This is a genomic window from Luteococcus japonicus (assembly GCF_003752415.1).
GTDB classification, from domain to species: domain Bacteria; phylum Actinomycetota; class Actinomycetes; order Propionibacteriales; family Propionibacteriaceae; genus Luteococcus; species Luteococcus japonicus.
In genome coordinates, this window is sequence record NZ_RKHG01000001.1 from 510,415 (window position 1) to 567,027 (window position 56,613).

Genomic DNA, 56,613 nt, shown 5'->3' on the forward strand with positions numbered 1-56,613 from the left:
GAGCCAGGAAGATCCTCGCCTTCTGGTCACCGAAGCCGGGGAGCTTCTTGAGCCGCTTCAGCACCTGCGGGCCACCACCCTGCTCCCAGACCGCTGCTGCCCGCCCGTCGTACTCATCGACCAGCACCGTGCACAGCTGGTGAACCCGAGCACCCATCGATCCCGGAAAGCGGTGCACGGCAGGCTTGCGGGCACACACTTCGACGAAGTCCTCCTCGGGCATCGCGGCGATGGCGGCCACATCCACACTGCCACCCATTCGCTCCGCGATCACGGCGGGACCAGTGAAGGCCTTCTCCATCGGGATCTGCTGGTCGAGGCACATGCCCAACAGGAGCGCGTCGTCATTGGTTGCCAGCAGGTCATCGGCGGCCGGATCTCCGGTGAGGTAGAAGTCCGTCATGGCGCCAGCCTAGGGCCTCGACCAACTCGGCAAGCGGGAGAGTTCACCGGTACAGACGGGCGAGTCGCTCGAACGGTGGCAGAGCTCATTCGAACAGGATGTACTCCGGGGTGGGCTTGAGGGCCATCACCTCGGCGGGCGTCATGAGCCGCCCCCCGGTCTCCACGTCCTCCTGGTAGAAGAGCTTGAAACCTCCGTGCACGAAAGTGGGCTTCTTGGCCACCACGCGCTTCCAAGTGTCCACCTTCGCCCCCGGGGAGCCGATCCCGTCCACCGACTTGATCATCACGACGCCCTTGGCCGGCACAAGAGTGGGCTCGTTGACCACCACGCCCTCGTTGAGCTGGTGGTAGAGCATCACCTTCTGCGGCAGGTTGTGCTTCGCGACCAGTTCCGAGACCCACTGGGCACACTCGTTGAGCTCCGCTGCCTTCACATGACCGAAGGTCTTCATCGGCACCTCTCCCGGGCCCATCCGCCACTCGGGGTCCAGGGCCAGGCCGACATCCGGCTCCTTGAGCCACTTCTCATAGGCCTTGATCTCGTCGGGGAAGCTGGCGCGTCCCGGCTGGATGTTCAGCAACAACATGGCCTTGTGCTTGCGGGCCGTGGTCAGCCACTCCTGGATCACGGCGTCGTCGATCCGACTGCGGTACATGCCGTCCTTGCCAGCGGAACCATGCACGGTGGTGGCGATCAGTTCCATGACCGGCATGATCTTGCGGCCCTTCGCGTAGGGCTGCGCGCGCTTCTCCATCTCCACCATGCGCTCGTCAAGGGCTCCGATGCCGAGCCTTCCTTGTCCCTCGGCCCCGGGCGCCCCGGAATAGCCGAACAGGCGGTAGGCCGGGAAGACGGCCCGCCCACCGCGCGGCAGCTCCGGGGCCGGTGTGGGTGTGGGCGAGGGCGTTGCGCTCGCTGCGCTTCCCACCGTCGTCTCGGGGCCAGCGACGTCGGGCCCGCTCTGGCCCTGCCCGCTGCAACCAGCGGTCAGCGTGGCCGACAGGACGAGGAAAGCGGCGAGACTTCTGTGTGCATGGGGAAGGCGCATGACAGGAACGCTATCGGAGTGCGTAGGAAATTCACCACTTGTCGCCGTCGGATTCCCTGCGTCTCCCCACCACGACGAGGGGCCCCGTGGAGCAGCGCTCCACGGGACCCCTTGAGATCGCTCGGCCAACGACCAGCTGGCTCGGCTGACGTCGGGCCGACCTCGTGCGTCGGATCAGAAGTTGATCATGTGGCCGACGACGCCCTCGGCGGCTTCCTTCATGGCCTCCGACAGGGTCGGGTGGGCGTGCACGGTGCGTCCGATCTCGTCGGCGCGCAGGTCGTACTGCTGGGCCAGGACGAACTGCGGGAGCAGTTCGGTGACCTCGGGGCCAATCATGTGGGCGCCGAGGATCTCATTGGTCTTGGCGTCGGCCACGAGCTTGACGAAGCCCACCGCCTCGCCCATGCCCCAGGCCTTGCCGTTGGCAGTGAAGGGGAACTTGCCGACCTTGACCTCAAAGCCCTTGTCCTTGGCCTGCTGCTCCGTGTAACCCATGGAGCCGATCTGCGGCTGGCAGTAGGTGGCGCGCGGGATGAAGTCGTAGTTCACCGGGAAGGTCTCGGCTCCTGCGATCGTCTCGGCGGCGACGACACCCTGGGCCTCGGCCACGTGCGCGAGCATCATCTTGCCCGTGCAGTCGCCGATGGCGTAGATGCCCTCGACATTGGTGCGCAGGTTGTCGTCGACGGCGATGGCGCCGCGATCGGTGAGCTGCACGCCGGTCTTGTCCAGACCGAAGCCCTCGGTGCGAGGTGCGAAGCCCATCGCCTGCAGGAACTTGTCGGCCTCGAGCACCTGCTCGTCGCCACCCTTGGCGGGAGCAATGGTGACCTTGACACCGGCGCCGGTGTCCTCGACACCCTTCACCGCAGTGGAGGTGAGCACCTTGATGCCGAGCTTCTTGTAGGCCTTCTGCAGCTCCGCGGAGATCTCCTTGTCCTCGGCGGGCACCTGACGGTCCAGGAACTCGACGATGGTCACGTCGACCCCGTAGCTGTTGAGGACATAGGCGAACTCGGTGCCGATGGCACCGGAGCCGCCGATGATGATGCTCTTCGGCAGGTTGTCCGCAAGGATCTGCTCCTTGTAGGTGACCACATTCTGGCTGACCTGGGTGCCGGGCAGCAGCTTGGTGGTGGCGCCGACAGCGATGATGCAGGCGTCGAAGGTGACATCCTCCGTCGCACCGCCCTCCTTGGCGACGCTGATGGTCTTCGCGTCCGTGAAGGTGCCCCAGCCCGAGAACTCCTGGATCTTGTTCTTCTTCATCAGGAAGTGGATGCCGTTGACCATCCGGTCGCTGACCTGACGGGAGCGGGAGAAGGCCTTGCCGTAGTCGGCCGACATCTCGCCAGTGAGCCCGAACTTGTCGGCCTCCTTGGTCACGATGTGCACGATCTCGGCATTGCGCAGCAGCGACTTGGTGGGGATGCAGCCCACGTTGAGGCAGACACCGCCCCAGTACTCCTTCTCGATGATGGCAACCTTCTTGCCGAGCTGGGCCGCGCGGATGGCGGCGACATAGCCACCGGGGCCAGCACCAAGGACAACGACGTCAAAATGAGAGCTCATGCTCCCACTCTATTGCACATCAGCCCGGTCATTCATTGACCAGGACGGGAACGGAAACACTGGCAGAAACCACCCGGGACCGCAGCTCCTCAGGGACCTTGATCGTGAACTCCTCCGAGTGGAAGTGCTCCACGCCGGGGGTGGCCGCGGCCTCGCTCTCGCCACCGCCGTGGTCATGCGTACCGTCGAGGTGATGCGTGAACCGGGCCGTGCCCAGGAGCTTGCCCGAGGAGTCGTGGAAGCCCGCGACGACCTGCAGTTCCAGCAACTCGGAGATGTCGCTGGTGACCGTCACCGTTCCCCTCACCGCATCCCGGGACAGCCGCAGGTCCTTGAAGGTGAACCGATTGTCGAAGGGGCCAGCAGCCTGTTCCACGGAGCCGGCCGCGGGGTTGAGGGTCACCATCGACGACGGCGTCGGGTCCCCACTGGCCGCGGCGAGCCCCGGGAAGCTGCTGGCGATGGCCGACGACGGCTCAGGTGGGGTGTCAGGTTCTCCGGCGCCGCAGCCCGCGAGTGGAAGCGTCAGCAGGGCGACCGCGAGGGCCGACAGGAAGTGGGAGGAACGAGCTGGCGGGTGGTTCATGGGGTCCTTCGTGATGTGTGCGACGTGCGCGACGCCGATGGCGTCGCGCACGTCGCGGTCTGGCAGGTGGTGACCGGGGTCAGCGGGTGACCTTCAGGGCCTGGCCGACGATGTCGAACAGGTCGGTGTTCTCGATGGAACCGGCAACCTTCTGCGAACCCGGGCCGTAGCCGTAGACAGGCACGTCGGCACCGGTGTGGTTGCCCGACAGGTAGCTCAGCCAGAGGCTGGCCTCCGGGGAGCCGTCCTTGACGCCGGCGGCGTCATCGGGGGTGCGGAAGGTGGCCGGGCCGAAGTTGGCCGGGTCATTGATGCCATCGCCGTTGACAATGCCCGAGGAACGCTTGGGATCCAGCTTGCCGCTCTTGGCGCGCGAGGGCACCGAGTTGTTGGCGGTATTGCCCGAGTCCACGTTGGTCGGCGGCGTCACGGCCTCGGCATTGGTGTACGTGCCCTTCTCGATGATGTTGAAGCCGGCGCACTCGTGGTCAGCGGTCACGATCACCATCGTGTGCTTGTCCTTCTTGGCGAAGTCCAGGGCAACACGGACGGCCTCGTCGAAGGCCTTGGTCTCCTCGAGGGTCTGGGCGGCGTCATTGGCGTGCGAACGCTTGTCGATCAGGGCGCCCTCCACCTGCAGGTAGAAGCCCTTCTTGCCCTTCTGGGTGTTCAGCAGCTCGATCGACTTGCGGGTCATGTCCGCGACGGTCGGCTCCTTGGCCTCGGCAGAAGAGGGATTCTCGCGCTTGGACTTCTCGATGGTCAGGTTGCCCTTGTTGTACAAGGCGAAGACCTTGTTCTGCTGACGCTTCTTGGCCTTGACCCGGTTCAGGTCGGACTCGGTGGCCACCCGCTGCGCGGCCGGCGAGCCCAGGACGGTGTAGCCCTGGTCCTTCAGTGCCTGCTCGTCGGCGGCATCAAAGCGACCCAGGCCGCCGCCCATGATGACGTCGGCGGTGCCATTGCGGGCGATCTGGTCCGCGACCGGGGTCACGCGCACGTCCGTGGTGGGCAGTTCCTTGCCGGTGACCTCGGTGTTCTGGCAGGCCTTGGCGGAATAGTCCGGACCTTGGCAGCCGCGCATGAGCACGTGGCTCATCTGGCCCGCCGGGGTGGCGTCGGTGATCTCCGCGGTGGAGACATTGCCGGTGCGGTAGCCGGCCTTCTTGGCCAGCTCCATCACGGTGGCGTGGGACTCGCCCTTGGCGTCGACGGCGAGGGCGGCGTTGTAGGTCTTGTACCCGGTGGTCCAGGCCGTCGCGGCGGAGGCCGAGTCGGTCACGTAGTTGGGCAGGAAGTCGGGCTCGCCGGGCTGGCCGGAGCCGGGCTCGACGGAGTACGTGCGGTTCTGGCCGACATTCGGCAGGGTCTCCATCACCAGCTTGCCGTCGGCGCCGTAGTAGCGCTCGCGGGCGGCGGTGACGTGGGTGCGGCCCATACCGTCGCCCAGCAGGTAGATGACATTGCGAATCTCGCGGTCGTTGCCACGCCGGGCCTCAGCGACACCGGCCATGCCGGCGCCGACGATGGAGGCCAGGGCCACGGCTGCCGCGGCCAGACGGAAGGACTTGTTCATGATGATGCCTGTCTCGATGGGAGTGGTTGGCTCCGCGGAGCCCTCAACCCGAGGGGAACCGCGCGCACCACGACGCTAGGGGACACAGCCCCCCGAACGACGGCTTGTAGTTGACCGCAAAGTGAACAGCAGGAGGCGAGACAGGCGTCATAGCCACCCCACGACACGCCCCCCATTCGACCATTATCTCAACTGTGAGTTATCCTGAAAAGCGTGACTGAGACAACTCCTGCCTCCATCGGCCGACTGATCCGTGACGCGCGCAAGCAGCGTGGACTCACGCAGCACCAGCTCGCCGACGTGCTGAACACGTCGCAGAGCGCCGTCCACCGGATCGAGGCCGGCAACCAGAACCTGAGCCTCGAGATGATCAACCGGATCGCCGAGGCCCTCGAATCGCCACTCATCACGCCCGCGAGCAGCGGCACCATGAACTTCCGGATCCAGGGTGGCGCCAAGCTCTCCGGCTCCATCGAGGTGCGCTCCAGCAAGAATGCTGCCGTCGCCCTGCTCTGCGGCTCGCTGATCAACCGTGGCAAGACCGTGCTGCGTGGCATCGCCCGGATCGAGGAGGTGAACCGCCTGCTCGAGGTGCTCACCAGCATCGGCGTCGAGGCCACCTGGAATGACGACCACACCGACCTGACGCTGCGTCGCCCGGACGTGCTGGACCTCGAGGCCATGGACGTTGCCGCGGCCCGCCGCACCCGCAGCATCATCATGTTCATGGGCCCGCTGCTGCACCAGTACCCGGACTTCAGCCTTCCCTATGCCGGCGGCTGCAACCTGGGCGCCCGCACCATCGAGCCCCACCTGCAGGTGCTGCGTCCCTTCGGCCTGGAGGTCGAGGCCACCGAGGGCTTCTACAAGGCCCACACGGATTCCTCGAAGGTGAAGGAGGTGCGGCAGATCACGCTCACCGAGCGCGGCGACACCGTCACCGAGAATGCCTTGCTGGCCGCCGCGCAGACCCCGGGGGTCACCGTGCTGCGCAATGCCTCGTCCAACTACATGGTCCAGGACGTGTGCGTCTTCCTGCAGATGCTGGGCGTCACCATCGAGGGCATTGGCACCACCACGCTGCGCATCACCGGCGTCGACCGGATCGACACCGATGTGGAGTACCACATCAGCGAGGACCCCATCGAGGCGATGAGCCTGCTGACCGCGGCCATCGTCACCGACAGCGAGCTGACGATCACTCGCTGCCCGATCGAGTTCCTCGAGATCGAGCTCGCCGTGCTCGAGGAGATGGGCCTGCAGTACTCGATGACCGACGAGTACACCAGCAGCAATGGCTACACCCGCCTGGTGGACATCACCGTCCACCCGTCGACGCTGCGCGCCGCGGCGGACAAGATCCACCCGCTGCCCTTCCCCGGTCTCAACATCGACAACCTGCCCTTCTTCGCCGTGATCGCGGCCGTCGCCGAGGGCCAGTCGCTGATCCATGACTGGGTCTACGAGAACCGGGCCATCCACCTGCTCGAACTGAACAAGCTCGGTGCGAATGTGCAGCTGCTGGACCCGCACCGCTTGATCGTGGTCGGCCCGACCCGCTGGCGCGGCCGGGACCTGGTCTGCCCGCCGGCGCTGCGCCCGGCCGTCTGCCTGCTGTTGGCCGCACTGGCCGCCCGCGGCGAGACCGTGCTGCGCGATGTCTACGTGATCAACCGTGGCTACGAGGACCTGCCGATGCGGCTCAGCAAGCTCGGTGCCACCATCGAGGTCTTCCACGAGTGACCTGTGCAGGTGGTGGCTCGGAGTGACCGGGCCATCACGCCAGGGCGAAACGCTCCATGAGCCGGGTGTTCCCCTGTTCGTACCAGACGAGGTCCAGCGCCTCGGCACGAGACGAGCAGGGCAGCACCCGGCTCAAGCATTCCCGAACCCACTCGACGTCGACGCCCGGACCGACGGCATCGAGTGTCACGTGGGGGTTGACCTCGTGCAGCCCGCCATAGGGAATCACCTCGGGGAAGGCCTCGCGCAGCGCCGCGGTGAGCGCCCGAAAGGGTGCCTTGGGCTCCGGGACGGCGTGGATGATGCCATCCGGGAAGACCTCAATCCGGCTCAGGGTGTGTCCGAAGGCGGCCGTTCGGGCCGCGATCCCTCGCACGATGCGGACATCGGGAGGTGAAAGGAAGGGCCCCAGCGCGGTGACGTGCGCATGGACGTGGCACTGCCCCGGCACCTCCGATGCGCCCAGGAATCCGGTGTCGTAGTGCGCGGTGCGTTCCCTGACGAAGTCCTCCAGCTCCGGCACCGGTACCTGCAGCACCGCATGCCCCGGCCACTGGGGCATCAGCCGATCTTCGTTGCCCGGAAGCTCCAGCCGGGCGCCACCACATGGTCCTGGGCCTGCACCAGAGCCAGTTCACTGCGCCCCAAGTCTGCCGTGGCCCGCAGCACCGAGTACACCACCGACGCGGTCTGCTCCAGGGCGACGCCAACCGGCAGCCCCTCAAGGATCTTGGCCAGGAAGAGGGCGCTGGTGATGTCCCCCGTCCCGGTGAAGTAGCCGTCGATTCGGGGCGTCTCCACCTGCCAGGCCCCCTCCTCGGTGACCGCGATCATTCGCATGGCGTCGTCACGGCCGTCGGGCAGCCGCACCGAGGTGACCAGCACCGTCTTCGGCCCCTGCCTGCGCAGCTGCTGTGCGGCCTCCATCACGTCGCAGATCGTGTGCACCTCACGCCCCACCAGGAATTCCAATTCGAACAGATTGGGAGTGAGCACGTCCGCCCGCGGAACCACTTCATCGCGCATGAACTCCGGAATCCCGGGCAGGCAGTAGAAACCGGTGTCCACGTCGCCCATCACGGGATCGCAGCAGTAGAGGGCCCCAGGATTCTCCTCCCGAAGTGCCACTGCGGCGGAAAGGATGACCTGCCCCATGTCCGCGCTGCCCTGGAAGCCGGACAGCAGGGCATCGGCTCGGCCCAGCACTCCCCTGTCCCGGATCCCCTGCACCACCTCAGACACCTGTTCCGCCTCGATCAGGGGACCACGCCAGGCGCCGTACCCGGTGTGGTTGCTGAAGTTCACCGTGAGCACCGGCCAGACCTCCACCCCGAGCCGCTGCAGAGGGAAGACGGCGGCGGAGTTCCCGACATAGCCGTAGGCGACATGGGACTGGATCGACATGATGGTGGTCACCGCGCGATTCTGCCACGACCGGGCATCCGGACTCGCCAACGACTCCTACCTGGGGCGGACACCAGAACGGGACCCTGGTCGGTTGGGGGCGCCTCGAAGGTCTGGCAGGATCTTGGCATGCCGCCCGCACCACGCCGCCGAACAGGTGACCAGACCCTCGAGAGCCCCCTGCCCGCAGGTGCTCCCGGAGAAGCCAATCCGGTGGACCTGGGCTCGGATCTGCACGACCTCCGCGAGCGCGACGACCAGTGGCCCCGGGAGCGCTGGGCATGGCGTGCACGGGTGCGTGCCAACCCCCTGGCCTACTTCTGGTACCGGCTCGGAGTGGCCCTGGTTGGAGCCCTCATGATGGTCGGAGCCGCCCTGACCGGATGGCTCCCCGGGCCGGGCGGGATCCCCCTGTTCATGTTGGGCCTGGTCGTGTGGTCGAGCGAGTTCACCTGGGCCCACCGCGTGATGCTCTGGTTCCGCCGCGCCTTCGACTGGTTCCTGGGCTGGCCGGACCGCACCCGGCACCTGTTCTACGTCGGCTGTCTCGTGGCCGCCATCTGCACCTGGTACGGGCTTGCCGTGTGGCACGGAATCCCCAGCTGGATGCCCGCAGGCGCCGCCGCCCAGCTGGACCGGCTCCCCGGCATCGAACGCTGAACTCCGCCCCTCGAGCACTACTCTCGACGTCATGCACGCCAGCGACTACGCCTACTTCGAGCAGCCCTTCACCGCCCTCGCGCACCGGGGTGGCGCCGGGCTGTCGGCTAACCGTGGGCGAGAGAACACGCTGCACGCCTTCGGCAATGCCATCGCGCTGGGCTACACACACCTGGAGACCGACGTCCATGCCACTCGCGACGGTCACCTGCTGGCCTTCCACGACTCCCTCCTGGACCGCGTCACAGACTCCACGGGGGCCATCGCAGCCTGCTCCTTCCAAGAGGTCCGCGCCGCGCGGATCGGAGGGATGGACCATATCCCCACCCTGGACGAGGTCCTGGAGAGCTTTCCTTCGGCCCGGATCAACATCGACATCAAGGCGGCCGACGCCGTGGAACCGCTGGTCGAGTGCCTGCGTGCCCACCGGGCCGAGGACAGGGTCTGTGTCGGCTCCTTCGGCCAGGAACGACTGAGGCGTTTCCGACGCCTGGCGGGGCCGCAGGTGCCGACCGCAGTGGGCCCTGCGGGCGTCGCGTGGACCGCTCGAGTGCCGGTCCTCCCCCGCCTGCTCGCCAGCCCCGGCGTCGCCCTGCAGATGCCCGTCGAGCACACCGTCAGCGGCCGCCGGATCCGCCTGCTCACCCCGTGGCTGCTTGACGCGGCCCACAGACGTGGCAAGGTGGTCCATGTGTGGACGGTCGATGACGCCGCACAGATGCACGAACTGATCGACCTGGGGGTCGACGGAATCGTGTCCGATGCCATCGACGTGCTCAAGCAGGTGCTGCAGGAGCGTGGTCTGTGGCATCAGACGCCTCCCGAGGCCCTGTGACGGCACCACGAGCAGGGAACAAAGCACACAACCGGCTCGTTGTGCAGGTGTATGGACCCCCGTAGGGCTGGGGGACGCGCAAGGACCGGCACGTCGGGGGCAACAAGGAGGAGAGATCATGGCAGATCGGGCACTGCGAGGCATGGGTCTGGGAGCCAAGAGCTTCGAGGACGAGGACGGCATCGAATTCGCTGCACGTCAGACCATCGGGTTCGACTGCGCCAATGAGCACCACTTCGAGGTGACCTTTGCGATGGAGGCCGACCTTCCGGGCGAGTGGGAATGCCCCCGGTGCGGCGCCAACAGCCTGCGCTCCGATGGCACCAAGCCCGCGGAGAAGGTCACCAAGCCCGTGCGTACGCACTGGGACATGTTGCGGGAGCGCCGCAGCATCAAGGAACTCGAGGTCCTGCTGGAGGAACGCCTGGAACTGCTCCGCAAGGACCAGTGACACCCCCCGCGGACACATGACGGGAGCCCGGACCAGATGGTCCGGGCTCCCGTCATGTTCGGGATCTCAGAGCACGCGGCCGGTGATCGCCGGCGGATCCTGACCATCGGAGGGAGGTTCCATCACCGTCTCGCCCTGGACCACCTCACCGTCAATCGTCATGTCCGAGGTGCGGGCCCGCATCAGGTCCATGTCCACCCCCGCGCGCTGTACCTGCCGTGCGGCGAAGACCTCCACCAGACGGCGCGCAAGCGGCCGGGTGAAGGGCAGCAGGAAGAAGAAACCGAAGACATCGGTCAGGAAGCCGGGAAGCATCAGCAGAACGCCGCCCACCAGCACGAGCGCCGCGTCAGTCAGCTCGGTGGCGGGCATTCGACCCGTGCCGAGCGTGGCTCGCAGGGCCTGCCAGGCACGGCTGCCCTCCCGCTTCATCAGCCACGCGCCGACGGCCGCCTCTGCGACCAGGATGGCGACGGTGGGGAGCCCACCGATCGCGTGGCCAACCCGGAGCAGGATCCAGACCTCGATGATCGGGACCGCCACCAACAGGGCCATGAACAACGGCATGGCCCATCCATTGCGGCGTGGCGCAGCCATGCTCAGGCGTCCTTCCTGGCCTTGTCTGCCTTCTGCTTGGCCTGCTTGATCACCGGAGCCGCCTTCTCCAGACCCTTCACGGCAAGACCCTTGGCCTGCTGGGCGCGGAACTCGGCACCCCACAGCGTGGTGCGGATCAGGGCCTCGGTGACGATGTCCTTGCTCATCTTGGACTCACCGCGCTCACGCTCGATGAACTCGATCGGGACCTCGACGATCTTCAGCCCCGCCTTGGCGACCCGCCAGGCCAGATCCAGCTGGAAACAGTAGCCCGCGCTGGCGATCTCGTCGAGGTCGATGGCGCGCAGGGTGGAGGCGCGGAAGGCGTTGAAACCACCGGTGATGTCCTTGACATTCATCCCGGTGCACATCCGGGTCCACAAGGAGCCGCCGCGGCTGATCAGCAGGCGACTGGCGGGCCAGTTCACCACGGAGCCGCCCTTGACATAGCGCGATCCCTTTACCATGTCCGCATCCTCGAGTGCCTCGAGGATCGCGGGCAGCTGCTCGGGCTGGTGGGAGCCGTCGGCGTCGTGTTCGACGAGCACGTTGTAGCCGTGGTCCAGGCCCCAGTGGAAGCCGGCCAGGTAGGCGGCGCCCAGGCCCTGCTTTCCCTTGCGGTGCATGACGTGGATGTGCTCCGGATCCGCGTTGTGCAGCCGGTCGGCGATGTCACCGGTGCCGTCGGGCGAGTTGTCATCGGCCACGAGGACGTGGGCATCCGGAACTGACGTGCGAAGCCGTGTGACGATCGGCTCGATGTTCTCGGCCTCGTTGTACGTCGGGATGATGACCAGGACCTTGTCGGTCGGCTCGCTGCGATCCACCATGACTCCCCCATCGGGTTGGTTGCCGGGACTCCGTGTACCGGTCAGACCAGTTTAGCGACGGCCCGCGTCACCGACCCGGGAGCGACCCGCCAGAACGCCCACGACAAGGCCCAGGACAGCGAGAAGGGAGGCCGCACGCTCGATCAAGGGGCCGGCGACCACGGCCGGGGTGGTGCCCTGCGCCACGGGCACGGTGAAGGTACGCGCATCGGCCGTCGCCTCCCGGGTGAGACCGCTCACCCGGCCGTCGGGGTGCACCCGCGCCGAGAGCGAGTTGGTGGTGGCGACGACGATGTCGCGGCGCAGCTCCATGGCACGGGCACGTGTGATCGCGAACTGTTGCCGAGGCTGACCGGTGCCGGTGTAGGTGCCGTTGTTCGACTGGACCACCAGGACCTGGGCACCATGGGTGACCGTCTCGCGCACCGTCCGGTCCCAGGCCAGCTCGAAGCAGACCACATCGCCCACGGCCAGCGGCCGCCCATCGGGCAGGGTCACGTGCAGCACCCCCGGCGTCGTGCCGGGGATGGACTGGGCGCCCACCTCCCGCAGCACCGGAAGCACGGGCAGGAGCTGGGCGCGCAGCGGGATCCACTCCCCGAAGGGCACGAGGTTGCGCTTGTCATAGCGGGCCGCGATGGTGCCCTCCGTGGTCCACCACAGGGCGCTGGTCTGTCGCTCGTCGAGGCCCGGGCCATCCATCACGGCGCCCACCAGGATTGGCAGGCCCGCGATGCGGCTCGCCCGCTGGACCAGGGCGTGCGTCTGGTCATCCTTCGTCGGATCGATGTCCGTGGCGTTCTCCGGCCACAGCACGAAGTCCGGCATCGGGTCCAGACCGGCGCGCGAGCGAGCCATCAGGGTGACCGTCTGGCTCACGTGGTTGTCGGTGACGCTGCGGGCATAGCCCATGGCATTGGGGCCGGGAGAACCGTCGACATTGCCCTGGACCATGCCGATGTTCACAACACCGTCGTCGCCATCCGGCACGGGCACCACACGGGCCGCGATGGGGCCTCCGATGGCCAGGGCCGCGGCCGCCAGGAGCGCCGTCAGTGACGTCGCCCGCGAGGAGCGAAGCGACGTGACCACGACCGCCACGAGATGGGAGACCAGGGCCACCACGAAGGACAGTCCCCCGGCGCCGATCAGCGGGAGCCACCCTGCCAGGGGGGAGTCCACCTGGGTCCACGCCAAGCGCATCCAAGCGAAGCCACCGAAGGGCAGTCGCCCGGCACCGAACTCGCTCAGGGACCAGGCGCACGCGGCCATCACGGCCAGCAGCAGCGGGTTCCCGGTGATCCTGTGGGAGGCCACCAGGCACGCGGCTACCAGGGCCTGCCAGCATGCCATCAGCGCCAGCAGCGGCGGCACGACATACCAACCGATCACGTGGACCCACGACAGGCTGACCAGTCCCAGACCCAGACCGAAGAGCCAGCCCAGGGCGACGGCGCCCCGGACCCCTCGACGGGCTCGGGGATCGTGAGAGTGTGCCGCTCGGGGATCGTCGGCGCGCGCTGCTCGGGGGTTGAGGACCAACCAGCCGAAGCCGGCGAGCGCCACGAAGATCGCCGGCCACCAGGCCAGCGGCTGCCAGGCCGTGCCCGCCAGCGCACCGAGCCCGAGGGCCGTCAGTCGTTCAGCTCCGCGGTGCATCGAGCATCGGCCGGTCCTTGAAGATCGTCGTCAGCACCACAGTCGTGACCGTCGTCACATTGGCCGTGGTGCGGATCCGGGTCAGCAGGGCGTCCAGCTCGGACGGCGTGCCCACCTGGACCTCCAGCAGGTAGGAGGCATCGCCGGCCACGGAGAAGCACGACGTGATCTCCGTCATGCCCTCCAACTTGCCCGGGGTGGCCTCGTCGGTCTCCGGGTCCAGCGGACGGATCGAGATGAAGGCCGTGAGGTTTCGCCCCAAGGACTCGGCATCGATGCTCGCGTGGTATCCGGCAATCACGCCTCGCTGTTCCAGGCGTCGCACCCGCTGCTGCGCCGCAGAGGTGGACAGACCCGTCTCACGGCCGATGTCGGTATAGGACATCCGTCCGTCCCGCGCCAAGAGCGCCAAGATCTGCTGATCTGTGCTTTCCATGGCCACATGGTGACACTATTTCGGGGTGGAACCATGCCAGCTCATGATTTTTGACACAGCTTCGATGTACTTCAGGGCCTTCTACGGCCTGCCGTCGAGCATGCAGTCGCCGCACGGCGAACCGGTCAACGCCGTCCGTGGCCTGCTCGACGCCATGGCCCGGTTGGTCACCCAGTACCGGCCCGACGCGCTGGCCTGCGCCTGGGACAATGACTGGCGTCCCGCATGGCGCGTCGACCTGCTCCCCAGTTACAAGACTCATCGGGTCGCCGGGGAGACCCCTGCTGCGGGGCCGTCGGTGGTGGGAGCCGGTGCCTTGGCCGCCACAGGGGGCCTTTCCGAGGAGTCACCCGATGGCCTGACCCACCAGGTTCCGGTGATCCGCGAGGTGCTCCACGCGCTGGGCATCGCCGTCATCGGCCGCGACGGCTACGAGGCCGACGACGTGATCGGTTCGCTGTGTCATCAGCACGAGGGCCGGACACTGGCCGTCACCGGGGACCGGGACCTCTTCCAGCTGGCCGACGAGAGCACCCGCATCATCTACATCGGCAAGGGCGTCGCAAAGCATGACCTGGTGGATTCCGCGTGGGTGATGGCCAAGTACGGCGTGCCCGCCAGCGCCTATGTGGACTTCGCCGTGCTGCGAGGCGACCCCTCCGACGGACTCCCGGGGGTGAAGGGGATCGGCGACAAGTCTGCCGCCCAACTCGTCGACCGGTTCTCAGATCTGGAGGGGATGCTCACCGCGGCGTCCGATCCCTCATCGGCCATGAGCCCGTCGGTGCGCAGCAAGCTGGCCGGCGCCGTCGACTACCTCGCCGCCGCGCGGGAGGTGGTGCGCGTGGTCCCCGACCTGCCGCTGCCGGAACTGGCCGACGGACGCCTGCTGGTGGACCGTGACCGGATCGACCGGGCACGTCTGGCCACGCTCGACGCTCGGTGGGGACTGGGCGGCTCGCTGGAAAGGATCCTCACGGCCCTGTCGATCAGCGAGTGAGAACGTAGAGCCCGGCGCCGGCCATCAGGTTGGCCATCCGTCCGCCCGCGCGTCCGCGATGTCCCGACTCGTCGAGGGCGATCCGCTGTTCCACCCTCAGACCCATCGTGTCGAAGAGCCCTTCGAGGTCCGTCAGCGTGGTGAAGTGCAGGTTCGGACTGTCGTACCAGGTGAAGGGCAGGTCCTTGCTGCGCGGCATGTGACCGGTCAACAGGCGTAGCCGGTGGCGCCACAACCCGAAGTTCGGCACCGAGACCACCATCCGGGGTGCTATGCGGGCCATCTGGGCCAGCACCTGGTCCGGGCGACGAACCGCCTGCAGCGTACGGCTGAGCACCACGACGTCGTAGGAGTCGTCGCCGAACATCCCCAACTCCGTGTCCAGGTCCAGTTCGATCAGGGGCACGCCACGCCAGATGGCGCGCAGCACCTCGTCCGGGTCCCGCTCCACCCCGGTGCCGGAGCAGTCACGGGTGCGGGCCAGCACGTCGAGCAGTTCTCCCCCACCGCAGCCGAGGTCGAGCACCCGGGAACCGTGCGGCACCAGCTCGGCCACCAGCTCCAGGTCCGGGCGCAGGCCGCGGCTGTGCACCCCGGCATCATTGCGTGGGTTCATCGTGATGCCTCCCGCATGGAATGGGCGTGCGGATGGGTGGCCGACTCGCACTCGAGGAAGGCCCGCACCGTCTCGTGGTAGGCCGGAACCTCGAGCAGGAAGGAGTCGTGGCCCCAGGGCGAGCGGAAGTCCCGGAAGGTCACCGGCAGCCCGGCTCCCTCCAGCTGGCGGACCAGGCGGCGTGAGTGTTCCGTGCTGAACCGCCAGTCCGTGTCGAAACTGGCCACCAGGTAGCTGACCGGGTGTTGCCGGACAAGGTCCAGGGCATCGTCACGACCGAAGGGGTCGAAGTAGTCCATCACGCGCGTCAGGTAGAGATAGCTCAGGGCGTCGAAGCGGCTCAGGAAGGCCTCCCCCTGGTGCTCCAGATAGCTCTCGACCGCGAAGTCCACACCGAAGCCCCGGTTGCTGGCGCCGTACTGGGGGCGTCGGCCGAACTTCTCGTCGAAGCCCTCCTCGCTGGTGTAGGTGATGTGCGCCATCATGCGGGCGATCGTCAGCCCGACGTCGGGATTCTCTCCGCGCACCGCGAAGTGTCCGTCGTGGAAGGACTCGTCGCGCATGATGGCCTCGCGGCCCACGGCGGAGAAGGCGATGTTCTGGGCCGTGAGGCGGCTGGTGGAGGCGATCACCGCCGCATTGCACATGTCCTGCGGGTAGCGCATGGACCAGTCGAGGGCCTGCATGCCACCCATCGACCCGCCCACCACGGCATGCCAACGTCGCACGTCGAGGTGACGGGCCAGCTCGCGATGGACCTCGACGAAGTCGCTGATGTCCAGCAGCGGGAAGTCCAGGCCCCAGGGGTCCCCGGTGGCCGGATTGGTGGAGGAGGGTCCAGTGGTGCCCTGGCAGCCGCCCAGCAGGTTGCTGCAGACCACGAACCACTTGCGGGTGTCGACGGGCTTGCCGGGTCCGATCAGGTTGTCCCACCAGCCGGGATGCTTGTCTCCCCCATGCCAGCCGGCGGCATGGGCATCCCCCGTCAGGGCGTGGCAGATGTAGACGCCGTTGTCGCGGGCCTCGTTCAGCTCTCCATAGGTCTCGTAGGCGACTGTGATGGGGCCCAGGCTCTCCCCATTGGCCAGCACCAGTGGCCGCTCGGTGAAGAGCTCGACGGACTGTGTCTGGACGATGCCCAGCGGGTGGGAGGCAATGTCACCCTCGGTCATCGGATGGCCGCCAGGGCCTGGTCCAGGTCCGCCACGAGGTCATCGACGTGCTCGATGCCCACGCTCAGGCGCACCATCTCCGCCGGAACGCCGGCGGCCTCCAATTCCTCTGCGGTCAGCTGGGAGTGGGTGGTGGTGGCATTGTGGATGACCAGGCTCTTGGTGTCGCCGATATTGGCCAGGTGGCTGAACAGCTGCAGGGAGTCGACGAAGCGAGCCCCTGCCTCACGTCCCGCCTTCAGGCCGAAGCTGACGATGCCGCCGTAGCCCCTGCCGGTCAGCACCCGGGAGGCCACCTCGTGCTGGTCATTGGCCTCCAGGCCCGGGTAGTTGACCCAGGCCACGTCGGGGTGGTCCGCCAGGTGATGGGCAATGGCCAGCGCATTCTGGCTGTGCCGCTCCATGCGCAGGTGCAGGGTCTCGATGCCCTGCAGGACCAGCCAGGCGCTCATCGGCGCCAGCGTCGCGCCGGTATTTCGCAGCAGCACGGTGCGTGCCCGGGTGACGTAGGCGGCCGGACCGGCCACATCCGTCCAGACCGTCTCGTGGTAGGCGTGGTCCGGGCTGGTCATGTTGGGGAAACGATCCGCATTGGCGACCCAGTCGAAGTGTCCGGAGTCAACGATCACGCCCGCCAACGCGGTGCCGTGCCCGGCCAGGTACTTCGTGGCCGAGTGGACCACCACATCCGCCCCGTGCTCGATGGGTCGGCACAGGTGCGGGCTGGGCACCGTGTTGTCCACCACCAGCGGCAGGCCCTGGGCGTGCGCGGCCTCGCTCCATGCGTCGAGATCGGCCACCATCAGGCTGGGATTGCCCATTGACTCGCAGAAGACGAGCTTGGTGCGCTCGTCGACCACCCCGGCCAGGGCCGACGGATCGTGGGTGTCCACGAAGCGGGTCTCGATGCCGAACTGCGGCAGGGTGTGCGCGAACAGGGCAAAGGTGCCGCCGTAGAGCGCGGAGGTGGCGACGATGTTGTCCCCGGCGCCCGCCAGGTTCAGCACAGCATAGGTGACGGCTGCGGCACCCGTGGCGGTGGCCAGGGCCCCGACACCGCCCTCAAGTGCATTGACCCGCTCCTCCAACACTTGGGTGGTGGGGTTCATGATGCGCGAGTAGATGTTGCCCGGCTGCTCCAGGGAGAACAGGCTGCGCGCATGCTCGGTGCTGTCGAAGGTGAAGGCGGCCGTCTGGTACACCGGCACGGCCCTGGCGTGCGTGGCCGGGTCCGCCTGCTCCTGCCCGGCATGGACCGCAAGGGTCTCGATCCGGCGGGTCTCCGGGGTCTGGCTCATCGCGTGCTCCTCATGCTGGCTACGGACAGTCAACCTCAGGCTAGTCATCCTGTCCGGTGGAGCGGGATTCCTGCCATCATGTGGGAAATGCGGCAATTTGGACCACTGGGTTGATGTGCTTGACCAGCGGGCACAGTTGCCCACATGAACCATCTCAGCCGCTAGGATTTCTTGCACAGCATGGAGATGCGGCGATCTGGGCTCAGCGCCCGCCAACTCGGGAGGACGACAGCGTGAAGATCCGCAATGGGTTTGGGGCGGGCGGCACCGACCTTCCACTCACGGCCCGGGGCAGGGTTGACGGCCGCAGCGCTCGCAAGGTGGAGACGCGCCGACGCATCATCCAGGCCGCCAGCGAACTCTTCGCCGAGCAGGGGTACACCGGGACCTCGATGGACCAGATCGCCAAGTCGGCCGGGGTCAGCAAGGGCACCATCTTCTACAACTACAAGAACAAGGCGGACCTGTTCGAACACCTGATCAGTGAGTTCGCCGCCGCCATCGCCGACCAGATCGAGATGGCCCGGCAGGGTCGGCGCGGCTGGGAGGCCTTGAGCGAGGGCACCATCACCGTGCTGCGCGCCGCGGACTCCGCCCCCGCTCCGGCGCAGATCATCGTCACCGAGCTCTTCCGCCTGCAGCGCCCGTGGTCCGACTCACTGGCCGCCGCTCGGGAGGTCTTGATGCAGCCCTTGCTGGAGATCATGGAGGAACTGGCCGAGGACCGCGCCCGGGTGGTCGGGTCAAAGCCGATGACCAGCGGCAACCTGCGCAATGTGACCACGCCGTTGCTGGGGGCACTGGTGGTTGCCGCCCTTGACCGACGCGCCTACAACCCCAGCCTGCCGCTGGAGTCCGTCCACGAGGTGCTGATGAGCGCCATCTCCGGGCTGCAGGTCTGAGACTCTCGCTCAGCCCTGCCCCGCCACAGTGTCGCCCTCGAAGAGTTGCGCGTACCGATCGCGCAGCGCCTCCCAGCCATTGGCCAGTGCGTCCTCACCGACGCAGCGTTGCACGTCGCGACCGGCCAGCAGTGAATCAAGCACCGTCAGGCACAGGTGCCAGCCTGCGGCCATGTCGGCCACCTGGCGCGGGTCCGACAGTTCGTGCACCAGGTTGACCTGCGTGGCCTCCCCCGACGGGGCCAGCTGCCAGGTCAGGTGCTCCGGGCCCCACGCATGCTCCAGGAACCATGGCGCACGCGACTCCCCGACCGTGGCATCCACCGGGTCATCGCCGGGATTCTCGCGGCTGGCGGCGGGACCGGGGCCATCCAGCTCGCGGTCAGGGACCACCGGTGACCACCGCGCCAGCAGCTCCGGGCGGGTCAGGTGGGCCCACGCCTCGTCCTGCGCCACCGGAAGGCGACGGGTGAGGGTCAAGGCCCCCAGGTGGAAACGAGCCGGGGTGAGACTGGCGAGGGCATCCTCGGTGAGCTGCGGGTCATTCATGGAGCCATTCCACCACATCCACCGGCGCGTCACGCCGAACCAATGACCCCGCCTGGCCCTACCGTGAGAGTCATGTTCCTGCTTGCCACCGCCCTGATCGTCGTCGGGATGATCGCCCTGTTCTCCGCCCGCGGACTGTCCTCCACCCCCACCGTCATCCAACCGGGAAAGGGCAAGGGCGGACGTACCACCACGGGGCCAGCGCCCCGTGGCGCAGCCCGGACACTCGGTGCGGTGGCCCTGGCCGGGGGCGTGCTGGCCCTGGCTGCCTCCTGCGCCACCCTGGTCCCCACCCAGCAGGTGGGCATCCGGGTCGCCTTCGGCCGTCCCGTCGGGACGCTGCAGAACGGCCTGCACGTCAAGGCCCCCTGGGAGCGCGTCGTGAAGATGGACGGCACGGTGCAGATCGATGACAACCTGGGGGAGAACCGCACGGAGATCCGGCTGGGCAACCAGTCGGTCGCCTATGTGCAGAATGCGGTGCGCTGGCGGATCAAGTCGGATGCGGCCGACCGCCTCTACCGTGACCACAAGACCTTCGAGCGGATTGGCCCCGCCCTCCAGGAACAGGAGCTGTCCGCCGCCCTGAACGAGGCCTTCAAGGACTACAACCCGCTGGCCACCGCCACCGGCGACGCCAAGAGCCTCGACGAGGTTGCCGTGCAGGTGAAGCAGCGGCTGGAGAAGAAGATCGGTGACCGGCTCGTGATCGACTCGGTGATCATCCCCAAGGTGGACTTCGACCCGCAGACCCAGAGCCGCATCGACGCCTACCAGACCGAGGTGGGCAATACCCGCATTGCCGAACAGCGCAAGAAGACGGCGGCCGCCGAGGCAGCCGCCAACAAGGAGCTCGCGGCCTCGGTCAGCAAGGATCCGAACGTGCTGGTCAGCAAGTGCATGGACCAGATGACGGAGATGGTGCAGAAGGGCCAGCAGATCCCCGTCGGGTTCAGCTGCTGGCCCGCCAGCTCCGGCACCGGCGGTGTGATCGTCAACTCGACCCCGACGACCGCAACCGCACCGAAGAAGTGACCTCGCCCGGGAGATGACTTCCCGCCGCCTCAGCCGATCCGGTAGACGCGGTAGCTGTCCACCGTCGCGAAGTCGTCGCTGAAGGTGCCGTCCGCCGCCGGGGTGATGGTCCGGTTCTCCCCCACCACCTCGACGGTGCGTCCGCGCAGCTCGGGCGGCACCCTGAAGGTGCGCCGTCCCGGCGCCGTCAGGTCATCGCTCATCGCGAAGATGTGCGCGGCACCGTCGTGGAACTTCAACATCGTGTCCAGCCCGTCGCCGAAGTCCCACTCGTAGGACTGCGTGTTGAGCACGGGCGCCAGGGACAGGACCAGGTTGTTGACCTCACCCATCGCGAGGACCTGGTCACGGCACGGGTAGTCCTTGCGCTGGGAGTCCCGCACGGCATTGCCCGTGCTGCACCGGCCACCGAAGGACTGGTTGAACCAGACCAGTCCGCGGGCCTCGTGGATGATCGAACTGATGGCCGCGGCCTTGATCTGGGCCGCGGTCACGTCGTGGTGGCTGGTGCCGTCGACGGTGACATCGACGTTCTCGATGAAGTTCCACACCGGCTGGAGCCTCCCGTCCTGGGCGTCGCGCCAGCGCAGGGACTGCACGCTGCGGCCGTAGTTCTGCCCGGTTCGGCAGTTCTTCTTGGCGAAGGGCACCTGGTACGCGAAGCCATTGGGGTTCTCCCAGTCGCACTGGTTGCTGGAGTACCAGTAGGTGTCGAGGCTCATCACGTCGGTGAAGCGGCTGGTGTAGTCCGTGGCGGCCGTGTCCCAGCGGGCATTGTTCTTGTGCCAGGAGATGACCATGCCGGTGAAGTTCGCGTAGCGGACCTTGCGGTGGTCGGGCAGCTGGTTGGCCAGGTTCTGCAGGTGACCGAGCCCTTGCGCCGCCTCGAATCGCCCGTCGACCTCGTCGTCAAGGTAGTCGCCGGCCCAGGCGGAGTCATTGCGCGACTGGTTGCGCGTTCCGCTGCCGATGTAGCTGACCTTGTTGCGGGCGAACAGGCTGGAGTCCATCTCCGGGCTGGTGACGGCATAGGTGTTGATGCCCAAGGACTTGTCGTACTGCACCTCGGCATCGGTGCTGGCACCTCCCCACCAGACGCTGATCGGGAAGTGGGCGGGGTCCGTCCACCCGGCACGCTCGGCATCCGGGAATGCCCGGTAGTAGTCCGCGCCGCCTTCCCAGGGAATGCGGGGCAGGTCCAGGCCGGTGACCGATCCCGCGGGCCGAGTGGGTGTGGTCCCGGGCCCCTGCGGAGCGGGATTCTGGGCTGCGGGGGCCTGGCTGACGGGAGCGCTGGCCTCCGCGCTGGGAGCCGGCGTGAGCTCGATGTCCGCGGAGCTCACGGTCTTGACGCCCACACGCTGGGAGCGCCCGGCGACCTCCAGCGAAGCAACCATCACCGGCTGGGCCGATGAGGTGCGCACGGCGGTTCCTCGCAGACGGACCGGCCGCCCGGCGTGCCGGTCGGCCACCGAGCTGACGATGTGGGCTCCTCCGCTCCAGCATCCTGAGGCGCCGCGGTCCACGGCCATGGCCTGCCAGCGGCCGGACTCGTCCTGGACCTCCAGGCTGACGCTGTCACAGTCCAGACTCGCGCCACGGGTGGGGATGACACGCATCGACAGGCGGCCCGAGGCACCCTGGGGGATGGTCCCGGGAACGACCCAGCCGAAGGAACCGGCCAGCTCTTGCGTGCTCGCCTCCGCGCCCTGGGCGCCGACCAGCGCCTGGACCTCGGTACCGTCGATGCTCGCCGTTCCAGAGGGGGCGTGACCGTCCGACTGCCCGGTGATCCGGACCCGGCCGGACGCGAGTCCAGCAGGGATGGTGGTGACCAGGTTGGCGCCGCCGCTCCAGCAGCCGGAGGCCTGCCAGTCGATGGCCAGGTCATTCGCTCCCCCGGCCTCCACGGCCTGCAGGGAGAGGCTGTCGCAGTCGAGCTGGGTACCCGACGCGGGGTTGATCCGCAGCGCGATGCCGCGGCCTTCCTGATCAGCGTCGATGGTCGGGCCGTCGAGCCGGAAGCTCGTGGCCGCGGAAGCCGGGGAGATGCCCAGTGGCAGCACCAGTCCGGTCAGGGCAGCGAGGGTGAGGGCCCGGGAGCGCCGTGGGGTGCGTGCGGGCAGGGGAAGGCCAAGGCAGGGAATGTGGATCATGTGGGGGAAATCCTTCGGGTGTGTGGGGTGCATGGCGCGCGTCCCCCGACCCGTGCGTCCGTTGAGAACGGAGCACCGCGGCGCGTGGGAGGGCGAGTCCCGCCTCCCAACCGCGGATTCCACTGCTCAGATGCTAGACACAGTTTCGACCGGGCGACAACTCGCCCTGGCCCTTACGGGACCACCCCCTGTCACCAGGCCGTGAGCGTTCGCTTCGGCCAGGCGCTAGCCTGTGGCCGGTGGATGATCTGTGCGAAGGAATCACGCAGAGCGGCCTGCGCTGCCGCCGCGTCGGGAACCCCTACTGCTACCAGCACCGGCCGCCGGCCGACGCCTTGAACTTCGAGGCGCACCAGGCACGGGACGAGGACGCCGAGGACCAGGACGCCCTCTTTGCCGACGCCCACGATGCAGGCGTCCACGATGCGGGCGTCAGCTGACCACGGCAAGGGACACGGTGCTAGCTTCTTCGCCATGGACAACGTCACGCGCTGCTGGTGGCCCGCCTGAGGGCGGCCCCCTGATGCACTGACGCACCAAGCCGCCCGTTCGGGGCGGCTTCTTCCATGTCCCGACGGGTGGAGAGAACCCACGAGGAGACATGATGACCACCAGCAATGCCACCGATCCCCAGCAGCCCGGCCGGTTCGGCCCCTATGGTGGCTCGCACCTGCCACCCCATCTGGAAGCACCGATGGCCGAGGTTGCAGCGGCCTACGAGTCGGCCCGACAGGACCCGGCCTTCATGGACGAGTACCAGGTGCTGCTGGCCAAGTACGTCGGCCGCCCCTCGCTCCTCTACCGCGCCGACCGGCTCACCGAGCACGTCGGTGGCGCACGGATCTACCTCAAGCGCGAGGACCTGAACCACACCGGGAGCCACAAGATCAACCACTGCCTGGGCGAGGGCCTGCTGGCCCGACGGATGGGCAAGAGCAAGGTGATCGCCGAGACGGGCGCCGGCCAGCACGGCGTCGCGCTGGCGACAGCGGCCGCCCTGCTGGGGCTGGAGTGCGAGATCCACATGGGAGCGATCGACGTCGCCAAGCAGCACCCCAATGTGGTGCGGATGGAACTGCTCGGTGCCAAGGTGGTCAGCGTCACCACGGGAGGCGCCTCACTCAAGGAGGCCGTCGACTCTGCCTTCGAGGTCTATGCGGCCAATGCGGACCAGTACCTGTTCGCCATCGGCTCGGTCGTCGGGCCGCACCCCTACCCGTCGATGGTGCGGGACTTCCAGTCCGTGGTGGGCCGGGAGGCACGAGCCCAGTTCCTGGCCGCCGAGGAGCGTCTCCCGGACGCGGCCGTGGCCTGTGTCGGGGGCGGTTCCAATGCGATGGGGCTGTTCTCGGGCTTCCTGGAGGATCCAGAGGTTGCGCTCTACGGCGTCGAGCCCGCTGGTGAGGGACTGGAGACCGGCCGGCATGCCGCGACGATGAGCAAGGGCACCCCGGGAATCCTGCACGGCATGGCCACTCGCGTCCTGCAGGACGCGAATGGCGAACCCGCCGCGGTGCATTCCATTGCCTCGGGCCTGGACTACCCCGGCGTGGGGCCGCAGCACGTCTTCCTGAACGAGTCCGGGCGGGCACGCTATGTCGCGGTGACCGATGAGCAGACGCTCGACGCCTTCACCACGCTCACCCGGGTCGAGGGGATCATCCCTGCGCTGGAGAGCTCGCATGCCGTGGCCTACGGCATGGAGCTGGCCCGGGAGCTGGGTGAGGAAGCCGCCATCGTGGTGAACCTGTCCGGGCGCGGTGACAAGGACGTCGACCATGTGGCGGAGGTGCTCGCCGCCCGCGCCTGAGCCAGCACCTCGGGCAGTTGGCGGCGCAGGATCTTCCCGGAGGCCGACAAGGGGATCTGGTGGACCACGGTGGCACCCCCGAGGTGCTTGTACTGGGCAACCTGCTCGTTGACCCAGTGCAGCACCTCCCGAGGCGCCGCCTGCGGATCTGCTCCCTCACGAAGGACCAGCAGGGCATGGGGCACCTGGTCTCCGCTGGACTGACCAATCCCCAGGACCGCCGCGGCCAGCACGTCGGGATGAGCCAGCAGGTGGCTCTCCAGCTCCGCCGGCGGCACCTGGAAGCCGCGACGCTTGATGAGTTCCTTGATCCTGTCCACCACGCGCGTGGTGCCCTCGTGGTCCACCTGCACCAGGTCTCCGGTGTGCACCCAGCCCTCGGCATCCCGGACGGCGGCGGTGGCGTCCTGCTCCCCCAGGTATCCCAGCATGGCCTGCGGGCCACTCACCCACAGCTCACCCGGCTCGGACCAGGTACCCGGCGCGGCCGCCGACACGTCGTGGCCGGTGGCCGGGTCCACCACGCGGAAGGTGGTGTTCGCGACGGCCTGCCCGATGGAGCTGAGCTCCAGATCCTGGCGTTCCATCGGCAGCACATGGGTCACCGGCGACAGCTCGGTCATGCCGTATCCCTGCAGCACACGGGTCCCCAGGCGTCGTTCGATGGCCTCACCGACCGGTTGGTCCAGCGGCGCCGCGCCGGAGAAGACCAGACGCACCGAGCCCCAGTCGACCGAGTCGATGGCGTGGTTGCGGGACATGAAGGTGGCCACGGGCGGCACGACGAAGATGATCGTCGGCCGTCGGGTTGCGACGATGTCCAGGAAGAGGTGGGCCTGGAAGGCGCTCATCGTGTAGAGCGGGAAGCGCCGCAGCAGGCCGTAGTTCATCGTCGTGGTCAACGCATAGATGTGACTGAAGGGCAGGAAGGCCACGATGGAATTGTCATCGCCCATGCTCGGCAGCGCCGACGAGAACTGCAGCACATTGGCCACCAGATTGCGGTGACTGAGCATCACGGCCTTCGGCAGCCCCGAGGTTCCCGACGAGACGGGCAGGCAGGCGACGTCGGTGGCGGGGGTGATCGTCGGCGTCGGGAGCGCCACGGGAGTCCTGAGCACCTCGTCCCAGGCCAGCAGTCCGTCGGGGCATGCCCCGACGACCACGACATTGTCCGCGGGCAGTCCGGCAAGATCCATCGCCCGGGTCACCGTGCCGGCCAGGTCCGCGCTCGTGATGACCAGCCTCGCCCCGGTGATGGACAGCTGACGTGCCACCTCGTGTGCCGAGGCGGCCGTGTTCACCGGGCTCACGACGCAGCCCGCCCGCAGGATGCCGTGGAAGGCCATGGCGTACTCGGGGCAGTTGGCCAGGGCGATGGCGCACACCGCGCCCTCACGGAGTTCCTGTGCGGCCAGCCAGCTCGCGACGGCGTCGACGCCGGCCTTCACCTGGGCCAGGGTGAGGAGCTGTCCGGTCTCGGTGTGGTCGATGGCGATGCCGTCGCCCTCCGCCGGGCCCATGCCGCCGAAGATCAGGTCATAGAGGGTCACGTCCGGGATGTCGATGTCAGGCCATGGCCCTCGGTAGTGCACGGTCTTCGCCTCTCGTCGTCTCGGGCCATCCTAGAGGTGGCCGTGACCAGCCCCGACGCGCGAACCCTGAGAGAACTCTGGGCCAAAGCCTGAGTGTTTTTCAGCTTTCGGGAAAATTGTGAGAGTCTTCACGTGTCGAAACACCCCCCACACCACCCACAAGGACTCTTCACATGCAGCTGCGCAGCTCGCTCGCCTCGCTCACCCTGATGGCCGTCGCCGCCGCCCCCGCAGTGCTGGGCACGCCGCAGGCCCAGGCCGCCCCCGTGGCCTCCATCGCCGCCACCAAGGCTCCGGCCGCGAAGGTCGCGGTCTACAAGGCCACCGGTCCGGTCTACGTCCGAACCGGCGCCAGCACCAAGACCCGTCCGCTCGGCGTGCTCAAGAAGGGTCAGGCCGTTCAGACCGCCGGCTCCGCCCGGGGCAAGTGGCAGCCGGTCAAGTACAAGGGCCGCACGGGCTATGTCTCCTTGCGCTACCTCTCGGCCGCCGGAAAGTCCACGATCACCAAGATGGTGACCGTCAAGACCAAGACCGCCAGGCGTGCCTCGGTCACCAGCAGCGTGCGCGCCAGCCAGGTGTCCATGCCCCGCGGCGTGAACGGCAATGCCCAGCGCGTGGCCTACGCGGCCCGCAGCAACTTCCCGCAGATCTCTTCCATGGGCGGCTACCGTGCCGAGTACGGCAGCGACCACGGCACCGGCCGCGCGGTCGACGTGATGATTCCCAACTACCGCAGCAACATGGCGCTGGGACAGCAGATCGCGAACTACATGCGCGCCAATGCCAAGAGCCTGGGCATCACCTATGTGATCTACAACCAGAAGATCTGGTCCGTCCAGCGCTCCGGTGAGGGCTGGCGCCAGATGGGCAACCGCGGAAGCGACAACGCCAACCACAAGAACCACGTGCACGTCAGCGTCCGCTGATCCCATGCATGGCCACGGGCCGGGCACCCTTTCGGGGTGCCCGGCCCGTCGTCCTTCCCGGTCAGGCGTGGGGGGACCGAAGGGGTCAGCCCTTGATGCAGGGCAGCGTCTGGAGCCGGGCGACGACCTCGACCAGGTCCGTCTGGGCCCGGATCCCGTCATCGATGTCCTTGTGGGCAGCGGGGATCTCGTCCACGACGCCCTCCTCCTTGCGGCACTCGACGCTGCTGGTCTGCTCCGCCAGGTCCGCCGCAGTGAACCGCCGCCGTGCTGCATTGCGGCTCATCCGTCGTCCTGCCCCGTGCGAGGCGCATGCGTAGGACTGCTCGTTGCCCAGACCCCGCACGATGTAGGAGCCGGTGCCCATGGAACCGGGGATCACGCCGAGATCGCCGGCTCCCGCACGGATCGCCCCCTTGCGGGTGACCATCCACTCCAATCCGTCCTGGTTCTCCACGGCCACGTAGTTGTGGTGGCAGGGGATGGGGGCGTCGAAACCGATGCCGGGGATCCGGTGGGCCAGCTCGTCACAGATGCCCTGCAGCATCACGTCGCGATTGAGCAGCGCGTAGGACCCTGCTCTCCCTCGATGTCACGGACACTCTGGTGACCGCACTCGAGCACGAGGAACACGACGGCTTGCTGGGCACGCACCAGACGGTACGGCTGACGGAGGCCGAGGCCGAGGAACTGCGCGGCCGGATCACCGAACTGGTGCGGGACGTCACCAGCCGTTCCCGTGCCCACTCCCCCGGTGACGGGTCCCGCCCGTGGATGATCTCCACCAACATGGCCCCCGATCTGCGGGGACGCACTGTCTGATCGGGAAGACACCTTCCCGCTGGCTGAGGCCTCCCCGCGCGCCCGCCTGGCCTGGGATAGCGTGAGCGGGTGCCCACGGACCACGATGCCCAGTTCTCGCAACGGCTGTCCGCGGCCATATCCCGCCAGACCTTGACGCTCGACCAGTTCTCACTCCCACGCCCGATGCCAGGCTCGTACGGGCCGGCGCCTCACACGGCTGCGAGCTGATGAACGCCCACCTGGGCGTGCTCTGGTTGCCGGGCGGCAGGATGGATGCCATGGTTGACGCTCCGGCGGGCAACACCGTGGTGACATGGGAGTTCGGGACGACAGGAGAGACGCGATGAAGTTGACGATCCTCGGCGGTGGTGGTTTCCGGGTGCCGCTGGTGCATCGGGCGCTGATGGCCGACCACTCCGATGAACGTGTCACCGAGCTTCGCCTCCACGACGTCGACCGCGGCCGTCTGGACGCCATTGCCGCCGTGCTGACCGAGCAGTCCGTCGGCGTTGCGGGGGCACCCCGCCTCGTGGTGGCCGAGGACCTGGCCTCCGCCCTGGCCGGAACGGACTTCGTCTTCTCTGCGATGCGCGTCGGCGGAACCGACGGGCGCGCCCTCGACGAGGGCATCTGCCTGGGGCACGGCATCATCGGGCAGGAGACGGTGGGTGCCGGGGGGATCTCCTACGCACTGCGCGGGATCCCCGTCGCGCTGCAGGTGGCAGAGGCCATCCGGGAGCACTGCCCCGAGGCCTGGGTGATCAACTTCACCAACCCAGCCGGGGTGGTCACCCAGGTGATGCGCGGCGTGCTGGGTGAACGGGTGGTGGGGATCTGCGACTCCCCCGTCGGACTTGCCCGCCGAGTACTGACCACCCTGCAGGATGCCGGCCTGGCGCCCGCAGATGCCGGCCCCGTGGGGCTCGGTGACTCCAGGGTAAGGCTGGACTACCTGGGGCTCAACCACCTCGGCTGGTTGCAGGGGCTGCTGGTGGACGGCACCGACGTGCTCCCCTCGCTGCTGGAACGTCCGGACCTGATCGAGAGCTTCGAGGAGGGCCGGCTCTTCGGCACACCGCTGGTACAGGCACTGGGGCAGGTGCCCAATGAATACCTGCACTACTACTACTTCACCCGCGAGGACCTGGCCACGGACCTGGCCGCAGAGAACCCCCGCGGGAAGTTCCTCCAGCAGCAGCAGGACGGCTTCTATGCCGCGGTGGCCGCCCTCGATGGCAGGCCCGGCGCCCATGCGCTGTGGGAGCGGACCCGAATGGAGCGCGAGGTCACCTACATGGCCAGCAACCGGGAGGCCGCCGGGGGTTTCGAGCGTGACGAGGCGGACCTGCAGACCGGCGGCTATGACCAGGTGGCGCTGGCCATCATGCACGCCATCGCCAATGATGTGCCCGCCGAGCTGGTGCTCAATGTCCCCAACCGCGGCGTGATCCCGGAACTGGACGATGACGACATCATCGAGTTGCCCTGCCGGATCGATGCGTCGGGCATCCAGACCCTGCCCACACGCGGGCTGCCCGACCATGCCCGCGGGCTGGTGGTCAACGCCAAGTACGTCGAGCACCAGATGATCGAGGCGGCCACCACCGGCTCCCGGACCGCGGCGCTGCGAGCACTCCTGCAGCACCCGCTGGTGGACTCCTTCGCCGTCGCCCAGCGGGTTCTCGACGAGATGCAGGCCGGCTTCCCGGAGCTCGACTACCTGGCCTGAACTCCCGTCACCGCTCCACCCGTGCCGGTTCCGGTGCTGGCCGAGGGCCGGTACTGGGCAAGATTGGCCCGCTGTGGATGGTCCTTGCCGATGGGACCGCGAGCCATCTCGGTGAGCAGGTTGCGTGTCACCCGCGTCGCGAAGGCCACGCTGGAGCCCGGTATGTGGGCGGGTGCCGGTGCATCGGAGCTGATCCCGCTGCGCCAGTTCATCGTCCCGACGGACACCACCGCGGCGCCTGAGGCAGCGGTGTACACCGTGAGGTCCGAGTGGGTGGTTCCCCTGTCCGCGCAGGCGACGGGCGAGTGCGCGAGGATGCGCGTGGTCGCCGGGGAGAAGGGGTAGGCACGGTCGATCTCGACGCCCACCAGCCCCGGGTAGGTGGAGCCCCGCTTCGCGCCGGTTCCCGCGAACAACCAATGGGTGGGATCCTCCGCCAACCGTTCCATGACGCCCGTAGGCAAGCTCGTGAAGCCCGTCGCGAAATGGCTGCGCTTCATCCCGGGGATCTGCATGACTGAGAAGATGGCCGCCTTCATCGTCGACTCTGCGAAGTCGACGACCTCCGCCACCAAGAAGCTCGTAGGGATGTCGGCCTTCCGGAGCAGACGAGACCCTACATACCAAGCAGGGTCCCCGCACGCGACGCAAGATCCGGCGCGGCGCTGGCTACGACGAGCTGCTGCCCGTCCTCGACGAGGCCTTCACCAACAAGGCCTTCGCCATGGTCCCCAAGGCCGTCGGCGACACCTACGTCTGGTCCGAGCTGGCGAACTGGGACGACGACCGAGCCGAGCGGGCACGGAAGCTGGCCTACGAGAAGGTCCTGGACCAGAACGAGCGCGCGGTCTTCTCCCAGGTGGCCCGTATCGACGCTGGCGACGGCGCCGTCCTGTCCCTGAAGGACGTCGAAACGCTGACCGGAGTCAACCGCCGGACGGTGGCCGACGTGGCCAAGCGACTGGAGCGCATGGGGCTGATGACGGTAGAGCAGGACCCACCAAGGCCTGCATGACCCTCCGAGCCCACACGGATGCACCTTCCTCCCACACGCCGGTGCCGCGTGAAAAGTCCGCCAATCTGGAAGATCATGAGAGTCCTGATGGGCAGGGAAGGGCTACTGGCCCGGCCCGGCCCGGCCCGGACCGTAGATCTCAATCCCTTCGGGAATGAAAAGAACCAGGCGGATGCGGCCGGGGAGCTGGCGGCTGGTGACCAGGACCGGGCGGCTGGCGACCAGGAGCAGCGACAGGCGGCCCAGGACCGGCCGGTGCAAGCCAGCGCCGAGGATGACGACTGGGAAGGGCACGAGGGGCCCGGGTTGCGCAGCTCGGTGGAGGCGGCGGGCAGGTCGACGCTGATGTCGAGGCCGGACTGGTCGCGCAGCCGCGCCAGCAGGGCATTGCGGTCATTGGCCGGCAGGTGGCCGGTGAGCACGAAGTAGGCGGTGGCGCCCAGCCCGAACAGGTCCAGCCGGATCCGGTTGGCCGTGGTCGACCAGACGCCCTCGGGGGCCTGGAAGACAGCCTCCTGGTCCTCCTCCTCGTCGATGCCCTGGGCGTGGAGCACGGTGACACCACGGGTGGCTGTGGCGAGGTCGCCGGCCGAGCCGACGCTGCCCAACTCCCCCACCAGCACCTTCACGCCACCGTCAGGGCGCTCGCGCACCCACAGCGCGTAGGGGCTCAGCCCGCGGTGCACCACCTTGTTGCGGTGGGCGTACTGCAGCGCCTCGGCTACCTGCCGGATCACGCTCAAGCGGGTGTCCAGCGAGACGGTCTGGCCGCGGCGGGCCAGCCACAGGTCCAGCCGTTCGGCCTTGTCGTCGAAAGGGAAGACCAGGCCGTGGCCCAGTTCCTCGTGCACGACGAGTTCCTTGGGCCGCAGCAGGCCGTCGTGGGACAGGCCCTGCATCACCTTGTACTCGTGGTCGACGACCTTGTTGATGTCGGCGATGTGCTGGGCGGAGTCGTTGTCGTGCAGGATCGGGAAGCGGATCCGCGCGCGCTCCTCGGTGACGGCAATGTGATTGGCCAGCCAGTCCTGGTGGGTCTCGGTGGGCTCCAGCCGCTCGAAGAGGTTCCAGCTGCCGACGGTGAGTTCCCGGCGCTCCACCAGGCCCATGCGGGCGAGCAGGTGGCCGACGATGTCGTCCGGCAGCTGCGGCTTGCCCTGCGACTCCTCCAGCAGCCGATCCGAGATCGGGGCCAGGTGCGTCTGGTACTCGTGATCGTCCAGCCCGAAGATGCCGATGCCGGCACTGCCCACCAGGGCACTGCGGATCATCGGGTGGTGGATGAAGACCGACTCCTGCACCCACGGCGTGAGCCGGGCATAGGTGCCGGGCTGGACCCCCAGCTCACGCTCCAACGCGACGAGCTGCTCCTTCATCTTCGACGCGAACCGCTGCGCCTTGCGGCGGGCCAGCAGCAGCGGTGACTTCTCCGCCGGATGGCCGCTGCGGAACCAGTCGGCGTCAGTGCCCTGCAGCAGCCCCGAGTAGTACTTCAGCTCCACCAGGTGCAGCCGGCGCCGCCCCAGCACCAACGCATCCACCTCGTGCCAGTGCCCGTGGCCGTCCTTGAACTCGAAGTTGGTCCAGGCCCGGAAGGGCGGCTCGTCGGGCAGCAGCTGCCGCAGGATCTGGAGGCCCTCCTGCTCGTGCGCATGGTTCGACGGGGTGACCTCCACCCATCGACCATTCGACAGCACATCGCCTCCATTGCCTTGCCCGGTACGCAAGCACTCTAGCGGGGGATTCCTGCGTAGCTCTGCATGCAGGGCATCAACAGTCAACAAGCAGATGTGCCACGCGGCCGTGCAGGTCCGCACGTGCGCATCGGCGCGTTGGGTGCAGCCAGGCCGCTCGCACGTGTGAGGATCTTCTACATGAAGTTGCATCCGAACGAGCTCCTTCGTGACCTCGGTGACCCGGCCACGTGGCGCCTGCCCATCGAGTTTCGAGACTCGTTGGCGCTCTGTGCCTTGAACAGCGCCTACTCGACCCGAGGCAGCAGCTCAGCAGCGAGGCGGGTGCTCGACCGTTACCGAGCCCTGCGACCAACCGCAGCCACAGACTCCTCCGTCGATCTGCTCGCTGCCATGGACGCATCCGGTGGCCCAGCTCGCTTCGCCACGGATGTGTTGGCCAACCACAGCAAGTTGCCAGGAACCAGCCGGCTCCGCACCGAGGGCATCTATGAGACGCTGACCCGATTGGCCGAGCTTGAGGTGCCGGTCACGGACACCGCGGCGCTGCGTCAGGGCTGGCAGGACGCGACGGTCCGGTGCGCTTGGGTCGGGGTTCTCGGCCTTGGGCCGCTCTCGTGGTCGTACCTGCTCATGAACGCCGGCGTCGACGACATGGTCAAGCCTGACGTCAAGGTCGCCCGGTACCTGGCCCGAAAGCTGGGCCATTCGGACGAGTTCGCCCAGGCGGATGCCAAGACCCTGCTGTTCGAGGCGGCCGCTGCACTGAACGTCACTCCCCGCGCCCTCGACAGGGCCATCTGGGACTTCGAGACGCCCAACGATCGACAGGGACGTTCGGGAGCCACGTCGAGCTGAAGATCCTCGCAGCAACGACCGATATCGAGCACTGCGGGGTCACGAGCCTGGTGGTCGAACCTTCACCCGACGCAACGACGAGGTCTCCCCCGCGCCCGCCGACCCGACGGCCCCTGATCGCGATGCCGTAGAGCGTGGGCTCCGAAGCCACCGCGCCCTCGAGAACATGCTCGCCGACGCCATCGCGGAGCGAGGACTCGAGGCGCTCGAGCCCGAGGTCCAGGATCCGCCCTTCGACGTGGCCTGGAAGACCACCGACGGGACCATCAACGTCGTCGAGGTGAAAAGCACCACCCCCGCCAACCGGACCTCCCAGCTCCGACGTGGCCTCGGACAGGTCCTGGACTACGAGCACACGCTCCGCCAGCGTGGCCACACTCACGTCCAACCGATCCTGTTCATCGAAGCGGAGCCAGCTGGGGACCACTGGAAGAGCCTGTGCGCCCGCCACGGAGTCAAGCTCGTGTGGCCCGAGTCGATCGCCCAGCTGTTCTGAGCTCGCGCGCCCTGGGACCCGCGTGCTCAAAGCGTGTAACTGAGACCGGATTTCAGCAGGGCGCCCGATCGCTCAAGCGGGCTCGAAGGTGTTGGGGATTGGCGGCCACGCGTACTCAAGATGCCCGACGTGCCGCGAGCCGCCGCACAGCCACCCCATCACCCTTAAGTCCTATCCTGGAAGGAATCGCGCCAGGGCGCACAGCCGAGCGGTGCTCCAAGGTCGACGCAGTGGCCCACCAGTCTGCAACAGACAGGCTCCCCGGGCGACCGCAGGCACGCGCTCCTCGCGACCACGGTCCGCGCCATCCGCATCGAGCGTTGGATCCGGCGGGGTCCTGGCCACCGCGACGTTCCATCGTCCCCGACCGGACGTCCGGCCCTGTTGCACGCCGAGAGGCATCTTGCACGCCGCGCGGCATCTTGCCCGCCTGTTGCACAAAGAAGGGCCTTGCCGGAGCGATTCTCACTCTGACAAGGCCCTTTGGACGTCGGGCTGACAGGATTTGAAGAAGACTTCGGGCGCCGGACGAAGTGGGTCGGTGACCAGGCGTTTCCCCACGTTCCCCCAAGCCAGCGTCTCCTTGACGCGCCCGTGTTCCCCCTCCGGTTGAGTGGACACGAGTGGACTCTTCGTGACTTGCGTTAGGGCACGGATAGGGCACGACGGCAAGGACTGGACCATGACATCGAAGGCACGAGGCTCCGAGGAGACCAAGCAACGAGGCAAGCGGGGAAGCTGGGGCGGAATTCGGAAGCTGCCCAGCGGGCGTTACCAAGCGCGATACGTGGGCCCCGATCTGGTTCGACGCACTGCACCCATGACCTTCTCCACGAAGGGTGATGCGCAAGCCTGGCTCGCAACCCAGAGCGCTGCGGTCACCGAGCACCGATGGAGGCCGGATCCAGTCGAGCAGACCCAGGAGACCTTGGCCACCTATGCGCCACAGTGGCTGGCGATGCGAGACTTGAAGCCGCGCACCCGCTCCGAGTACCGGCGCAACATGAAGTCCTTCACCGAGCATCCAATCGGCTCGGTGCCCCTACCGAGCATCACTCGTCGGAGCGTCCGGGAGTGGTACGCCAGCCTCGATCCTTCCAAGCCCACCGCACGCGCCCACCGGTACGCGCTGCTCTCCACGATTCTCACCACGGCAGTGGAGGACGAGCTCATCACGGTGAACCCCGCACGCCTGCGTGGAGCAGGCCGGGCCAAGGCCACTGTCGCGATTCGCCCCGCGACAGTCGACGAGCTGCAACGGATCGCTGACGCCATGCCCGCGCGATACCGGGCCATGGTCCACGTGGCTGCCTGGTGCGCGCTCCGGTTCGGCGAACTGACAGAACTGCGCCGCGAGGACGTCGACCTCGCCCAAGGGGTGATTCGAGTTCGTCGCGCGGTCGGGTGGGTCAAGGACGGCAGCGGCATCGCGGTCCCGGTGGTCGGGACACCGAAGTCAGTTGCGGGCATTCGCGACGTCACCATCCCTCCGCACATCATTCCCATCCTGCACGAGCACCTTACGCTGCACACTGGCGCTGGACGTCGCGCTCTGGTCTTCCCCAACAGCCAAGGCGAGCACATGCACCACGGCTCCCTCTACAAGGTCTTCAAACCGGCACGAGCAGCCGCCGGACGTCCTGACCTGCGTTGGCATGACCTGCGTCACACTGGCGCGACCCTCGCGGCGCAGGCAGGCGCCACGACCAAGGAACTGATGGACAGGCTTGGCCACACCACAGCGGGTGTCGCCATGCGCTATCAGCACGTCGCTGATGGTCGATCCGCGGAGATTGCGCAACGCCTGTCCCAGCTGGCCCTGGGCCACGAGCCCTCGCGCGGTGACCGCCCACAGCCCGTCAGAGACGAGCCAACCGAATCTTGAGCGCACCGGACCCGCATCCAGGACAATCAAGCATCTGCCACTGGTACCGCGCTGACTGAGGTAGCAGGGCGTAGCATCACGGTTCCACAACTCATCTCACCGCAAGGACTTCGCACATGTCGACACCACTCGCCCTCCGAGCCTGGGTCGACGAATCCGGCTCTGACCATGCCCGAGACCCCGGGACCTACATTCTCGCCGCCGCTGTCGTGTCCACCACCGAAGAGGACACGGTCCGCACGGTGATGTCGTCGCTTCGCATGTCCCAACGCAAGGTCCACTGGCGCGACGAAGGCACCCGCCGGCGGCAGGCCATCATCGAAGCCATCGCCAACACCTGCATAGAACACATCGTCGTCGTTCGCCAGAGAATCCCCGCCGAACGGCGCACCGAGCGCGCCCGACGAAAATGTCTGGAGCGCTTGATCACCGAACTCGAAGCGCGCGGCATCCACGAGCTGGTCCTGGAATCCCGGGGCCCATCCGACGACCGACGCGACATCGACATGCTCAACGCCCTCCGGAGCCAACACAGGACATCGCCCGCCACCACTCTCCACCATCGGGTCGGTGCTGGGGAACCCATGCTCTGGGTCCCAGACAGCATCTGCGGCGCAATCTCCAGCCTTCGCACCGGCGATGAAACGTACGCCGCCGCGCTGGGGGAAGCCCTCACCATCGTCGACGTGTGAGCCAGAACGAACGCGAGCCCCGGGCCCTGTCTTCCGGCAGGACATCCCGAGGCTCACTTCCAACACCCTCGAAAGGGCTGGCGATGTCTTTACTATACCCCAGTTGAGTGCCCGTCGGGATCCGCCAACGAGAACTTTGCCTCCGAGTCCCAGACGTCCTGGTGCTCGCGGGACCGGATGTGTCGGCTTGAGGCCATATGACGTCCACACCACTTGATCTGACGGCAGATCGCCCCCTCGTCATCGAACAGCTGCTCCTCCAAGCCGACGACCTCAGCGCCGCCGGCGCACCCCACGACCAGGTCGACGACCTCATCCACGCCGTCCTGGAACTACTCACCGACCAAACGCATGCGGTACGGTGATGGCCCGCCGACCACCCAGCGAAACCCAGAAGGCAGAACGAGCAGAACAACTCGAGCACCTGCACGCGCAGATCGCCGACAAGGTCGCCAACCTCACCACATCGGGCCAGTGGCAGGCGTGGCTGCGCGTCGCCAGCCGCTTCCACCAGTACAGCTTCAACAACACCATCCTGATCTGGACCCAACGGCCCGACGCCACCCTGGTCGCCGGCTACACCACCTGGCAGAAGAGCTTCCACCGCCAGGTCACCCGCGGCGAACACGGCATCCGCATCCTCGCACCCGTCACCCGCCGCCTCCCCAAACTCAAGCCCGACGGCACACCCGTGCTCGATGACAAGGGCAAACCGGTGATGGCCACCCAGATCGTCGGGGTCAAGCCGACCAGCGTCTTCGACATCAGCCAAACCACCGGCGACCCCGTCCCGGAACCGCCCCGCCCCGCCCTGCTGACCGGCCGGGCCCCGGAGGGTCTCTGGCAATCCCTCGCCAGCTTGGTCCACGCGCAGGGCTTCCGCCTGGAGCGGGGCGACTGCCGCGGCGCGAACGGGTACACCGACTACACCTCCCGAACCGTCAAGGTCCGCGACGACGTCGACGACGCCCAAGCCGTCAAGACCCTCGCCCACGAACTCGGTCACGTCCTACTCCACCAGCCCACCACCGACGGCGCCCCGGTCTGTCGGGACAGGCGCGAGGTCGAAGCCGAATCCGTCGCCTACCTCGTAACCGCCGCCCACGGCCTCGACAGCAGCCAGTACACCTTCACCTACGTCGCCTGCTGGGCCGAACAAGCCCTCCCCCACCACAAGGAAGGCACCACCATCGCAGACGTCATCCACACCACCGGCAACCGCGTCCTCAAGACCGCGCACCAGATCCTCGACGCCACCGCCGCACCAGACAACACCCAGCCCATAGGCCAAGCCTTGACAGAGGCTGTCACCCGCAACGTCGCGGCGGACCGCACGGCGCTGCTGCTCGAAGAGGCCGGCTCCCCGGTGGCACTCCAGGCAGCGGCCATCTCGAGACCGGCCCATCAGGTTGAGGTGTCGCGGTCATCCCTTCGCCGTGGGAGCAGTCCTGCAGCTCCACCTCGGTGAGACGGGACAGCACATGGGCGCCTTGCGAGCGGCCAGTCAGGTGTTCGAGGCGTTGTCACTTCCCTGCCGGGTTGCCTGTCGTGGCGTGGAGGTCCTGTGCCTGACGCAGGTTGAGGACCGTGCGAGTCAGCATGGGCAGCATCGAGCACAGCATGCCGAGCGCGCCGGCCAGGGTTGCGGCGCGAGTGCCGTAGTGCTAGCCCAGGATTCCTGCGATGGCGCTTCCCAGTGGGATGGAGCCATACATGACTTGGGTGTAGGCGCCCGCGGAGCGAGTCAGCTGATCTTCCGGCGCTGGCTCGTGGTCACCGTGGGCCTCGCCGGGGCCGGTTACGGGCTCTTCGCGTCCGCCCGCTGGGTTGCCGGCCTGGTGGCGACGTGGAAGGGTCGCGGGATGCCGAGGTGGCCTCGCTGGCGCAAGAGGTGACCACGATTCCCGAGGGCAAGCGCGCGGAGCGGGTGCGGCAGCCCGTACAACTGGGCGATTAGTCAATGAACACTGTATAGTTCAGTCCATGCTGACTATTGTTTCGCGCCTCGACGTCATGAACCGGCTCGGCCGGGCCATGGCGGACCCGACGCGCTCCAGGATCCTCATGACCCTGCTCGGCGGTCCGAGCTACCCGGCTGTGCTGTCGCGCGAGCTGGAGCTGACCCGCTCGAACGTGTCCAACCACCTGACCTGCCTGCGCGACTGCGGGATCGTCGTCGCCGAGCCCGAGGGGCGGCAAACCCGCTACGAGATCGCCGACCCGCACCTCGCCGCGGCGCTGATGTCCCTGATCGACGTCACGCTCGCGGTGGACGAGGACGCGCCGTGCATCGACCCGGCGTGCTCGGTGTCGGGATGCTGCGGGACGGCGGTGGACGCATGAGCGAGACTCTGACCACCGCGCGCCGCGCGACCCTGCACCGCCGCGTCCGCTTCATCGTCGGGTTCACGATCACCTACAACGTCATCGAGGCCATCGTCGCCGTCTGGGCGGGCGTCCTCGCGTCGTCCGCGGCGCTGATCGGCTTCGGGCTCGACTCGGTGGTCGAGGTGCTCTCGGCCGCTGCCATCGCCTGGCAGTTCACCCGCAAGGACCCGGAGCAGTGGGAGAAGGTCACGGTCAAGGTGATCGCCGTCGCCTTCTTCGCTCTGGCGGCCTACGTCTCGGTCGATGCGGTGCTGGCCCTGGTCGGCCAAGAGGGTCCCGATCACAGCCCGCTGGGCCTCGGCATCACAGCGCTGAGCCTGGTCATCATGCCGCTGCTGGCGTGGATCGAGGTCCGGACCGGGCGAGAGCTGGGCTCCAAGAGCGTGATGGCCGACGCCAAGCAGCTCATCCTCTGCGTCTACCTCTCCGGCGCGGTGTTCGTCGGCCTCATCCTGAACAGCCTGTTCGGCTGGTGGTGGGCCGACTCCGTCGCGGCGCTTGTCGTGGCGGTGCTCGCGGTGCGCGAGGGCCTGGAGGCATGGCGCGGCGACGTCGAGTCGCCGTTCGAGGTGCTGGAGGACCTCGAGGACGAGGACGACGACTGATTCCCACGAGAGGATGACGGAGGAGGCCCCCGGAGCTCTGCTTCTGGGGCCTCCGCGGTTCCGCCAGTGTCACGACTCCGACATGCGCTAGGAGAAGCCGACCACGCCGAAACACACCGCGGCACACCCGGCAACGAACGCGAGGAGCACCAAAAGCGGGACCGACAACCACCCGCCCAGCCAGGCGATCGGGACAACAGCCATCGCAGCGCCCTGGAACAGATTGGCCGGCAACATCACCTTGCGGGCATCCCTACCTTCAAGGACGTGCCCCGCGATGAGCGAGAACAACAGGTACGGCAGCATCGCGGCCGTGGCCACCCACCCCACCTGCGCCGGAGTCCCGTGCAAGGTCACCGCAGTGACCAGCGGCAACGCCATCGCCGCCACCTGGCTGCCGAAACTACTCACGCTCTGCCCAAACCAATACTACGCGAAGCTCCGGTCGTCACGGACCAGTCTTGCGATCGGGTCCCTCACAGCCACCGCCTAGCCTCACAAGTTTGATGCTTTCTACTTGTGAGATCCTGCCGCATAAACGGCTCACAGGCAACAGGTGCCTAGACTGTGAGGATGGAGGTTGAATAATGGCACGTTTCAGTCACATCGCCGGCGACGTCGCCCTGGACCTGATCAACACGGTCGAGTGGCGACTGTCCGACGAGGACCGAGAAGAGGATCTCAACGACTTCGGCGACGTCATGGCCTGGTGCCTGGAATCCGCGCTGATCCATAACGAGGAAGCCAAAGCCCTTCAGGTGCCGCCCGGTGAGGCTGCCACGGAACATGCCAAGGTCCTCGCATTGCGCGAGGCGCTGTACGGCGCACTGTTCACCGACGACGCCGACGCAGGCCAAGTCATCACCGACGAGCTCCACCAAGCACTCACCGCAGCCACCTACACCCCCGCTGCCGATGGATGGCGCTGGCACGACCGCACGCTCACCCCTGCCACCCCACGCCACCGGATCGCCCGAAGCATCATGGCCCTGCTCGCACGCTCCGACCTGGACCGGCTCCACCAGTGCGAGGACGCCCACTGCGGCTGGGTCTTCCTCGACACATCCAGAGCCCACAACCGACGCTGGTGCGTCACCAAGGACTGCGGCGACCGCAACCGATCCCGCGCCTACTACGCCCGACAGAAGACTGGGAAGTAACCAGCTGAACACGAACGGGTTTCGAGCGCCCTTGGAGCATGACAATGGCCGAGCGACCGGAAGGTCGCCTCAACCCCACTGACTGCGCCTGGCCGTCACTCCGGCACCGAGACGAGACAGAACGGGTGGCCAGCGGGGTCGACGAAGATGCGCCACGCCTTCGGCCCCGGATCCATCACCCCAGTCAGCGGCGTCCCACCGGCACGCTCAACCGTGGCAGACGCAGCCTGCAGGTCGTCGACCAGGAGATCGAAGTGCACCTGCTGCTGACCAGACTCGCCAGGCCACGGAGGCGGCACATAGCCCTCGACGCGATGGAACGAGAACCGACCGACCGGTTCCCACTGCAGGGTTAGCCAGTCGTCCGTGCCCTCGGCTGGCGCGAGGTCCAAGACGTCCTGCCAGAACGCGGCCACTGGGACGGGATCGTCGCACTCGAACACCAACTGCGTCAGGACGGCCATCATGACGACACCGTAGCGACACGTCCATGTTCAGCGGGGCCGTGCACACGAACCTCGCTCCTCTGCAGCAGCTGCCAGCCGCGCGGTGTCGATGGCAATGCGCACCGCCCCCACAGCTCATCCCAGCCGTCCCACAGCTCATCCCACGGAATCCAGCCGTCGGCTTGGACCTCAGCACACGGTGAGGAACCCAACACCGCATTCGGGACAAAGGGTGCGGTTCACGAGGCCAGACGCGGGCCCGCGTGACCAGCGAGCAACTGCCACAAACCATCGCAGCGCACCCACGTCATGGTGATCAGCAGGCGGAACTGCTCACCGTCGCGCAGAGGGTCGACAACCGTCCCAGTGACGATGGCCGTGTCGCCGACGACGCGCACCACGGGGCCTTCGAGGCGCTGGGAGGTGAAGCTGACCGCGGTCGTGTTGCGGCGCCAATACTCGTCGCGGTCCAGCACCAGCCCTGCGTAGCTGGGCCAGACACACTCGGGATGCATCAGCAGCCGCAACCCCTCGGCATCTTGCTCAGCAAGGCACGTGCCGGGGCCTCAACCAGGTGGAGGACGTCCTCGGCGGTGCTCATACCGGAAGGCTAGCCGCCAGAGAGCCCCCGCGCCCTCGACATGCACGGGCATCAACTCACGCGCAGGGTCGTTGACTCCAGAGCCCGTGCGAGGTGTGGCGGTGCGCGTTGCCTGAGCTCGAGCCATGGCCTCACCTGAGATCCAGCTGCGCAACGGTCGCGCGGGCGACGTCACTCGCATGGTCCAGTTGCTGACCGATGATCGCGTTCGCCATCTGGGCGGCCCCCGGCCGAAGTCCATCGCCTGGGCGGTCGCTGTTGTCAGTGTGGTTGGAGCGCGGTGTGGGCGTCGCAGATGGGCCCAGATCGTCTCGGACGCACGCAGTGGACGGATGCTGGGCACGGTGGTGGCGGATCGGCGCAACCCGGATCGACCCGGACACGTCCGCCCGGAGGGGCGAGAGTTGGAGCTGTCCTACGTCCTACTGCCCGACGCCTGGGGACGAGGCATCGCGGAGGCCGCGTGCCGGGAACTGCTGGCGCGAGTGACGTCGGAGGTCCGAGGCGACGAACCCGTCCTGGTTGTCACCCAAACGTCGAATCAGAAGGCCCTGGCCCTGGCGGCACGGCTTGGATTCGTGGCCTGCGGGGAGTTCGTGGAATTCGGCTCCGCCCAGCAATTGCTGACGGCATCTCTCACCACCTTTGACGCGTGATCGTCGCGCAGCCATCTCGGCTGCAGAGAGGCACGGGCGTACCGGTGCCAGATCACACGCACCTCGGCGACGGTCCGAGCCGTGAGTGAGGCAGATCCGGGACTGCTTCAGTTCTGCCCGCTGGCACCGTCGTCGGTGCCGCAGCAGGTCTCATCATCAGGTAGCCCGACTGCAGAGCCCGGTCAGCACCTCGCACAGTCGCGCTACCCACCGCGGCCAGCTTCGCCAGCACTGGTTCCGGGACGGTCACGTTCGCTCGTCCCTCGAGGCGCTCGAGCTTGAGCCACTCCACTTGCAGCTGGGAACCGTTGGGCGGCAGTGCGGCCGCCAGCATCGGCGCGACCAGCTCCGCGGGCGCCTTCAACGAACCGGGGTGAACGGGCTGGTTGCTGACGGCGGCGGCATGCCTCGTCAGGCTCAGGGCGGTGACCGCAGCATCCCAGGACCGCGACCCCTCTCCACCAGCGGGCACGTCACGGCTGGCGCGCATGAGCCGCGTGGTGGCAGCCATCAGCTCCGGGTCGACCCGCTCCCCCGGCGACATCAGCTTGGCCCACTGCCGATGAAGCTCACCCCACGCCCGCAAGCTCCTGGCCAGCGCCGGCTTGATCGCGTCGCGGTAGTCCACAAGAGCTTCAGTCTTCCGGGTCGCCTGGACTTGGGCGATCGCGTCCACCGCGACCAGTACCGAGCCCGCGGCCCGGGCCGTCACCAACTGCGTCATCACCGACGGCCGCAGCGCACTGCGATCCACAGCACGCGCCCACTCCATCACCGCCGCGCCGAACTCACTGCCCAGATCGGAACGATGCTGGCCCGGTGCCTGGCCATGCAGGGCCGCATCCAGGCCCAGCTCGACCGCCCGTACCGCCCCCAGCACTTCACCGTCCCCCGCCCTGGCAGACACCCCCGAGGTGGCGTGAGCCGCCAAGTACGCGACATGCAGCAGCTCACGCTCCACACCAGGCCCGGGCTGAATCTGACCGATGGCATCCGCCACGGCCACCATCGCCGGCGCCGGCGCCTCTGTCTTCCAGGAACGCGACTGCAGCACGTGGGTCAGCGCCGACGCCGACACCTCCAGGATCGACGCAACACGATCCGCGTCCTGGCGGGTTCGCTGGCTGGCAGCGTCGACGACGTAGGCCAAGCCCATCACCGATGCCGCCAGCTCTCCGGGATCGTCGATGAGGAGGCGACGGGCCAGCCGGTCTGCCTCCGACGGCCTCAGCGCAGACACCGGTACTCCCCGACCAGATCGCACACCAGCGCGACCACCGCACTCGTCCCCATGGGATAGGCGCCGATCGCCAACCGACGCAGCTCCCGCTCGACCTCCTCCAACACCGCCAGGACGCCGGGCTGCTCGACCTCCACCGGGACGGGCACCACGTCGGGCTCCAACAGTCCGGTGGCGGACCACAGCGCCTCGCTCACCGCCGTGTCGCGCTGGAACGCGGCCAGCTCCTCCAGATCCCATGTCGCCAACCGGGAACGCTCCGCCGCGATCATCAACAACCCGACCACGCGTTCCAGGCTCCGCATGCCTCCAACTGTTGCCATCACACCCGCCTTATGCCCGGCCACCCTGGCCGCTCACAGGCACAACCTGCCCTGCGACCCCGGTGCTCGCGAAAGCCCCGTCCCCAGGCGCTAATGGTCATCTCTGGTGGGAACCGTGAGGCGTCGAAGTCGGCCGAGCTCACGGACGCTGAGCCCGCCAGCGCACCACTCCGCCACCTGCGTGGCTGTCAGCCCGTGGACGGTGACCATCTCCTCGATCAAAGCGCCGGCGCGCGCCTCCGCATCTGCCAGCGCCTTGGCTCCGGTGCGTAGCTCCACCTGGACGCGCACGGCCAGATCCGTCACAGCCGACTCCCGTTCCCGCTGCTGCTGCAACCGCGCCACCCGAGCCTCATGAATCGCTCGCCTCGCAGCCACCCGTTCCTGCTGACGTCCCATCGACCTTCGCCCCTTCCGAACCACCCCGACGAAGACCCAAGCGAACGCGACGCCCCCGGTGCCCACCAGCCGCCAGAACGAACCCCCGGAGAAACACGAGCCCATCAAGCGCCACACACCTCTTGCACTCAGGGCCAGGAAGTGCCGTTCGGGGAGGCCCTCCAGCCGGAGGTTGACGCCGCTTTCGAACTCGAGGTTGGGGCCTTTGTCGCCTAACCGAGGTCTTGGTTGTCCCGATGTCCCAGACGGCACTGGCAGATGGGGTGACGCGAGCCAACGTCCGTGACTCGGCGCGATCTGCCTTCGTTCGTGATACTCGGCACCACGCCCCGACCCCTGGGTTGGGCAGTCGTGACCATGTCGCTGCACAAGCTGTCGGCCGGGTCTGGGTATGACTACCTGACCCGGCAGGTTGCTGTGCAGGATTCGACGGAGAAGGGCCATCAGGGCCTGACGACGTACTACTCCGAGCAGGGCGAAACCCCCGGCACCTGGGTCGGCCGGGGCTGCGAAGGTATCGGTGACAACTTCGCCGGTTCCCAAGTGACAGCCGAGCAGATGCAGTTGTTGTTCGGTGCCGGGCAGCACCCGCTGGGGCACGAGCGAGCCGCCAAGCTGGGGGCTGATGCGTCGGAACGTGACCTGCTGGCGTCCTACCGGTTGGGGGCGTCGTTCAAGGTGCCATCAGAGGTGTCGAACTTCCGCGTCGATGTGGCGCGTCGGGTGGCGGAGTGGAACACCAGCCACGGCCTGGAGGCGGATGCCCGGGTTCCGGGTGAGGTGCGGGCCGGGATCCGCAGCCAGGTGGCGGCCGAGTTCTTCGTCCGGGAGATGGGCCGCCCCCACTTCGATGCGCGGGAGCTGGCAGGTGCGGTGGCGCGGTACTCGCGGCCAGGGCGATCTGTGGTGTCCGGTTTCGACCTGACCTTCTCGCCGCCGAAGAGCGTGTCCACGTTGTGGGCGATCGCCGACCTCCCGACCGCGGCGATGGTCGAACGCGCCCACCACGACGCGGTGGCGGAGGCGCTGCGGTTCGTCGAGGATCATCTGCTCTACACCCGCGAGGGCGCGAAGGGGGTGCGGCAGGTCGACGTCGACGGCTTGGTCGGCGCCGCGTTCACCCACCGTGACTCTCGCGCCGGCGATCCCGACCTGCACACGCATGTGGCGGTGGCGAACAAGGTCCGCGCCACCGGGTCGGGCAAGTGGCTGGCGATCGACGCCCGGCTCCTCTACCAGGGCGTCGTCGCGGCATCCGAGACCTACAACACCACCCTCTACAAGCGCCTCGAAGCGCACGGGCTGCGGTTCGAGAACCGCGCCATGGGCGCAGGGAAACGTCCGGTGCGTGAAGTGGTCGGCGTGCCGGCCGAACTCAACGAGCGGTGGTCGTCACGGCGTCGAGCGATCGAACAGCGACGCGGTGAGCTCGCCTCAGCCTTTCAGGACGATCATGGACGGCCTCCGACAGTGGTGGAGGGATACGACCTGGCGCAGCGCGCCACGCTCGAGACCCAGGACGCCAAGCACGCGCCCCGCACCATCACCGAGCAACGCGCCGCGTGGCGGGCCGAGGCCATCGACATCCTCGGCAGCCCGCAAGCGATCACCCACGTGGTCCACTCCGCTCTCCACCCCGCCCAAGCGCAGGACTTGCCGGTGGCCGACAGTGGCTGGTTCGACGCCGCCACCGCACGGGTGGTGGCGGCGATGGAGCGACGCGGCGCGACGTGGCGACGCACCGATGTGCGGGCCGAGGCCCAACGCCAGGTGCGCCTGACCGCCACTCCCAGCAGCACAGTCGATGCCGCCATCGACCTGCTCACCGCGATGGCCCTCGAAGCATCCGTCCCATTGGAGAAGCCCACCTTCGGGATCACTGAACCGCAGCCGTTGCGGCGGTCCGACGGGTCGAGCGTGTACACCGTCGCCGGATCAACCCTGTTCACCTCCCACCGCATCCTGCACGCCGAACAAGACATCCTTGCCCTCGCCGACACAGACGGCGGGACGTCGATGGCGCAGCCGGTGCTGGAGGCATCGTTGGCGATGTCAGCCGCCGAGCGGGGTTTCGCCCTCAACGCGGGCCAGGCGGCGCTGGTGGAGCAGCTGGCCACGTCGGGGCGTCTGGTGCAGCTCGCGATCGCGCCGGCCGGGTCGGGCAAGACCACCGCCATGCACGCCCTTGCCGCGGCGTGGGAGTCCTCCGGCCACACCGTCGTCGGCCTCGCCCCCTCCGCCGCAGCCGCGTCCCAACTGTCCACCGCGACCGGGCTGGAGGCCGACACCCTCGCCAAACTCGCCTGGGGCATCACCCACGACCAACTCCCCCACTGGGCCCAGACCATCACCACCGGGTCGATGGTCATCATCGACGAGGCCGGCATGGCCGACACCCTCACCCTGGCCACCGTCACCGGCTGGGCCACCAGCCGCGGCGCCGTCGTCCGGCTCATCGGGGACGACCAACAGCTCGCCGCCATCGGCTCCGGCGGACTGCTGCGCGACATCCAAACACGACACGGCGCCGCCACCCTCGACGAACTGATGCGCTTCACCGACCCCGCCGAGGCCGCCGCCTCCCTCGCCCTGCGCCAAGGGGACACGGCCGCGATCGGGTTCTACCTCGACAACGACCGCGTCCACGTCGGCGACCTGGCCACCGTCACCGACAACGCCTTCACCACCTGGACCCACGACAAGGCCGCCGGCCGCGACGCGATCATGCTCGCCCCTACTCGCGACCTGGTCGCCGAACTCAACCACCGCGCCCAGACCCACCACCTCGGCCCCCACGCCACCGGCCCCAGCGCGGCGCTGGCTGACGGCAACCATGCCCGCATCGGCGACATCGTCATCACCCGTCGCAACGACCGCCGCCTGAGCACCAGCCGGACCGACTGGGTGAAGAATGGCGACCGCTGGCACGTTATGGCGATCCATCCCGACGGCTCCCTGAGTGTGCAGCACCACCAATCCCGACGCCGTGTCACCGTCCCGGCCGATTACGTCATCGCCGCCGTCGAGCTGGGCTATGCCACCACCGTCCACGCTGCCCAGGGCATCTCCGCCGACGTCACCCACGGCATCGCCACCCCCGACGAGTCACGCCAGCAGCTCTACACCATGCTTACCCGCGGCAAGCACGCCAACCACCTGTGGCTGCAGACCACCGGCGACGGCGACCCAGCGCTGCTCACCCAACCCGACGCCACCACGCCGCCCACACCCACCGACCTGCTCGAACAGATCCTCACCCGCGACGACGCCGCCCGCTCGGCAACCACCCAGCACGCCGACCACCACGACCCCGCCCGACTGCTCGCCGACGCCGTCGCCACCTACACCGACGGCATCACCACCGCCGCAGAACACCTCCTCGGCCCCCGGGCCGTCGCCACCATCGAGGCCCATGCCGAAACCCTCGAACCCGGCATCACCGACGAACCCGCCTGGCCCGCCCTGCGCAACCACCTCATCCTCATCGCCAGCAACGGCACCAACCCCCTCACCGCCCTGACCGCAGCCCACGCCCAACACGAGCTCGACGACGCCCGCGACAAGGCCGCCACCCTCGCCTGGCGCCTCGATCTCCGCCATCCCTTGACTGCGGGGCCGCTGCCATGGTTGCCCGGCATCCCCACCCGCGTGCACGACGACCCCGCGTGGGGCACCTGGGCGCAGCAACGCGCCATCCTCGTCGCCACTCTCGCCGACCAGGTCGCACGGCTGCCGTTCCCGGACGCGACGTGGGCTGCCCTGCCCTGCACCGACGAGACCCGCCGTCAGCTCGCGATCTGGCGCGCCGCCAACGCCGTTCCCGACACAGACCCACGCCCCACAGGGCCACGCCAGACCACCCGCCAAGCCACCCAGTACCAACGCGCCCTCGATCACGCCATCGACCAGAACGACCCCGCACTCGAGCGCTGGAAGCCCATCCTCGAGGTCATCGGAGAACGACTCACCCACGACCCCGCCCTGGTCCGACTCGCGCACCGCCTCGACGACCTGAGCGCCACCGGCCACGACGTCCACGGCATCCTCGCCGACACCATCACCGTCAAACCCCTACCCGACGACCACCCCGCCGCAGCCCTGCTCTGGCGCCTCACCCGCACCACCACACCCGAAACCACCCAGAACACCGTCCCGACGATCGGGGAGGCGGCGGTGGAGCTGCCTGGTCCGGACGACCCCGTCACCCGGCTGGCGCTGCTCGGCATGGTCCGCAACGTCACCGGCCCCACCCCGCCCAGCGACGCCATGCTGCGCCACCAACTCGACCGCGCCGACGCCCTGGCCGACTCCCCCGTCCCGGCCGAACGCCTCCACCAGGTCAACCAACTCGCCCAGAACTACTACGCCAGCCAGCTCCAGGGATCGTGGGCCCAGCCCTACCTCGCCGAACGCCTCGGCGTCGACCTCACCGGCCACCCCACCATCCAACCCGGACACGCCCCCGCCGGCTGGACCAACCTCGCCACCCACCTACGCCGCCACGGCGTCACCGACCTCGAAATGCTCACCGCAGGCCTCGTCAAACCCGCCTCCACCGGCAACCTCATAGACCGCTTCCGCGACCGCCTCACCCTGCCCATCACCAACCACGACGGCTACATCCTCGGCTTCGTCGCCCGAGCCAACCCCACCCTGCCCGCCGACCAGGCCGGCCCCAAGTACCTCAACACCCCCACCACCCCCATCTACAGCAAGGGCGACCAGTTCTACGGCCACCCCCAACCCGGCAGCACCCCCGTCATCGTCGAAGGCCCCCTCGACGCCATCGCCATCACCCTCGCCACCGCCGGCCGCCACACCGGCCTCGCACCCCTCGGAACATCCCTCACCGACCACCAAGCCGCCCTCCTCGCCAACCAGGAGCGAGTCGTCCTGGCCACCGACAACGACCCCGCCGGAAACACCGCCGCCGACAAGGACCACTTCAAACTCGCCGTCCACCGCACCTACACCCTGCGCGCCGAACTCCCCGCAGGCAGCGACCCCGCCGAACTCCTCATCACCCACGGACCTGCAGCCCTCACCCGATGCCTCGACAACGCGAAACCCACCACCGACCGACTCATCAACTCCGCAGACGACGACGCGGTGGATCAGGCGCTCTCCGCGATTGCTGCTGCCCACCCCAGCACGTGGCAGCAGGGCCTGGAAGGGCTCAGCCAGCAGACAAGGATCCCGGAGGAGCACCTGCAAGCGCGACTCGTCCCCTTGGTCCAGGCCTGGAACGACACTCCCCGAGCAGCGGCCGCAGACGCCACGGCACAGCAGAGAGGACATATTCAGAGGACGGCCATCAACGCACGTTACCAGCGCGGCAGAGAAATCCCAAAGTGGCGGCCAACCACAGTTCCCCGTCGGTGACAGCATCAAAGATGAACGGACATCTCCCTTCTGCCGGGGAGACGCGCCTCCGGGCGGGGTTCCGGAGCGGTGGTACCGCCTCAACAGCCAAGATCCCTCCCATGTCGATCCCCGCCGCGGGGTTGGTGCCGTCGAGCTTGACAGTCGCATTCACATCACCACGCAACCAGGTCAGGGCCAGCTCCGCCGTGATTGTGCCGTCTGCCGTGGTGCAGGTGATGGCCAGCCCATCCCCAGTCAACCCGGAAGACTGGGCCGTCACCTGCTGCTGGCCGACGATCTGCCCGTGCTCGTCCAGGCGATCCGCTCGGCAGCCGGGTGCTTGATCACATCGGCCCAAGCTCTCTGTGGTCCGTGCTGAAGTGGGCCAGATCCTTGCGGCCTGCGGCGTCAGCTCGATGTCCTCGGCCCCGTAGACCTTGGTGGCCACGACGGCCCGGGTCCCCGCGGGGCTCGGGCCGTCGGCATTCCCTGCCCGCACAGCAGCACCATGGTTTGTGGTGGGGGTGGGTGATACCCGCACGTCGACGGTCAGGCGGGATTGTCCGACGAATCGGTGTAGTGACGCGTCATGGTGCCCGTGACGACGTCGGGTGGTGAGGGTCGGGAGGGTGGTGTTCTGCCCCAACCGGCGCCTGGCACCATCCAGGGTGAACGTGACCTTGGTGTCCCCTGGCTGACCGACTGGGCCGCGTCGCTGTCGTAGTAGGCCAGGCTCGTCGCCCCCTCGGCGGGCTTGATCGTTTCAGCGGCGGGAATGCTCGCCGGCCGACCAACGGATAGTAGGTCATCGTCGTTGAGACGGCCTTGAGTTTCCATCTTGACTCAAGAGTCCGACCACTATCAGCAACCCAAGAACCCCTCCTCCCAGAACCCAGCCCCATCCAGTACCTTCCAGATCACAACCCGCCATAAAGGGACAGCCAAACGCGAGGGCCGCTAAGACGAAAGCAGCCAGACGCAGCCTGATTGATGACCAATGCAGTCGCCACACCAAGGAGACCGCGCATAGAACCAGAAGGATCCACACATATACCGGATCCACGATGCTCACCATCCCGCGAAATTCTTGAAGGCAGAGAACCCGTTATACAGGTAACGACCCCAGAACTTCCGGGGTTGTGTCCGGTGGATATGACGATATCCAGCGCGACTATTCCACCGACCTGCAGTGGTACCCAAGTGCATTCTGAGCCGAGAAGCCCTCCTGATACCGTGCCGAGTCGCCACGAACCTTGTTGCACGAATTCCCCGCACCGGGCTGATCTTCGCACCGGCAACGTCCCAAGCGGTAGAAGCCACGAAGCGCCAGCTCCGCACGGATCTTCTCTCTCTACGATACCTGCGATAGCGCCCGTAGATGCTGACCGAAGCCGAAGCCACTGTAAGCGCGCCACACACAGCCGGCCCGCCAAAAATGCATGCCCCGGCAGACGCATAGCCGAGGACCGTGCCACCGTTGCGGTGCCACCAGCTACGCCACTTGGTTCCCGCGAGGTCTTGGTTGTTGACCGGATCCGTTGGGTAGCCATAGGCGGTGTCCCCGCCCTGGTACTCCGGATCCAGGGAAGTGAACAAGCCGGTGGCCTGGTTGTACAACCTCGCGCCCATCAACGTGATCCCGAGCGCATCCAGGGTGGCGCGCTCGTGGGCACCCAGCCACCCGTACCCGACACCCGCGGCACCCCCGACGGTGGCGGTCTTGGCGGTGGTGGGCTGCCCGTACTCGGTGTAGTCCGCCCAGGTGTCGATTCCGGTGGCCGGGTTGGCACCGTCCAGTTTCACCGTCGCGTTCACATCACCCCGCAGCCCGGCAAGGGCCAACTCCGCGGTGGTGACGCCGTTGATCGTGGTGAACGTGATGCCCATCCCATCCCCGGTCAACCCAGCAAACCGGGTGGTCACCTGCTGGCCGCCGCGCACGTCAACGGTCCAGGCGGGGTTGTCCGACGAATCGGTGTAGTGCCGCGTCACCGTCCCCGCCACCACATCAGGCGTCACCACGGGCCCGACGGTGGTGTTCTGCACCAGGCGCCTGCCAGCCCCATCCAGCGTGAACGTGACCTTGGTGTCCCCCTGAGCCACGGACTGCGCAGCATCACTGTCGTAGTACGCGAGGCTCATCGCCCCATTACTGGGCTTGATGGTGTCCGCGGCCGGGATGCTCGTCTGACGACCCAACGGGTCATAGACATAGGCTCCTTGCCCGTTCGCGCCCGTCACCGGATGATCCGCCTCGTTGTAGGCCCGTGTCACCGTCGCCGCTCCAGTGTCGGCGCAGTCACTGAGGTTGGACGCGACCGTCTGGCTGGTGCGGTTGCCATTCACATCGAACCCGTACCCACGACGCGTACACGACGGCGCCTCGGTGCGAGTGTTCAGGGTCTCGTCAACCCTGGTCAGACGGCCGGCCTTGTCATAACCGTACCGACGATCCGAGCTGACGGCCTGCGTTCCTTCGGTGGTGGTGTAGGCCGACCCGCCATCGGTGGACCACTCCCGCACCGTCCTACCCGCAGCATCACTACGACTGGACCAGCCAAACCACTGCTGATCAGCCACCGCCGTGCCCGTCTCCGGATCTGTACCCTTCCCCGAATAGGTCAAATCGACCAGCTCACCGGCCGAGTCGTAGGAGTGCCGGCGGATGATCCCACCTGGCAGCTCTTCCAGGGGTAGGGCGAGCAATGCACAGGCAACCAATAGGGCTCTTCACAATCGAGGGTGTAGTTGGGGTCTGAACCCCCCGGCCTCGAGCAGGGACCTGGCGATGTAGTGGGTGAGGTTGCGGAAGCCCAGGGCGGTGCCTCGGAGGTGTTCGAGCCGGCCGTTGATCGCCTCGGTGGGGCCGTTGCTCGAGCCGGTGTGGTCGAAGAACGCGAGGATGTCGGCCCGGCGCTTGGCCAGGGTGCGGCCGAGCTTGCAGACCTCGACCAGGCGGGTGGGAACCGCTGATCCGATCGAGTCGATCAGTCTGGCCAGGGCCTTCTTGCCGTCGCTGCGGGCCTTGGTGCGGTAGGCCGTGATCATGGCCTGGTAGACGCCCCAAGTGGCCTCGACCTCAACGTGCCGGTCATCAGCGAACAGGGCATTCAGGCGGCGTTGTTGCTTGTCAGTGAGTAGATCAGCGCCGGTGTGTAGCGTTCGCCGTGCTTGGTAGAGCGGATGGTGCTTGCGCCCCCGACTGCCGTGCAGCGAGACCTGGACCCGCCTGCGGCACACATCCAGAGCATCCCCAGCGAGCCGGATGACATGGAAGGGATCCATCACCGTGGCAGCTTTCGGCAGTTCTTCGGCGGCGGCGGTCTTGAAGCCGGTGAACCCGTCCATCGCGACGATCTTCACTCCGTCTCTCCAGGTCTGGGGCTGCTCGGCGAGCCACGTCTTGAACGCCTGCTTCGAACGCCCCTCGACCATCGCCAACAACCGAGACGCTCCGGTCCCGGTGCTGACGGGGGTCAGGTCGATGACCACGGTGACGTACTTGTCGCCGCGGCGGGTGTGGCGCCACACGTGCTCGTCGACGCCCACGACGGTCACGCCATCGAGGCGGCCGGGGGAGTCGATGAGCATCCGCTGGCCTTCGGCGAGGACGGCGTCGTTGGCGGTGTTCCACGCCACCCCGAGCGCGGCCGCGATGCGCGTCATGGACAGGTGGTTGACCACCAGCGCTTCCAGCGCCCATCGCAATGCACCTCGTGACAAGCAGGAACGCGGCGACGCTGCGCGGGTGAGGTCCTGGCGCCAGACATGCCCGCAGCCGGTGCACTGGTAGCGGCGCAGCCGAACCTGGAGGGTGGTGGGGCGCCAGCCGAACGGGATGTGCGCAAACTCTCGCACGACACTGTCACGCGGCTGGCCGTGGCAGCCGCAGCGGTGGCACCAGTGATCAGGCTGGACCGGGCGACACGCCAGGACGGCGCGCTTGCCGGTGAGGTGCTGACCGGTGACGGCCAGGCCGAGGTCATCGAGACGGCAGAACGTGGCCAGGTCAGGGGTCGTGAAGGTAGCGTTGTCCATGTCGAGGTCTTTGGCGATGGCTGTGTAGGAACTTCCATCATCCAAGGACCTCGATCCCTGTCACCACCCGGGTCCCGCTACCGACCTACACCCTCATCTGTGAAGAGCCACCAATAGCATCAGGGCACCCAGCCCCGGAACACTCTCTCCGGGGCGCGCTTTACTGGCACTCCATGAACTTGCACCAGGTACTCGAAGAACTCGTCAGCATGTCGCGACTGGATCAACTCACCGTCGATCAATTCAGACAAGACGATCCAATCATTGCTGAATCTTGCATCCGAAACCTCTATGGCAATTCCTCGGCGATCCTCCAGAAGGCTGGATGGCAGCTGTACATAGGTAATACCTGTGATTCTATCGAAATCCAACCTCCGAAGCCGCGGGGACCACAGGAATCGCTCCCCCACGAAGACAAATTGGAGGAGAGCTCCTCTGAATAGAAAATAGAGACCAACGCCAAGACAGAAACTTCCGATCGCCAAATTTACCAGTTCATCCAATCGACCATAAGGGGATCGAAATCCTGAGAGAACTTCACCACCCCAATACAGAAAGGGCGCACTGAGTGGCACCCAAACGAGCACCCTAACTGGATTCCAAAGAAGTCTTTTCATAACCAGAGTCCAATCACCAGATACCCCCGCCAGCACGAGCAAAGGCAAAGCTCGCGACAGAGCCAACGGAGCCATAGATCGAATGTGCAATCCACGCCCTCTTATGCTGTCGGACACTATGGTAATACCATGCTAGTCTATCTCGTCTTCCAAGGCGCCTCGGTGCGCTCCTCATACCAGTAAAGTGTTGATAGGACCTCGTATAGCGTTGGCCACTAGAGCCCCACCGACTCAGCCCCGAACGCCCATATTTCGCCACGCGGAACATCCCCCCTGACGCGACTCCACGGGCACTGAATGCGCCATCACGTGCAATATGGCGCCAAGACCTTCGAAATCCCCCATTTCTCTTTGCATAGCGATAGCTTCGGTACCCCCAGGCCGCAGCTGTCGCAACACCACATGCCGCAAGTCCTCCAAACATGCAGACCCCTGTGACTGCATGGCGAGCCGCGAAACTCCCGATCTTCCTCAAACCCCACCGGGTTCCTGTGAGGTCTTGGGTGTTGACCGGATCTGTGGGATACCCGTAGGCGGTGTCCCCGCCCTGGTACTCCGGATCCAGGGAGGTGAACAAGCCGGTGGCCTGGTTGTACAACCGGGCGCCCATCAACGTGATCCCGAGCGCATCCAGGGTGGCGCGCTCATGCGCACCCAGCCACCCGTACCCGGCACCGGCCGCACCACCAGCCACGCTGGTCTTGGCGATGGTGGGTTGGCCGTATTCGGTGTAGTCGTGCCAGGTGTCGATCCCCGTCGCGGGGTTGGCGCCGTCGAGCTTGACGGTCGCGTTCACATCACCACGCAGATCGGCCAGGGCCAACTCCGCGGTGGTGATGCCGTTGGTGGTGGTGAACGTGATCCCCATCCCATCCCCGGTCAACCCAGCAAACCGGGTCGTCACACTCTGCCCACCGCGCACGTCGACCGTCCAGGCAGGATTGTCCGACGAATCGGTGTAGTGCCGCGTCATCGTGCCCGCCACCACATCAGGCGTCACCAAGGGTCCGACGGTGGTGTTCTGCACCAGTCGCCTGCCAGCGCCGTCGAGGGTGAACGTCACCCGAGTGTCGCCCTGACTGACCGCCTGTGCAGCATCGGTGTCGTAGTAGGCCAGGCTCATCGCGCCACTACTCGGCTTGATGGTGTCGGCGGCGGGGATGCTGGTCTGACGACCCAAGGGATCGTAGACGTAGCTGCCCTGCCCGTTCGCGCCCGTGACGGGCTGGTCAGCCTGGTTGTAGGCGCGGGTCGTGGCGACGGCACCAGTATCGGCGCAGTCACTGAGGTTGGACGCGGTCGTCTGGCTGGTGCGATTGCCATTCACATCGAACCCGTACCCGCGACGCGTACACAACGGCGCCACGGCGCGAGTGTTCAGCGTTTCGTCGACGCGGATCAGGCGGGCTGCCTTGTCATAGCTGTAACGGCGGTCCGAACTGACGGCCTGCGCCCCTCCGGTGGTGATGTAGCTCGACCCGCCGTCGGTGGACCACTCCCGCACCGTCCTACCCGCAGCATCACTACGACTGGACCAGCCAAACCACTGCTGATCACCCACCGCCGCGCCAGTCTCCGGATCCGTACCCTTGCCGGAGTAGGTCAGGTCAACCAGTTCACCGGCCGGGTCGTAGGAGTGCCGGCGAATGACCCCACCCGGCAACTTCTCCACCGTCGCCGCGCCCTGGGCATCGTAGGCTGCAGGGTCAACCACGTTTCCGACCTGCCCCAATGCATCATCATTGCCGGACCAACGTGGACCAACACGAGGCATCAATATTCCCCCGCTAACTCTTCAGCTATGCCCGCTGTTTCATCGCACGATATCCAGCGAATATTATAGAGATGGCCTTGGTATCGAAATTCCTTCAAATCCGACACATCACCAAGACTACCTATTTCATCGAAGCCCTCATCCCAAGGGGCATTGGTCATATAGAAACGCACTCTCCAGTGCAGCACTCTTCTCACGCGAGACCATCGGCGAAGCATCCCACCTGATTCCGTGATCGAGGTCAGCTCAAACGCTGCGGCTCCCACCACATGCTGCCCGTCATCCACTAGATACGCGTATCGACTACCACAGGACTCCATACTATTCCAAATAGCCGTCATCAAAGAACTTGCAGCCCACCTGAATAGCCAACCCCCGACACGACTGTTTCGCTCGTTCATAACTGAGAAATCCAGCATGCGAGGCCTTGAACACCTTTCCATCCTTTCGCTGAACCCCCACCGTGTGTGCAGTGGGCGCACCAGCGGCTATGCGAAGGCCTCCGGATTCAGAAACCCCAATGCAACAAATCTCACCGACCGGCACAGACCATCCAGAGAGCATCCCCGAATACACCACGCAGCCATTTTTGACCTCGACTCTACTGATGAGTACGCGGATTACACAGCCGCCATAAATTGCTAAAGTCACCCATGCCAATAATCCAGCGGACTCACCCAGGAACCTGGATGAACCTCTTGCCCAGAGAAAAATTCCCCATTCCATGACAGATATAACAAAGAGCGGCTGCACCTTTGCGAATATCCCGCGAATTACCACAGAATCCCCTAGTAGGCCGTCGGATAGTAGCGCCCAACCACTGACGATGTGGCATATGCCGATGCATACCCCAAGTGGCGGCCAGCAACGTGAACAGAAGTTGGCATCCGATGCCTCGACGCTTGATAGCGCGCATTTCTCCGCGGATGAATCAGACGATTGGCTTTCTTGTAATGACGAG

At 67.2% G+C, this 56,613-nt stretch carries 51 protein-coding genes and 3 pseudogenes (2 of these 54 cut by a window edge); 23 read left to right on the top strand and 31 right to left on the bottom strand.

The features are described from left to right. From EDD41_RS02445 to EDD41_RS02465, 5 genes are all read right to left on the bottom strand, one after another. Positions 1-403, bottom strand: the 5' portion of a protein-coding gene (locus tag EDD41_RS02445) for an HhH-GPD-type base excision DNA repair protein (RefSeq protein ID WP_123574829.1). It extends 179 nt beyond the left edge of the window; the window shows 403 of its 582 coding nt (coding positions 1-403); the start codon lies at positions 401-403; the stop codon falls past the left edge of the window. Between the two features lie 85 nt (positions 404-488). Then, positions 489-1,454: a hypothetical protein gene (locus EDD41_RS02450; RefSeq protein WP_123574830.1), complete on the bottom strand. Its 966-nt coding sequence runs from the start codon at positions 1,452-1,454 to the stop codon at positions 489-491. A 174-nt stretch (positions 1,455-1,628) separates the two neighbouring features. Further along, a complete protein-coding gene (gene lpdA, locus EDD41_RS02455; RefSeq protein ID WP_123574831.1) occupies positions 1,629-3,029 on the bottom strand; it encodes a dihydrolipoyl dehydrogenase in 1,401 nt (466 codons plus the stop codon). 28 nt (positions 3,030-3,057) lie between these two features. Then, positions 3,058-3,615, bottom strand: a complete 558-nt coding sequence (locus EDD41_RS02460) for a hypothetical protein (RefSeq protein ID WP_170165202.1) — start codon at positions 3,613-3,615, stop codon at positions 3,058-3,060. 79 nt (positions 3,616-3,694) lie between these two features. After that, entirely contained in the window at positions 3,695-5,191 is a 1,497-nt protein-coding gene (locus EDD41_RS02465; RefSeq protein WP_211336560.1) for an alkaline phosphatase, read from the bottom strand. A gap of 213 nt (positions 5,192-5,404) precedes the next feature. Here EDD41_RS02465 and EDD41_RS02470 point away from each other — a divergent pair, with 213 nt between their 5' ends. Beyond that, positions 5,405-6,934 (top strand): helix-turn-helix domain-containing protein, encoded by a 1,530-nt coding sequence (locus tag EDD41_RS02470; RefSeq protein WP_094765163.1) that lies wholly within the window; start codon positions 5,405-5,407, stop codon positions 6,932-6,934. A gap of 34 nt (positions 6,935-6,968) precedes the next feature. On the opposite strand, the gene EDD41_RS02475 is transcribed toward EDD41_RS02470, so the two are convergent. Next, positions 6,969-7,496 (bottom strand): 2'-5' RNA ligase family protein, encoded by a 528-nt coding sequence (locus EDD41_RS02475; RefSeq protein WP_123574833.1) that lies wholly within the window; start codon positions 7,494-7,496, stop codon positions 6,969-6,971. Beyond that, the gene (pdxY, locus tag EDD41_RS02480; protein ID WP_245995508.1) at positions 7,496-8,350 is read right to left on the bottom strand and encodes a pyridoxal kinase PdxY; all 855 of its coding nucleotides are present in this window, start codon (positions 8,348-8,350) and stop codon (positions 7,496-7,498) included. Before pdxY ends, EDD41_RS02475 begins: the two co-directional genes overlap by 1 nt. Before the next feature lie 117 nt (positions 8,351-8,467). Here pdxY and EDD41_RS02485 point away from each other — a divergent pair, with 117 nt between their 5' ends. The 3 genes from EDD41_RS02485 (at position 8,468) to EDD41_RS02495 (ending at position 10,284) form a co-directional block, all read left to right on the top strand. Then, positions 8,468-8,998: a PGPGW domain-containing protein gene (locus EDD41_RS02485; RefSeq protein ID WP_170165203.1), complete on the top strand. Its 531-nt coding sequence runs from the start codon at positions 8,468-8,470 to the stop codon at positions 8,996-8,998. 31 nt (positions 8,999-9,029) lie between these two features. Continuing rightward, positions 9,030-9,833 (top strand): glycerophosphodiester phosphodiesterase family protein, encoded by an 804-nt coding sequence (locus tag EDD41_RS02490; RefSeq protein ID WP_123574834.1) that lies wholly within the window; start codon positions 9,030-9,032, stop codon positions 9,831-9,833. A gap of 118 nt (positions 9,834-9,951) precedes the next feature. Then, positions 9,952-10,284, top strand: a complete 333-nt coding sequence (locus EDD41_RS02495; RefSeq protein ID WP_094765160.1) for an RNA polymerase-binding protein RbpA — start codon at positions 9,952-9,954, stop codon at positions 10,282-10,284. A 66-nt stretch (positions 10,285-10,350) separates the two neighbouring features. Here the strand turns inward: EDD41_RS02495 and EDD41_RS02500 are convergent, their stop codons facing one another. The 4 genes from EDD41_RS02500 to EDD41_RS02515 are packed head-to-tail and all read right to left on the bottom strand — an operon-like array spanning position 10,351 to position 13,806. Further along, positions 10,351-10,881, bottom strand: coding sequence for an FxsA family protein (locus EDD41_RS02500; protein WP_245995509.1), 531 nt, complete (start codon positions 10,879-10,881; stop codon positions 10,351-10,353). Positions 10,882-10,883: 2 nt separating this feature from the next. Further along, a complete protein-coding gene (locus EDD41_RS02505) occupies positions 10,884-11,711 on the bottom strand; it encodes a polyprenol monophosphomannose synthase (RefSeq protein ID WP_094765158.1) in 828 nt (275 codons plus the stop codon). Positions 11,712-11,762: 51 nt separating this feature from the next. Next, on the bottom strand, positions 11,763-13,370 hold the full coding sequence (lnt, locus tag EDD41_RS02510) for an apolipoprotein N-acyltransferase (RefSeq protein ID WP_094765157.1): 1,608 nt from the start codon (positions 13,368-13,370) through the stop codon (positions 11,763-11,765). Next, a complete protein-coding gene (locus tag EDD41_RS02515; RefSeq protein ID WP_094765174.1) occupies positions 13,354-13,806 on the bottom strand; it encodes an Lrp/AsnC family transcriptional regulator in 453 nt (150 codons plus the stop codon). Before EDD41_RS02515 ends, lnt begins: the two co-directional genes overlap by 17 nt. Positions 13,807-13,849: 43 nt before the next feature. Between EDD41_RS02515 and EDD41_RS02520 the strand changes: the two genes are divergently transcribed. Beyond that, positions 13,850-14,806 (top strand): 5'-3' exonuclease, encoded by a 957-nt coding sequence (locus tag EDD41_RS02520; RefSeq protein WP_123574835.1) that lies wholly within the window; start codon positions 13,850-13,852, stop codon positions 14,804-14,806. Here the strand turns inward: EDD41_RS02520 and metW are convergent. Genes metW through EDD41_RS02535 form a run of 3 tightly spaced genes read right to left on the bottom strand, consistent with a single transcriptional unit; the run spans position 14,796 to position 17,892 of the window. After that, on the bottom strand, positions 14,796-15,422 hold the full coding sequence (gene metW / locus EDD41_RS02525) for a methionine biosynthesis protein MetW (protein ID WP_094765155.1): 627 nt from the start codon (positions 15,420-15,422) through the stop codon (positions 14,796-14,798). The two genes, EDD41_RS02520 and metW, sit on opposite strands and share 11 nt — an antisense overlap. After that, positions 15,419-16,594 (bottom strand): homoserine O-acetyltransferase MetX, encoded by a 1,176-nt coding sequence (metX, locus tag EDD41_RS02530; RefSeq protein ID WP_094765154.1) that lies wholly within the window; start codon positions 16,592-16,594, stop codon positions 15,419-15,421. Before metX ends, metW begins: the two co-directional genes overlap by 4 nt. Further along, complete coding sequence (locus tag EDD41_RS02535) at positions 16,591-17,892, bottom strand: O-acetylhomoserine aminocarboxypropyltransferase/cysteine synthase family protein (RefSeq protein ID WP_094765153.1); 1,302 nt, start codon at positions 17,890-17,892, stop codon at positions 16,591-16,593. The genes metX and EDD41_RS02535 overlap by 4 nt, the downstream gene beginning before the upstream one ends. A gap of 233 nt (positions 17,893-18,125) precedes the next feature. Here EDD41_RS02535 and EDD41_RS02540 point away from each other — a divergent pair, with 233 nt between their 5' ends. After that, the gene (locus EDD41_RS02540) at positions 18,126-18,794 is read left to right on the top strand and encodes a TetR/AcrR family transcriptional regulator (protein WP_170165204.1); all 669 of its coding nucleotides are present in this window, start codon (positions 18,126-18,128) and stop codon (positions 18,792-18,794) included. Positions 18,795-18,803: 9 nt separating this feature from the next. Here the strand turns inward: EDD41_RS02540 and EDD41_RS02545 are convergent, their stop codons facing one another. Continuing rightward, a complete protein-coding gene (locus EDD41_RS02545) occupies positions 18,804-19,343 on the bottom strand; it encodes an SRPBCC domain-containing protein (RefSeq protein WP_094765151.1) in 540 nt (179 codons plus the stop codon). A 72-nt stretch (positions 19,344-19,415) separates the two neighbouring features. Between EDD41_RS02545 and EDD41_RS02550 the strand changes: the two genes are divergently transcribed. Beyond that, the gene (locus tag EDD41_RS02550) at positions 19,416-20,378 is read left to right on the top strand and encodes an SPFH domain-containing protein (RefSeq protein ID WP_170165205.1); all 963 of its coding nucleotides are present in this window, start codon (positions 19,416-19,418) and stop codon (positions 20,376-20,378) included. A 29-nt stretch (positions 20,379-20,407) separates the two neighbouring features. On the opposite strand, the gene EDD41_RS02555 is transcribed toward EDD41_RS02550, so the two are convergent. Next, the gene (locus EDD41_RS02555) at positions 20,408-22,534 is read right to left on the bottom strand and encodes a hypothetical protein (RefSeq protein ID WP_123574837.1); all 2,127 of its coding nucleotides are present in this window, start codon (positions 22,532-22,534) and stop codon (positions 20,408-20,410) included. Between the two features lie 239 nt (positions 22,535-22,773). Here EDD41_RS02555 and EDD41_RS02560 point away from each other — a divergent pair, with 239 nt between their 5' ends. Both EDD41_RS02560 and trpB read left to right on the top strand, forming a co-directional pair. Next, positions 22,774-22,974: a hypothetical protein gene (locus EDD41_RS02560; protein ID WP_094765148.1), complete on the top strand. Its 201-nt coding sequence runs from the start codon at positions 22,774-22,776 to the stop codon at positions 22,972-22,974. Positions 22,975-23,138: 164 nt separating this feature from the next. Next, on the top strand, positions 23,139-24,344 hold the full coding sequence (gene trpB / locus EDD41_RS02565) for a tryptophan synthase subunit beta (protein ID WP_123576815.1): 1,206 nt from the start codon (positions 23,139-23,141) through the stop codon (positions 24,342-24,344). On the opposite strand, the gene EDD41_RS02570 is transcribed toward trpB, so the two are convergent. After that, complete coding sequence (locus tag EDD41_RS02570) at positions 24,227-25,897, bottom strand: AMP-binding protein (RefSeq protein ID WP_170165206.1); 1,671 nt, start codon at positions 25,895-25,897, stop codon at positions 24,227-24,229. The two genes, trpB and EDD41_RS02570, sit on opposite strands and share 118 nt — an antisense overlap. A 215-nt stretch (positions 25,898-26,112) precedes the next feature. Here EDD41_RS02570 and EDD41_RS02575 point away from each other — a divergent pair, with 215 nt between their 5' ends. Continuing rightward, entirely contained in the window at positions 26,113-26,868 is a 756-nt protein-coding gene (locus EDD41_RS02575; RefSeq protein WP_123574839.1) for an SH3 domain-containing protein, read from the top strand. Between the two features lie 85 nt (positions 26,869-26,953). Here the strand turns inward: EDD41_RS02575 and EDD41_RS02580 are convergent. Next, positions 26,954-27,436 (bottom strand): annotated as a pseudogene (locus EDD41_RS02580) (RtcB family protein); the annotation flags it as partial. 38 nt (positions 27,437-27,474) lie between these two features. On the opposite strand from EDD41_RS02580, the gene EDD41_RS02585 reads away from it, so the two are divergent. Further along, complete coding sequence (locus tag EDD41_RS02585; RefSeq protein ID WP_123574840.1) at positions 27,475-27,690, top strand: hypothetical protein; 216 nt, start codon at positions 27,475-27,477, stop codon at positions 27,688-27,690. A 325-nt stretch (positions 27,691-28,015) separates the two neighbouring features. Then, entirely contained in the window at positions 28,016-29,401 is a 1,386-nt protein-coding gene (locus tag EDD41_RS02590) for a 6-phospho-beta-glucosidase (RefSeq protein ID WP_123574841.1), read from the top strand. Here EDD41_RS02590 and EDD41_RS02595 read toward each other — a convergent pair. Beyond that, positions 29,389-29,973: a N,N-dimethylformamidase beta subunit family domain-containing protein gene (locus EDD41_RS02595; RefSeq protein ID WP_123574842.1), complete on the bottom strand. Its 585-nt coding sequence runs from the start codon at positions 29,971-29,973 to the stop codon at positions 29,389-29,391. The two genes, EDD41_RS02590 and EDD41_RS02595, sit on opposite strands and share 13 nt — an antisense overlap. A gap of 241 nt (positions 29,974-30,214) precedes the next feature. Beyond that, on the bottom strand, positions 30,215-32,113 hold the full coding sequence (locus tag EDD41_RS02600) for an NERD domain-containing protein (RefSeq protein ID WP_170165207.1): 1,899 nt from the start codon (positions 32,111-32,113) through the stop codon (positions 30,215-30,217). 177 nt (positions 32,114-32,290) lie between these two features. On the opposite strand from EDD41_RS02600, the gene EDD41_RS02605 reads away from it, so the two are divergent. The 8 genes from EDD41_RS02605 to EDD41_RS02645 all read left to right on the top strand — a co-directional run bounded on the left by EDD41_RS02605 (position 32,291) and on the right by EDD41_RS02645 (position 39,034). Continuing rightward, a complete protein-coding gene (locus EDD41_RS02605) occupies positions 32,291-32,968 on the top strand; it encodes a hypothetical protein (protein WP_123574844.1) in 678 nt (225 codons plus the stop codon). A gap of 166 nt (positions 32,969-33,134) precedes the next feature. Then, positions 33,135-33,464: a hypothetical protein gene (locus EDD41_RS02610; RefSeq protein ID WP_123574845.1), complete on the top strand. Its 330-nt coding sequence runs from the start codon at positions 33,135-33,137 to the stop codon at positions 33,462-33,464. Between the two features lie 682 nt (positions 33,465-34,146). After that, on the top strand, positions 34,147-35,349 hold the full coding sequence (locus tag EDD41_RS02615; protein ID WP_123574846.1) for a tyrosine-type recombinase/integrase: 1,203 nt from the start codon (positions 34,147-34,149) through the stop codon (positions 35,347-35,349). 116 nt (positions 35,350-35,465) lie between these two features. Next, entirely contained in the window at positions 35,466-36,041 is a 576-nt protein-coding gene (locus EDD41_RS02620) for a hypothetical protein (RefSeq protein WP_094765139.1), read from the top strand. Between the two features lie 197 nt (positions 36,042-36,238). Then, positions 36,239-36,406 carry a hypothetical protein gene (locus EDD41_RS16720; protein WP_170165208.1) on the top strand — a complete coding sequence of 56 codons (168 nt, stop codon included), beginning with the start codon at positions 36,239-36,241 and terminating at the stop codon, positions 36,404-36,406. Beyond that, a complete protein-coding gene (locus EDD41_RS02630; RefSeq protein ID WP_123574848.1) occupies positions 36,406-37,509 on the top strand; it encodes an ArdC-like ssDNA-binding domain-containing protein in 1,104 nt (367 codons plus the stop codon). The genes EDD41_RS16720 and EDD41_RS02630 overlap by 1 nt, the downstream gene beginning before the upstream one ends. Before the next feature lie 515 nt (positions 37,510-38,024). Continuing rightward, positions 38,025-38,384 (top strand): Cd(II)/Pb(II)-sensing metalloregulatory transcriptional regulator CmtR, encoded by a 360-nt coding sequence (cmtR, locus tag EDD41_RS02640; RefSeq protein WP_123574850.1) that lies wholly within the window; start codon positions 38,025-38,027, stop codon positions 38,382-38,384. After that, positions 38,381-39,034, top strand: coding sequence for a cation efflux transmembrane domain-containing protein (locus EDD41_RS02645; protein ID WP_123576819.1), 654 nt, complete (start codon positions 38,381-38,383; stop codon positions 39,032-39,034). The genes cmtR and EDD41_RS02645 overlap by 4 nt, the downstream gene beginning before the upstream one ends. Before the next feature lie 87 nt (positions 39,035-39,121). Here the strand turns inward: EDD41_RS02645 and EDD41_RS02650 are convergent. Next, positions 39,122-39,448, bottom strand: a pseudogene (locus EDD41_RS02650) (MFS transporter); the annotation flags it as partial. A gap of 173 nt (positions 39,449-39,621) precedes the next feature. Here EDD41_RS02650 and EDD41_RS02655 point away from each other — a divergent pair. After that, complete coding sequence (locus EDD41_RS02655; RefSeq protein ID WP_123574852.1) at positions 39,622-40,194, top strand: CGNR zinc finger domain-containing protein; 573 nt, start codon at positions 39,622-39,624, stop codon at positions 40,192-40,194. Positions 40,195-40,289: 95 nt separating this feature from the next. Here the strand turns inward: EDD41_RS02655 and EDD41_RS02660 are convergent, their stop codons facing one another. Beyond that, positions 40,290-40,661 (bottom strand): VOC family protein, encoded by a 372-nt coding sequence (locus tag EDD41_RS02660; protein WP_123574853.1) that lies wholly within the window; start codon positions 40,659-40,661, stop codon positions 40,290-40,292. A 218-nt stretch (positions 40,662-40,879) separates the two neighbouring features. After that, positions 40,880-41,182: pseudogene (locus EDD41_RS02665) on the bottom strand (nuclear transport factor 2 family protein); the annotation flags it as partial. 184 nt (positions 41,183-41,366) lie between these two features. Between EDD41_RS02665 and EDD41_RS02670 the strand changes: the two are divergent. Continuing rightward, entirely contained in the window at positions 41,367-41,897 is a 531-nt protein-coding gene (locus EDD41_RS02670; protein WP_123574855.1) for a GNAT family N-acetyltransferase, read from the top strand. Positions 41,898-41,949: 52 nt separating this feature from the next. Here EDD41_RS02670 and EDD41_RS02675 read toward each other — a convergent pair whose 3' ends face one another. From EDD41_RS02675 to EDD41_RS16510, 3 genes are all read right to left on the bottom strand, one after another. Then, on the bottom strand, positions 41,950-43,137 hold the full coding sequence (locus EDD41_RS02675) for a hypothetical protein (RefSeq protein ID WP_123574856.1): 1,188 nt from the start codon (positions 43,135-43,137) through the stop codon (positions 41,950-41,952). Further along, a complete protein-coding gene (locus tag EDD41_RS02680; RefSeq protein ID WP_148060449.1) occupies positions 43,125-43,460 on the bottom strand; it encodes a hypothetical protein in 336 nt (111 codons plus the stop codon). Before EDD41_RS02680 ends, EDD41_RS02675 begins: the two co-directional genes overlap by 13 nt. A 90-nt stretch (positions 43,461-43,550) precedes the next feature. Continuing rightward, entirely contained in the window at positions 43,551-43,805 is a 255-nt protein-coding gene (locus EDD41_RS16510; RefSeq protein WP_143813845.1) for a hypothetical protein, read from the bottom strand. Positions 43,806-44,216: 411 nt separating this feature from the next. Between EDD41_RS16510 and mobF the strand changes: the two genes are divergently transcribed. After that, complete coding sequence (mobF, locus tag EDD41_RS02690) at positions 44,217-49,241, top strand: MobF family relaxase (protein WP_170165209.1); 5,025 nt, start codon at positions 44,217-44,219, stop codon at positions 49,239-49,241. Here the strand turns inward: mobF and EDD41_RS16515 are convergent. From EDD41_RS16515 to EDD41_RS02710, 5 genes are all read right to left on the bottom strand, one after another. Further along, the gene (locus EDD41_RS16515; protein ID WP_148060450.1) at positions 49,174-49,671 is read right to left on the bottom strand and encodes a hypothetical protein; all 498 of its coding nucleotides are present in this window, start codon (positions 49,669-49,671) and stop codon (positions 49,174-49,176) included. The two genes, mobF and EDD41_RS16515, sit on opposite strands and share 68 nt — an antisense overlap. Before the next feature lie 620 nt (positions 49,672-50,291). Next, on the bottom strand, positions 50,292-51,929 hold the full coding sequence (locus tag EDD41_RS02695; protein ID WP_123574859.1) for an RHS repeat-associated core domain-containing protein: 1,638 nt from the start codon (positions 51,927-51,929) through the stop codon (positions 50,292-50,294). Between the two features lie 24 nt (positions 51,930-51,953). Continuing rightward, positions 51,954-53,261, bottom strand: a complete 1,308-nt coding sequence (locus tag EDD41_RS02700; RefSeq protein WP_123574860.1) for an ISL3 family transposase — start codon at positions 53,259-53,261, stop codon at positions 51,954-51,956. A 630-nt stretch (positions 53,262-53,891) separates the two neighbouring features. Continuing rightward, on the bottom strand, positions 53,892-55,652 hold the full coding sequence (locus tag EDD41_RS02705; protein ID WP_148060451.1) for an RHS repeat-associated core domain-containing protein: 1,761 nt from the start codon (positions 55,650-55,652) through the stop codon (positions 53,892-53,894). Between the two features lie 788 nt (positions 55,653-56,440). After that, on the bottom strand, positions 56,441-56,613 hold the 3' end of the coding sequence (locus EDD41_RS02710; RefSeq protein ID WP_245995510.1) for an RHS repeat-associated core domain-containing protein. It continues 4,387 nt past the right edge of the window; the window shows 173 of its 4,560 coding nt (coding positions 4,388-4,560); the start codon falls outside the window, past its right edge; the stop codon is at positions 56,441-56,443.

What these genes read in the sequence shown, in the direction of transcription:
- EDD41_RS02520 (WP_123574835.1), top strand. Translation starts at nt 13,850, where the DNA reads ATGATTTTTGACACAGCTTCGATGTACTTCAGGGCCTTCTACGGCCTG.
- EDD41_RS02450 (WP_123574830.1), bottom strand. Translation starts at nt 1,454, where the DNA reads ATGCGCCTTCCCCATGCACACAGAAGTCTCGCCGCTTTCCTCGTCCTG.
- metX (WP_094765154.1), bottom strand. Translation starts at nt 16,594, where the DNA reads ATGACCGAGGGTGACATTGCCTCCCACCCGCTGGGCATCGTCCAGACA.
- EDD41_RS02515 (WP_094765174.1), bottom strand. Translation starts at nt 13,806, where the DNA reads ATGGAAAGCACAGATCAGCAGATCTTGGCGCTCTTGGCGCGGGACGGA.
- EDD41_RS02495 (WP_094765160.1), top strand. Translation starts at nt 9,952, where the DNA reads ATGGCAGATCGGGCACTGCGAGGCATGGGTCTGGGAGCCAAGAGCTTC.
- EDD41_RS02590 (WP_123574841.1), top strand. Translation starts at nt 28,016, where the DNA reads ATGAAGTTGACGATCCTCGGCGGTGGTGGTTTCCGGGTGCCGCTGGTG.
- EDD41_RS02490 (WP_123574834.1), top strand. Translation starts at nt 9,030, where the DNA reads ATGCACGCCAGCGACTACGCCTACTTCGAGCAGCCCTTCACCGCCCTC.
- EDD41_RS02505 (WP_094765158.1), bottom strand. Translation starts at nt 11,711, where the DNA reads ATGGTGGATCGCAGCGAGCCGACCGACAAGGTCCTGGTCATCATCCCG.
- metW (WP_094765155.1), bottom strand. Translation starts at nt 15,422, where the DNA reads ATGAACCCACGCAATGATGCCGGGGTGCACAGCCGCGGCCTGCGCCCG.
- EDD41_RS02615 (WP_123574846.1), top strand. Translation starts at nt 34,147, where the DNA reads ATGACATCGAAGGCACGAGGCTCCGAGGAGACCAAGCAACGAGGCAAG.
- EDD41_RS02475 (WP_123574833.1), bottom strand. Translation starts at nt 7,496, where the DNA reads ATGCCCCAGTGGCCGGGGCATGCGGTGCTGCAGGTACCGGTGCCGGAG.
- EDD41_RS02620 (WP_094765139.1), top strand. Translation starts at nt 35,466, where the DNA reads ATGTCGACACCACTCGCCCTCCGAGCCTGGGTCGACGAATCCGGCTCT.
- EDD41_RS02645 (WP_123576819.1), top strand. Translation starts at nt 38,381, where the DNA reads ATGAGCGAGACTCTGACCACCGCGCGCCGCGCGACCCTGCACCGCCGC.
- EDD41_RS02660 (WP_123574853.1), bottom strand. Translation starts at nt 40,661, where the DNA reads ATGATGGCCGTCCTGACGCAGTTGGTGTTCGAGTGCGACGATCCCGTC.
- EDD41_RS02535 (WP_094765153.1), bottom strand. Translation starts at nt 17,892, where the DNA reads ATGAGCCAGACCCCGGAGACCCGCCGGATCGAGACCCTTGCGGTCCAT.
- mobF (WP_170165209.1), top strand. Translation starts at nt 44,217, where the DNA reads ATGTCGCTGCACAAGCTGTCGGCCGGGTCTGGGTATGACTACCTGACC.
- EDD41_RS02485 (WP_170165203.1), top strand. Translation starts at nt 8,468, where the DNA reads ATGCCGCCCGCACCACGCCGCCGAACAGGTGACCAGACCCTCGAGAGC.
- EDD41_RS02610 (WP_123574845.1), top strand. Translation starts at nt 33,135, where the DNA reads ATGCTCGCCGACGCCATCGCGGAGCGAGGACTCGAGGCGCTCGAGCCC.
- lnt (WP_094765157.1), bottom strand. Translation starts at nt 13,370, where the DNA reads ATGCACCGCGGAGCTGAACGACTGACGGCCCTCGGGCTCGGTGCGCTG.
- EDD41_RS02655 (WP_123574852.1), top strand. Translation starts at nt 39,622, where the DNA reads ATGGCACGTTTCAGTCACATCGCCGGCGACGTCGCCCTGGACCTGATC.
- EDD41_RS02500 (WP_245995509.1), bottom strand. Translation starts at nt 10,881, where the DNA reads ATGGCTGCGCCACGCCGCAATGGATGGGCCATGCCGTTGTTCATGGCC.
- EDD41_RS02550 (WP_170165205.1), top strand. Translation starts at nt 19,416, where the DNA reads ATGTTCCTGCTTGCCACCGCCCTGATCGTCGTCGGGATGATCGCCCTG.
- EDD41_RS02605 (WP_123574844.1), top strand. Translation starts at nt 32,291, where the DNA reads ATGAAGTTGCATCCGAACGAGCTCCTTCGTGACCTCGGTGACCCGGCC.
- EDD41_RS02555 (WP_123574837.1), bottom strand. Translation starts at nt 22,534, where the DNA reads ATGATCCACATTCCCTGCCTTGGCCTTCCCCTGCCCGCACGCACCCCA.
- EDD41_RS02705 (WP_148060451.1), bottom strand. Translation starts at nt 55,652, where the DNA reads ATGCCTCGTGTTGGTCCACGTTGGTCCGGCAATGATGATGCATTGGGG.
- EDD41_RS02545 (WP_094765151.1), bottom strand. Translation starts at nt 19,343, where the DNA reads ATGAATGACCCGCAGCTCACCGAGGATGCCCTCGCCAGTCTCACCCCG.
- EDD41_RS02460 (WP_170165202.1), bottom strand. Translation starts at nt 3,615, where the DNA reads ATGAACCACCCGCCAGCTCGTTCCTCCCACTTCCTGTCGGCCCTCGCG.
- EDD41_RS02575 (WP_123574839.1), top strand. Translation starts at nt 26,113, where the DNA reads ATGCAGCTGCGCAGCTCGCTCGCCTCGCTCACCCTGATGGCCGTCGCC.
- EDD41_RS16720 (WP_170165208.1), top strand. Translation starts at nt 36,239, where the DNA reads ATGACGTCCACACCACTTGATCTGACGGCAGATCGCCCCCTCGTCATC.
- EDD41_RS02680 (WP_148060449.1), bottom strand. Translation starts at nt 43,460, where the DNA reads ATGGCAACAGTTGGAGGCATGCGGAGCCTGGAACGCGTGGTCGGGTTG.
- trpB (WP_123576815.1), top strand. Translation starts at nt 23,139, where the DNA reads ATGACCACCAGCAATGCCACCGATCCCCAGCAGCCCGGCCGGTTCGGC.
- EDD41_RS02670 (WP_123574855.1), top strand. Translation starts at nt 41,367, where the DNA reads ATGGCCTCACCTGAGATCCAGCTGCGCAACGGTCGCGCGGGCGACGTC.
- lpdA (WP_123574831.1), bottom strand. Translation starts at nt 3,029, where the DNA reads ATGAGCTCTCATTTTGACGTCGTTGTCCTTGGTGCTGGCCCCGGTGGC.
- EDD41_RS02630 (WP_123574848.1), top strand. Translation starts at nt 36,406, where the DNA reads ATGGCCCGCCGACCACCCAGCGAAACCCAGAAGGCAGAACGAGCAGAA.
- EDD41_RS02700 (WP_123574860.1), bottom strand. Translation starts at nt 53,261, where the DNA reads ATGGACAACGCTACCTTCACGACCCCTGACCTGGCCACGTTCTGCCGT.
- EDD41_RS02465 (WP_211336560.1), bottom strand. Translation starts at nt 5,191, where the DNA reads ATGAACAAGTCCTTCCGTCTGGCCGCGGCAGCCGTGGCCCTGGCCTCC.
- cmtR (WP_123574850.1), top strand. Translation starts at nt 38,025, where the DNA reads ATGCTGACTATTGTTTCGCGCCTCGACGTCATGAACCGGCTCGGCCGG.